Raw genomic sequence first — 56,185 nt, forward strand, 5'->3', positions numbered from 1 at the left:
GATTCACCTTCTCGAACCGGGAACAGGTCACACGGCGCATTGCACCCAAGGCGCTGGCCCGCTTCAAGGATCGAATCCGGGAGCTGACTCAACGCACGCGCGGAATCAGCGTCGACCAGATGATCGGCACGCTGAAGCGATATCTGACGGGCTGGCGTGGTTACTTTGGATACTGCGAGACACCTGGCGTGCTTCGGAAACTGGATGAGTGGATCAGACGGCGCATGCGCTGCTTCTTCTGGAAGCAGTGGAAGCACAGTCCTGCCCGATTCCAGGAACTGACGGCGCGCGGGGTTAGCCGTCATCTTGCTGCCCAGACGGTGGGTTCACCTCACGGGGTATGGCGGCTCAGTTGCAGCCCTGCGCTGAACATCGCCCTGTCCAATCGCTACTTCCGCTCGCTTGGGCTTCCATCGGTCGGTTCATAGTCGATCAACTGATCCGAACCGCCGTGTACGGACCCGTATGCACGGTGGTGTGGGAGGGGTCGGGCCGTGAGGCTCGCCCCTATCCCGATTTATGGATGCAATCATGCAGAGAGATCTGTTTTCTTTGGCGCCGGACTGGTACGAGCCTTTGCGCTCGGTCATCAGCCTCGGCTCCCAGGCTGCGCCGGTCGCCCATCAGGGCGAACTGGCCGCGGCGCGTCGTCAGCATCTCGGACAGTTCTTCACACCGGATGCAATCGCCGCCTTCATGTGGAGTGTAATCAGTGGCTGGAAGATCAACCGCTGCATCCGGCTACTGGATAACTCCGTTGGATCCGGGCGGCTGTTCCAGTATGCCGATCCTGAGCGCTACGCGGTGTATGGCGTCGACGTTCACGCGGATGTGATCACCCAATGCCAGAAGGTATTCGAGGAAGCGGGGTTCGACTGCGAGTTCAGGCACGCCGGCATGGAGGACATCCAGCCGGCGAACTTCGATATCGCGATCATCAATCCGCCGTTTTCGGTTCATCTCGAGTCTCCACACCTGAAGCCGTTCTCCTGCACCACGTGGGGCAGATACGGCGCAAACACCAGTGCGCTCAGTCATGAGTATGCGGTGCATCAGGCGCTGGACGCGGCGAACATCGTCGTTGCGTTGCTCCCGGTCACGACGGCGGAAGCTTTTGTGGCGGGTGAACTGGGTGATTCGGCCCGACGCCGCGTTGCTGGTCTGTTCGAGCTGGCTCCCGATGCATTCAAATCGGAAGGCGCGAACGTGCGGACCGCTGTTGTGGTGTTCGACCGGTACCGCTCGCGTCCTTCGGACTTCGTGAGAACGAAAGTCGAAGACCTCGCGCTGCCCGCGCCGGACCTCGGGTTGCATTACGAGGACCGGAGTTTTGGCGAGGCGCGGCTGCGCTACCAGAAGCTCGATGACAGCGTGCCTGCCATCACGCGACCAGTGACGGGAGATAGGTCGGTCGTCATTGCGCATGACGGCCGGCGCATCCGTCTCGGCTTCGCCTGTGGGTTCAACGAGGCGATGGTGCTCAACAATGTTTTCGTTGAACGCATCTATTCGCGTGACGGCCACCGGCTGCCGCGCGGATTCCGCTACGCCGGTCAGGGTCTGCTCGATCTGGAGACATACCTGATGCAGGATGATCCGCGCGCCGCGATGGACAGGCTGCTCGATCGAATCCGAAGCGTTGGGGGCGAGCCGCAGTTTGCGCCGGGTTTCCTCGAGCACCTTGAACGACGTGCGAGAAGGAGCCTCCGTCAGGCGACGCCGCTCAGACATGTGGCGTGGACAACGGGTGCCGGTTCGACGGACGTCGTGACTGGCAACGCGCGCGAGACCCACAAGGTCGATGCGACGCGGTGGGCCAGCCCGCTGGTGATGGCGGGTGATGCGGTGACTTTCATGCGTGAGGATGACGGCCGTTACCGCTATGTCGTCAAGGGCGCTACCTACCATCTGTCGGTGGACGAGTTGAACGCGCGGTTTGCGGTCGATAACGTGGCTGAAGGCTGGGAGGTGGTTCACGAAGGTCTTGCCGTGAAGTTTCCGCAGCAGGCAGCCGCGCTCCGGGCCAGAGTCAACTCTCTGGGCATCGACCGCTGGCTCACCTGGGAATTCCAGACGGAAGACCTCGTCGAGACGCTGATGAAACCCTCGGGATGCGTGATCGCGTGGGAGCAGGGCTGTGGCAAGTCGCGGCTCGCCATCGCGCTGATCGTCGCCTCCCAGGTCACGCACGGTCTCATCGTTGTTGAGTCACGGCTGATCGACGAAATGATGAAGGAGATCGCGCTGCTGCCGATCGACGCCAGTGACGTGAAAGTCATCGGCTGCGCGGCGGACCTGAAGGATCTGCGGCGGGTCAACCTCATCTCGTACGAGCGTCTGCGTATGCCGGTCGACAAGGCAGTGTCGAAGCGTGTGACGTATGCGCATCGACTGCGGCGGCGCATCGGCCTGCTGGTGGCCGATGAAGGCGAGCGGCTGGCCAATCCGACGAGCGATCAGAGCCGCGCGCTCTGGCAGCTTTCGGCGCGACGTCGATACGTGTTGACGGGTTCTCCCATTCCGAACTATCCGCGTGACGCCTTCGGGCTGATCGCGTTCTCGGGCGGTGACGGCACGGCGGCCCAGCCGTATGGCTACCGGCTGGGCTATCTGGAGGAAAACTGGATCAACACCGTCGAGTATGCAATGCGGGGCGTTGACCGGTTCCGCGATGACTTCGTGGTGCTGGAATGGGTGACGTGGCAGTTCGCGGAAAGCCTGCAGGAAGGGGCGAAGCGTGAGGTGCCAAAGATCGGGAACCTGCACGGCTACCGCGCAATGCTTGCGCCGCATATCAAGCGGCGGCTGGTGGCAGAGCCGGAGGTCGCTAAGTACATCCAGATCGAACCGCCTGAGTTTGACGTCGAGACGGTGGACTGGGACCGAGGGCATCTCGCCGCGTACCTGCGAGCCGCAGATGAGTTTGCCGACTGGTATCGCTCATCCCGCGACGACCGCAAGGCCTGCAACCTCATCACGATCCTCGCGCGCATACGTGCCGTGCATTTTGCCGCCAACTATCCGCAATACGGGATGGAAGGCGTCGAACGCATCGGCGGTCTGACGAGCAAACAGCGGGCGGTTATCTCGCGCATGCGGGAGATTGCCGCTGAAGGCAAGCAGGCGATTGTGTTTGCGGAAAACCCGGGCGTGCTTGACCTGCTGGCGCGTGAGCTTGAATCGCATGGTGTGCAGTCGGTGCCGTTCCACGGCGAGATCCCGATCAAGCGCCGCGTGTCGGACAAGGACAAGCGGTTTCTGACCGGGCTGGCCACAGGGCTGCTCGCTACGAAAGCATCGGGCCGTGCGGGCTACAACCTGCCGAACGCCGACTACATCCTCTTCTATGACCGGTCGTGGACGTGGCGCATCGAGTATCAGGCGATGCGGCGCGCGCTGCGCTGGAACCGTAAGGGGACGTTGAAGGTGCTGTATTTCCATCTGCCGGGCAGCATCGACGAATATCAGGATCAGATGGTCGCGCACAAGCGTGATGCGACGCAGGCGGGACTGGACTGGGCGACGCCCGAGCTTGAAGACGAGACGTTCCTGCACATGGATTCGTTGCTGGATCGCTTTGTTCATGACCTTGCATTGGTCGCAGACCGTGAGACCTGTGACATGCGCAAACTGTTGAAGGAGGCCGCATGAAGGAATCGAAAGTGACAGTACTGGTGGGCGATGGCGTCGTGACGGTCAAGCGTGAAGGCTCGAACCGCGCATTGCTCGCGAACATTCTCGGTACCGTCGAAGCGGACGGCGTTGAGGTGCTGTGTCTCGACCGGCTTGTACACGCCAGTCATGAGCAGCAGTTCGGCGAGTGGTCGCTCTCCGGCGCGGTAACGACGCTCCTGTCGCGCCCGTTGCCGGCGCCAGCATCCGTCGGTTCGCCAGCATCCGTTGTGTTGCAGTAATGGGATGGGCAGCGTCTGCAAGGGCGTTGCCGATCCATTTGTTCCCAACCCGGCTTCGTGCCGGGTTTTTCGCTGATAGCGCTTCGAAGTGATAGGCGAGGCGTTTTGGCAAGCATTTGATGCTGGGCTCCCGCCGCTCGCAGTTATCGTTGATGTATTACCCGCGTCCCTGACGCATCGACTCGCCGGCTTGCCCGGCCCATCTGCTTTGTAACCCCTCGGGAACCAGTCCCGCGGGGGAAGGGTTCCCTACACAGGAGACCTCCATGGAATGCACTTACCTTAATGTCCGCGTAGATTTCGCACGCGCGAAAGTTGCAAGTATCACGAACCCCGCCACCCATCTTTTCGGGCTCGCAATGGCCGACGCCCAGGCGTTGGGCTATCGCGACGCAGAATCCTCCGGACTGAGTGAGCCACCGGTTCCCAAGCTGTTCGCCGATGAGCCGAAGCTGGTCCATGCATGGCAGGACGGCGTCATCGAATGGGAATCTGAGGGCGAGTACATGGACATGTGCTCGTTCTGTTTTGGTGATCACCTTCTCTCTGCATGCCCGCGCATCTGATGCGGTCGTACTTTTATTCTTCCCAACCCGGCTTCGCGCCGGGTTTTTTCGTTTACGCGAGAGACACGGCGTTTACGTGAGCTTTGCGGGGTGCGCGGGGCGCGTGCGGCGGTATCTTTGAGAAATCACCCGCGTCCCTGACGCATCGACTCGCCGGTTCAACCGGCCCATTGTTGTTCAACCCTTCGGGAACTCACTCCCGACAGGGCTGGGTTCCCTCTCCGGAGACCCACGATGCAACAACAACCTACTCTTGCCCTCAAACACATCACCATCGCTGCCAATCCTCGCACGTATTTCGATGCGGCGGAAATGGAAGAGCTGACCGCTTCCGTGCGCGAAAAAGGTGTCATCCAGCCGGTGATCGTCAGAACTCTCGACGATGGCGGTTTCGCCCTCGTTGCTGGCGGCCGCAGATACAGAGCGGCCATGACGGCGCACGGCGAGGATTACGAGATACCCGTCGTTGTGAAGGAAATCGATGAGGTCGAGGCCAAGCAACTCGCCATTATCGAAAACATCCAGCGCGCCGACATGTCGCCTGCCGAGGAAGCCATTGCGGCAGCCGAGCAGGTCGGCCTCTGCAAGGGCGATCGTGACGAGGTCGCGCGCATCTTCGGATGGTCGCGTGCCACGCTCGACAAGCGGCTTGCGCTGATGAACTGCAGCGCATCCGTTCTGGAGGCGCTCAACACCCGGCAGATTCTGCTAGGTCACGCCGAACTGCTTGCCGCACTCCCGAAGGAAACGCAGGACAAGCTGCTTCCGGTGATCGTTCAGGAAGGCAAGCCGGTCGCCGAACTGAAGAAAAAGATCGAGCAGGTCGCTTGTGCGCTGTCTGCCGCAATCTTCGACAAAACCGATTGTGCAAATTGCCCCCACAACTCGTCCACCCAGGGCGAAATGTTCGGCGAGTCCATTGCTACAGGCAACTGTACGAACCGAACCTGTTTCAACGAAAAGACGGAGAAACAGCTTGAGTCGGTCGCGGCCACGCTTCGCGATGATTTCCCCGTCGTGCGCATCGTGCGAGCGGGCGACAACCACACCCGGATACAGCTTGCTGTGGAAGGGTCGAAGGGCGTCGGCGAAGAACAGGCGAAAGCCTGCCACGCGTGCCAGAACTACGGCGCCGCGGTGAGCGGTCTGCCTGATTCTGTCGGCAAGGTCTACAAGGGCCAGTGCTTCGATACTGTCTGCAACATGAAGATGGTTGCGAAACGCCTGCAGGCTGAAAAGGCTGCGGCCGAGCCGAAGTCCGAAGCGAAACCGGGCGGTACCGGCGCCAAGGCTGCGACCAAAGCGTCCGGTGCAGCGCCGTCGACGACGAGCAACCCACCGGCGACGGTGGTAGCTGAGTCTGACCGCATCAAGACCTATCGCGTGGCGCTGTGGCGCAAGGCCCTCCGCAAGGAAGTCGGCCAGCAGCCTCTGTTGGCCCAGCGATACCTTGTCTCGATCGCGCTCGCCGGACAGGCCCGCTGCGTCGATGATTCGACGATGAAGGGCATCTGGGAGAAGCTGACCGACGAGAAGATCGCCATGTCGGACGTGGCGAAGGCTGCGACGTCCGTGGCTGCCGCTGATGAGGCCAAGCTCGCGCTGGCTGTCACCGGCGTCACGGTCGCGGCAATCCAGGGTTTGGACGTTCACCATCTGACGAGTCTCTGCCGTCACCATCGACTCGACCTCAACCAGCACTGGAAGCTCTGCAAGGACTTTCTGGAACTGATCACGAAGTCGGAAATGATGGTGGTGGCCGATGAGCTTGGCATTCGTGCCGCGCTCGGCGACGAGTTCAAGAAGGTGTTCAGCAAATCGAAGGCGGAAGTCATCGACGCGCTGCTCAACGTCAAGGGCTTCGACTACACCGGCAAGGTTCCGAAGGTTCTGAAGTATTAACACGCGCTCTCGCGCATCGATCGAAGCGGGCTTTCCTGGTCCGCTTCATTCCATCTCATGGACTGCCCTCGGGCGGTCCTTTTTTATTTGTGGAGTTTTTATGTTCGTTGAACTTGAACCGCTGTTGAAATCGTGCGGAACGCTGAAGCTGTCGATCAAGGCTAAGGGCGATGCAATGGTCGTTTTCGTCATGCCGGAAGGCGAGGCGAAAGACGCGGCCCTGCGTCAGCCACTCGTCATGACGGCGAGCGCGGCGGATCTGGATGCGGGTTTTGCCGAGCATCTTGCGACGTACACCGGCGCACACGCGTCGCTGTCTGAGCAGGTCGCGGCGACAACGGCGATCCTCGGTGAAGCGCAAAAGGCCCAGGTCACGAAAGCGACCAAAGCTCTCTCGACAAAGGGTGGCAGAAGTGTGCCGCCTGCGGCGAAGCCTTCACCAGACGCCGATGACGCCGACGAGGAAGACGACAGCGCGGAAGCGGAAAGCGCTCCGGAGACTGCAGCGGCTCCGGCCCCTGCGGCTTCGGAGTCGAGCGGTACCGATCTGGCTTCGCTTTTTTAAAGGGGCGTCGCCATGTCGATTTCCATTGCCGCTCTCGTTCGCCAGTTTTCTTACAACGGCGTTGCCTTGCTCGATCCCGGTCCGGCGTTCTCGCCGGAGGACGTTCGCGATCTTTACTCGGCGCAGTACCCCGAGTTGACGACCGCGGCCGTCGATGGGCCCGACCTCTCGGGCGATGTTGCCATTTACAAGTTTGTCCGTGCCGCCGGCGCCAAGGGCTCGTATGCGTAAGCAGACGTTGCTCAAGGCTCTTGCGGACCCGGCAAACGGGTTCAAAGAGGAACCGCCCGACAGGGCGGTTTTTTTATATGACGACGAGGTTCGCAAATGCTGTTCGATCCTTCATTCATTGATAGACCGGTCGATGCGGGCGTCGGTACGTCCTGGCAACCGCCAGTCGCTGCCGTTGCCAGACATCGATCTGCCAATTGTGTTCTGACTCTGCCGGACTTCTCCGAGGACGTGCCTGCACGAGCTTCGGTGACATGGCGCAACGACGCGTCGCTTGCTGCGATCGTGCTTGAGCAGTTCCGCCACGGCCCGCTTCGTGCCGAGGACGTCGAAGCGCCGGTGAGTCCGGTCGACGCGTTCCGGCAGGCTTTCTTCGCCTGGGTGCGGCGGCAGTTGCCCACGCCGCTCCGTTTCCTGTCGTTCGGACTCGAGTTGTGTGACACGAACGCGGTCATGGACGCCATCCAGCATCAGTATGAGCACCACGACTTCAAGCCCCGCACGTCGTTGCATCTCGGCGTGAAGTGCATGGATGAGTGGGTGCACGAGGTGGGAGCTTTCGCAGACCCGCTTCGACGTGCCCATCCGCTCCTGCTGCACACGATCTTCAATACCGTTGATCGCGTTTCCGGCAAGACGGTTCTCATCCGGACGCCCGGCTGGTTCCTCTGTGAGGCTTCCTGCATGCACTGGGAGGGTGAAGAGAGTGCGACAGACGAAGATGTGGGCGAGTTGCTGAAAGACTACTACGGGGAAGATGACGTCGTCATCGCGCGGTATCTCCCGTCGGTACTGAGGCCGCTGCTTTGCCCTGACGAAATTCGCGATCCCGCGAAAATCAAAGGGCGGCGATCGCGGTCTTCGACGCTTTCGGTTAGCGAGCTGCGGCGGTTGCGCGTGGCTTCGCCGGGCATAGTCGCAAGAGTCTGCGATGAGCTGCTCCTGCTGAAACAGTTGCTCGCTAAAGCAGGGAATTCAGACTGCCTGGCGAGTGGCTACGACGCACATCCCATCTACTCGGGAAGCACGTTCGTCCTCTCGCACAACGAGCGGACCAGCGAACTGCTCGACGACCACATGAACAACGCTTATTCGGCAGGCGAAGCGTCCGAATACAGCCGTTTCATTTCCTTTTCTGACACACGACGGGGCATCCGCGCGCAGTACGCGCAATGGAGCCTCGGCTTACGCATGCTCCATCACCTCGATCGTCTCATGGCGCTGGTGGTGGACCCTGACTAGGAGTTTTCCAATGAATGAGGTTTCGATTGGCCAGACGGGTCACGATGTGACGCTGTCGTCGGCTTTATTGCTCTATACCGGTCCGAACGGGGCGCACTACGCAACGGCGCATCCTGTCGCTGCGGAAGGCAAAACCGGACGTCCGATTATCGGCGCTGGCCGACCGCTGGATCGCAGAGCCCTGATTGACACGCTGGTGGAGCTGGACCGCAATGCCGCGCCAAAGGCCGATTTCCTCCCGGCCACCGTGCTTGGTGTGACGTCGGCCGCAGTGACGTGGTGGTGCCCTCCAGCGCTGCGACGTGTTTTCTTCAAATGCGAGGAGCTTGGCGAGCGCAGCGCGGTCGTGCCTCATCCTGGTCTGGTGTTTCAGGCCAGCACGACCGGCTTTCGTGTCTTCTCGCTGAAAGGCGGCAGCAGACCGGAGCCATCGACAGCGCTTTTTGAGCCTCCGTACTTCAACACGTGGGACCGGGGCGCGATCTGTATTGGGACGGCCAACGTTCCGCGGCGGATCGAAGTGTCGGCGATCGCTGGATGGGAAGAAGCGTTCTTCGCCTCCGCGTTCACGCATCCGAATCACGGCGGCAAGCGGGTCGAGTACGAGAACGGCTTCTTCGCGTTCTGGAAGGACATGCTTGACGGCAGGTTCGAGACATTTCCGCTCGATGTGCTGGTGCCGGTGAAAGACGCAACGGCGGGCAAGCTGGTGGCCGGAGAGATTGGAGGCACGGAATGAATCCAGTCGATCAGGTCTTGCAGGGCTCGTTCCCGTCCGTGATGGTGCCAACGCGTGAGCCGGTCGTCCCGATGTCCGCACCGGGCGAACGGCTGCTGATCGCGGCCAACGGCGTGTTCCTCGAAATCAACCGTCCCTGGATAAGGCTGGTGCGTCGTCTGGGCTCGTTCAGCTGGCGCACACCCGTACCGTATGGCGAGGCGGCCGACGAGACGGAAGTGCGTTGCGGCGCGGTGCCGGCGGATCTCGTCGCTGACTTCGCGCGCATGGCGCGTGCGGGGTTGCCCAACGAGGTCGGCGCGTGGATCACGTGGAATGCGTCAACCGGCGCATTCCGGCTGGTGCCGCTGCCTTCGTTGTCGCACAGCCCGGCGCACCTGCAGTACAAGCGCCCGGACCTGGATGCGGGTGAATGGCTGGTCGTTGACTGCCATTCGCACGGTCGTGGCAAGGCATTCTTTTCATCGACCGATGATCGCGACGATCAGCACGATGTAAAGCTGTCGCTGGTGCTCGGTCACTGTCATCAGGTGCCGTCCGTTGCGCTGCGGTTGTGCGCGAAGGGCAGGTTCGAGGTGCAAGCCGCGATACCTGAGCGTTGGCAAGTTGCATTGGCGCGGGAGGTCGTATGACGCTTTTACATACGACACCGGCACACATGCTGAGCGGCCCGTGGAAGGTGGTGGTCGTCGGCGCTGGCGGTACCGGCAGCGCGTTGCTGCCGTCACTCGCACGGCTGCACCACGCAATGATCGAGCTCGGCCATCCGGGCGGAATCGAGTGCGTGGTGTACGACGACGACACGGTCAGTGAGTTCAACGTCGGCAGGCAGGGCTTCTATCCCAACGACGTCGGCCAGTACAAGGCGACGTTGCTGGTGAATCGCCTGAACCTGCTGATGGGGACGAACTGGAAGGCCGAGCCGCGCCGCGTTGATTCGACTCTGAATCTGTATGCGGACATGGTCATTGGCTGCGTCGATTCGCGACGCGCGCGTCATGCGATCGCGCAGGCGGCAAAGCGCGGGAAGGTTCATTACTACCTCGACTGCGGCAACGAGACGGATCGTGGCCAGGTGATTCTTGGCGAGTTCGGCAAGGAGCGGCATGACCGGTTGCCCCACGTAGGCGATCTGTTTCCCGACCTGCTGAATCCGAAGAATGACAAGGGCGACGATACGCCGTCCTGTTCGATGGCTGACGCACTGCGCAAGCAGTCGCTGGTCATCAATCAGGCGATTTCAGTGCAGGCCTTCAACATGTTGTGGTCGCTGTTTCGCAACGGTGGTCTCAACTTCTCGGGCGTGTTCGTGAACCTCGCAACGGGGCGTACGAATCCGATTCCCATCGATCCGGCGGCATGGGCGCGCTTCGGCTATGACGCGCCAAAGCCTCCTGTGAAAAAGACCAGAAAGCCGAAGAAGGCGAAGGTCTCCGTCTGAGCCCGCCCGTTCAGGGTGCGGCGCTATACCACCCTGATGTCCCCACCACCTGGCGGGGCATCGAATTCCCTATCTCAAACTGAAGGAGTCTCAATGACCCAACAAAAACCGTCGACCCCGGTCGGCAAGCTGGTTCTACGCGGTGTCCGGTCCGCAATCGCCGGGGCCGCTGTGTCTTACGCGGCTAATCACTACGCGGTGGTGCCGATGCTGCATTCGCTCGCGGAGGTGGCCCTGCATCACGAGGAGCTCGCCAGCTCGGGAGTCGGAAAGCGGCTGCTCGCGGTCCTTGTCGTCGCTGCGTTGCTGTTTGCAGCGTCGGTTGCGACCGGCCGACGTCGAAACGTGTTTCTCGATGCCGTTGTTTCTCGCGGCCGGCGTCTCGCGGGCTGGCTGATGACTGGCGCCGCCGTGAAGGTCTGTTTCCTTTGCGGGGCGCTTGCCGGATTCGGCGGTCGGGGCTGGCTTGCCGGCATGTTGACGCTCGCGATGTACGCGGGCGTCTTCGTGTGCGTAAGAGTTCTGGTCGTGTACGCCCAGATGCCTTCGCGCAGCCCGTCGCATTAATCACCTGATGGCCGCCCTTGGTGGCGGCTGGTTTTTCTTTCCCTCAGCGGGTTCGCAGCCCGTTGGGGGCTGCTCCGCATCTACATATTGGAGCTTCAAATGGGTGCAACTGTACTGACTGGCAAGAAGGCCGCGGCTTTCCAGACGGCAGATGGTGACTGGATGTTCGCGCTGTTCGAGCGGACGTACGAGAAGAACTGCTATCCGCACATCGACCAGTGGTCTGCCATTGCGTTCGGGCGATATGCCGACGTCATGCGAAGGGTGTTTCGGCACGCTTCGTCGTGTGAAGGCGGCATGCTGCAAAGTCGCGCCGGATACATCCGGCCGGAAAATTACATAGGTACCTGGAGGTCTCTGCTGGCGAAGCCGTTCCGGCTGCCTGACCGCAGAATTCGGCTGGACGTTGCGGAGTCGTTCCGGGCGGCAATTCCCGAAGCGTCGCGAGATGACGTTCGATCCTCGCTCTGCGCAGCGGGTTTCGCTGCGCGCGCAGATGAGGTTTTGGGCGGGGAGGCGGAGGTGTCTCTGCATGCCGACGCTGCACTTCTCGAAGCTATCTACGGCGAGACCGGCGCGCTGAGCGTCTGGCGCGTCCTTTCGGAGCACGCCTGCTCAAATCGGCCGGTCGATGCCGAACTGAAACTGCCGTCCCGCTGTCCGACGGCGCTGGAGCGCATGCCGGCGGTGCGATGCTACAAGATCGATGATGAAAACCGGCTGGTGTCGTTCGACGGGAAACCGTGGGAGAACGCTGGCTGGCAGTATTCCGCGATCGGTAGCTTTATCACTGAGGTGGCGTACCCGCTCGAGATGGAAGCGCCGGGGTTTGCAAAGCTGGCGGTCCCGGCATATCGGGATCTGTTGACGAAGGCAGAGCCATTGCCGGCCGAAACGGTCGTCAACGTCACCCGTATGCCAGAGGGAGTCGAAGAGTATTGCGGGCGAGTTGCTGATGAACTCGCTGCCTATCTCGGCCTGGCAGACGACGACGGACGCGCGCCTGCGCAGTTCAGTTTCCGGTTTGTCGATGTGCCAGCCGAGCCGCGCGGTTCCGCGATGTACAAGCTGTGCGGACTGCGCAGCCAGCAGGTGACGTGGACGGTTCCCAGAGCCGCACCGGCGACGGCGGCGGTCCCTGAAACGTTCTGTACCGACTTGGCACAGCTGATTCTTGAACTGGGCTAATTCCTGACGACAAGCGCCGCTCCCTGGAAAAGGGCGCGGCGCTTTTTTTATCGCTTCACCATGACCGCCGCTTCCTGTTCGATCTAGTAGACGTACTTGTAGAGGTCGATGTCGTAGCCGCCCGAATCCGCATCTCGCGTGACGACAAGATCAGCAACAGGCAATTCCACGCTTGCTGCGCTGGATGTGAATTGGTTAATCAAACTAAACGGCCCCATTCCAGTCTGTATGCCGAACTGACCAAGATACAGTTGGAAATTCACAATGTATGGCGCCGTCGGGCTTCCAATTAGTTTCGGAGACGTTTTTGCGACGATCCCGTAGGTGCCTGGCTCGATGTTGCCGCATCCCAATTGGAGAACGGACTCAGTTCCCCCAGTTGGCGGTATCGAGACAGAGTTGGCACCTCCGTTCGCGGTCACTGTGTATGTCACGTCGTTGTTGTACGACGACGCAGAGATGTCGATTGGATACGGCGCCTCGGCGGCAGCCGTGTTCGTAGCGATCGCATCGCTCGCCGCGTTGCCGATGAGCGCGATGACTCTTTCCCCCATCTTCTGCGAGCCTGATCCAGCAGCGACGCCCAGCGTCTGGCTCATGTACGTCTCAATAAACTTGTGCCCGGTCGGATCGATGCTTGAGTACCCGGGCGCTACATTGGCAGGGGCCGGTGCATGCTGGAACGTTGCCCATGCCAGGAGCGAAGCCAGTTTGGCGATGACGATATCGCTACTGCTCGTAACGTACTTCCCGGTATCCGGTGCTGCGGCGGGCGTTGCCACGTTCACAACTTGGAGAGCCCGTGCAACGTTAATGCCCAGAGGATTGAAAGTCGTCGGCGATGCGATCGAAACGGCCTTGTATATCTGCTGGGCTAACATGTTGCCCTCAGAGTGCGCAACCAAAACTGCCTTGTTACCGGTGAGCAGACTCCCGGAGACGGCATCTATGTCTACCTTCAATGTCGCCGAAGTCACAGGGTCTGTCACGAGGCTTTGCATGGCAGAAGCGACGCCAGTGGACAGGGCGTCGAACAGGCTGGATTGGTCGCTTGCGCTTAAGGAGTTCGGTTGCCCTTGGGCAGCCAGTATCAGCCCCTCGCCATAGCTGACGCGGTCGGCGATCGAGGTTGTCTCTTGCGCCTTCTGCAGGAGAAGCTTCCGGAAGATGTCCAGCAGCTTGCCTTCGCTCTGATTGAACAGAGGTTGCACTTTGCCGTGCGGTATCTTGGCGTTGTCCATCCGCCGCGATATCGTCGAGGCGCTGACATTGACTCCGCCATCCTGGTCCGGGTCGTCGTTCCATATGCCGTTGATATAGAACACATCGGGGCTCTGCGCGCAGACCATCCCGGACTTGTACAGCGTCCGGACGGCCGACTGGCCAGCCACCGGAAGGATCAAAGTGCCGATAGCAAAGAGCGTCGCCGTTAGCCTTGTGGCTCTATTGGCTCGTTTATTAACAGGATTCATTTGACACACTTGGTGGGATCGAACGGAATCGCGCCAACTGACAGAACTTTGGCGTTGTACGATTGACGGGCCGCCATGCGAGCATCAGTGTTGAACGTCCGCGCGTAGACCACGTGTAAAGCGTCCTGCAACGCCGGAAGGTCGTCGAGAGGAGTCGCTTCTGCGGCACACCGTACCTCCTGGGCACCCTGAAGAAGTACAGGGCTGGTGTCTGACAGGGCCAGGGTCGAGGCTGTGATGCTCCGCTGATACACCCGAGCGGCGACCTCTGCTCCTGCCCGGATAGCCGGCAAGGCGGCTGAATATTTGTCCGCAATAAGTTGCGCGACGTCATCACGGTAGCCACGCCCCGCAGAATCAATGCCCTCGACGCTCGCTGCATTGTTTTGGGGTGCAGCAGTGCCTGAGGCTGAGGAAGGCGCGCCGTTGCCATTTGATGGCAGTGAAGCGCCGCTTGAACCGCCACCGCACGCTGTAAGAAAGAGAGGCAACGCAAACGCAGCCGCCTTAAGAGCCAAATTTCTGGTCAAGAACGTTTCTCCAAGTTCTACGGGGACGCGCCGGTTTGTCTCCGGTGCGCATGAGGCTAAAGCCTAGAAAAGTTTGCTACCTGGAGAAGCTGCAATGCGCACCTCTTTCGACGGCCTTTTCTGAGAGACGCTGTTGGGCTACCAGCTACGACGGCGACGGCGAACGTAGATAGCGAGCGCAAGCAGGCCCACAAAAAGTAATTCGACGCCCCATTCCACCCAGGCGCTATTCATTAGGCCGGCGTTTGGTCGGAAAAAGGAGTCCGTATCTCGACCGCCATTGGCGATGCTATCGAGGACTGGCCAGACGGAAGGCCAGCCCAGCACGAGAAATCCTGCAAAAAGCGGTAGGGCGAAGTCATCCAGAAACCGCCACGCTGCAAAGAGGATGACGGCAGAAAAAATCAGAGGTACGGCCGCGGTGCAGACCGAGGAAAAGCTCGCGCCGAGCGCACGTGATATCCAGAGCAGCGCGGCAAGGCTGGCGAGAACGAGGAGGGCAATGATTGACGCGGCAGAGTCGTTGCGCATGAGACGCTTCCTGTAGATGTGATTGAAGAATCCGGGTGCGGATATAACACGCCGGGTGCATTCATCTTTGCAGCTACAGCGCAAAGTCAAGGCGTCGCGTTGGCAGTGATGGTCGCGACGACGGGAATCGGGCCCCAATGAGGCGTCTTTTCGCGAAATTGATTCTGCGGCGCGCCGATACAATGAAACCTCTCTCAAGTTCGTAGTGACCACCCTCGGAAAAACGAACTCTCTTGGCCAGCCTTCGAGCTGGCCTTTTTTTCGTCCGTTGCACAGCGTCGCCGGCGAGAGACGGGCGGAAAACCGGAGCATTACGGGCGAGACACCGGAGCGCTGCCGATAAACTGGATTCATTCCCTGCGCTACTGCGCATCGACCTCCAGACGATCCTCCAAAGGACCGTCCATTTTTTCTCTCCAGCCATTCACTCGTTGAATGGATTATCGAAGGGCTGACGTTCGCGTCAGCCTTTTCCTTTTTTCCACGATGGGCTGTCCCATCGTTTGTTGCACGCTGTAGCTACAAGGCGGACCTTCTGGTCCGTCCCATTCCATGTACCCATCTGGGAGCCTCCTCCCAATGGGACTGGCTCCCTTTCGAAGGAGCCATACCATGTCGCAGCAAATTATGGTTTCCAAAGAGCTTGCACGTGTTCGGGCAGTGTCCGCCGATCCGCATAGAGTTCCGGAAAAGTGGGGCTTTCGCGAAAAACAACGTGTCTTCGCGCAAGCCGTTGCAACACTGCCCATCAGGCAGTTCACCGGCTCCATCCTGTATCTCTGGAATGACGGGACTGCCACTGTGAAGTTCGACTATGACATCGCATTCGACGCCGAACGCGAGCTTGTCAAATGCGGGCGGATTGATCTGCACTACCTTACGCGCCTTGCTTCGTAGCGCGTAACGCAACTATTTTTTTAACCCTGTGGGGAACGTCCCCACAGGGCGTTTCTCGTCATTTTTTTCAACGAGGAACGTCATGTCCGCTGTTCGAAATCTTCATGTCCGCACCGAAGCGGTAACCCTGTCGGTTCGACCCTGTTCCCCACGAGTGGGCAGCACCCATACCTACGTTTTGAACGGCACGCTCATGCGCGACGTTCTTGTGAACGGAAAGTGGGTAACCGTCCACACGAGCGAGCCGCGCGTTCGTCTCGCACACTAAATTCCTTCCCCGTCAGGGCAACCTCCCTGGCGGGTGGTTGCCCCTTTTTTTGTTGAGGCAACCATGTTCAAACTTGTGATCAGCACCGTCCTGTTTTCGCTTCTCACCGCCTGCGCCAGCGCGGATTTCGGCTCGCCGAACACGTATCAGCGTTACGACGTCCAGCGCATCGGACAGATGGAGCAGGCAACGATCATTCGCGTTCGCCAGATCACGATCGAGTCCAGTTCCGATTCGTCGGGGCTGACTTCGATTGTGAGTTCCGCGGCCAGCGCTTTCCTCGGCTCCCAGATCATCGGGAACGGCCGAGGCCGCTATATCTCCGGTGCTCTGTCGGGCGCTGCTGCGGGGTTCATTTCCCAACACGTCAGCGCTGCGATGTCGCGTCACAGCGGCGTCGAAGTCTTCCTTCGACGAGCCAACGGCCAGACCGTTGTTGTGTCTCAGGTTGATGACCAGCAATTCGCGCCTGGGGAACACGTTTATCTGATTTCCAGCGGGTCCGGCTACCGGATTACTCACTGACCGTCGCTGTGGCGGGCTCAATCTTTCTCGACAACTTCCCAGAGGCCTTTATGAACACCTATGAACTGATCGCGCGTGGCCAGACTTCGGGCTGGAATCCGGCAACCAACTCTATCAATGCGGAGAACGTCTATGGGATGCGTCCCGTGGAAGTTGCTGCGCAGGCTGGGAACATCGAGGAGTTTGTTGAAATCGTCGAGCACCCGGAATTCGATCCGACTGGCACACGCCCGCTTTTCTTCGCAGAAGTAGGACGTGTGAGTGAGGGTGACAACGCTGGCGACGCGAGATTCGCTCGCTTCAAGGCGGCGATCTCCGGCTACACCGAGCGCTTAACCAGCACGTTGAGTTAGCGGAACGACGGAACAGTCGGACCCATCTGTATCGCGCCGGGACCCGGCGCGTTTTCCCTTGCGGGGCAGCCCCCGCAAGGGAGCTGCCTCGTCTTCTCGAGGTACAACATGAAATTCCCGAAAGTGTTCTACGCGGATCGTCGATCCGCTGGCGCCGGGGCTGCCGCTGCTCTCCAGCAGCAGGCCACGCGCGTTCTTCGCCGTGTAGCGCAGGACCTGCGTCTTCGTTCCCATGAAATTGTCGTTGAGCCGTCGCGCCGGAATCTTCCGGGGCGTGTTTCGCTTCGCACTGAGACGCTGTTTGTCGACGTGCTGGACCGGCGCTGTCACAAGCCGGTGGCTCTCAGTTTCCGCACGCGCCGCGGCCGCTCGGACCTCTCGGGCGGCGGTGAAAATTATGTGCCGCTCGAGCAGATCGAGACGACACGTGGTTATCAGTCGTTTCTCGATGGACTCCGTCTGGCTGGAGGTATTGACACTTCCTCAGGAGGTCGTCGATGAAACTGGCAAACGTCAAAGTCGAATATTCGTGCGGCACGACGATTACAGACAGGGTAACGCTTGATCCGGCAACGGGAGAGGTGCATCTGCCTCCGCGTCTTCAAACGCTGCTGCGCGCGATGGACGAAACGGAATGTTCGCCGTCGTTTGTTCTGGAGTACAACGGCGCTACGTTGCCCGTCTCGGTGGATTCGAGCGGGCTTCGGAGAATTGGAGAGCCCGATGAACCAAAGTCAGCCTTCGAGCAGTTGTTGAATCCGACGAAGGATCAGCGGCAGCAGAACGCACGGTTCCTTCATACGCTGTCGGCTGCGTCCGTCGGCGGCCTTGTCGGCTACGTCCATGCTGCATCCAGGCTGGACGCCACGACAATCGCTGGCACCGCGATTCTCGCAGTAGTTGCGATACTATTGTGGTACGTCGGGTTTGTTGAAATGAAAGGAGATTGAAATGGTTGCAAACCTCATCACTCTCGTTGTGGGCGTGTCCATTGCAGCGTTCTTTCTCTGGACAAATAGCAACGGCCGTAAGCGCGATCATGAGCGCGCTTGGGGCAAACGTGATTGAAGATGCGGCCTGACGCCGCTTCGAACAGATAGAGCCGCTCTTTCCGTGAGCGGCTTTTTTTTTGTCTTTTTCGACCATTGAGCGCGCCCCCGGGCGCGCTTTCTTTTTTTGCGAGACAGAAATGACCCATGCATTTGTGAAGCCAGTTGGCTATCAGCAGCCAGGCGCCGTGGCTTTGGCGGGCGAAAACGGAAGCGTCGCGGCAGTCATTGCCAGTGGACGCCCTAATTCATCACCGTGGGGCAACCGGCTGGACGTCGACGGCAAGACCGTCGGCGAGGTCTGTTCAATGCTTTGCAAGGTGTTGCGCAATACGGAGCTTGAGCCGGAGTGGCTCGTGACCGCCAACATGCTTGATGACCCCAACGAAGCAACCAACGGTGCGCGGATGGACCGGGTCTGGCCCGCGGATAGCGTCTGGAACCGCGTGGCCGTCTCCGTTGACATCGGCAGATCCGAGGGCTGGATCGTCCACGTTGACTGGATCACACGTACCGAAATACCGGATGTGGCCGGTCGCGGTTATGCCGTGATGCCGCTGCTACGCGCCAAGGTGTTCGTCGCCGATCAGGCCTGGCGACTGGCTCGCTTCATTGCCCGTGCGATCGAAGTCGCGTAACCCGTTTTTTTCAGCGTCGTAAGACGCATTCGTCAATTCATCCCTCTGCGGGCACTCGGCCCCGACAGGGAACGATTGCCCGCTTCGTTTTTTCCGGAGCAATCGTGTATCAACTCTCCTTCGCTGGTCTTACTCTTCCGTTCGCCACACTGCTCGAAGTATTGGCAGTCTTGCGGACCGACCCTCGCTTCCTTGCCCTCGAATCTTCGGACATCGTTCTGAAGCACAGCGGCCAGGTGGTCCAGGTGATCCGTCACAACGGCACGCTCACAGTGCGCCGCCCGGGCACCGCCCGAGACGTTTTTCTCTCGTTGGTCGACGAAATCGACGGCGCGTACTTCCGACCGAACGGCGTTTTGCAGGCTGCATGGCAAATCCGGCGTTCCCACTGGAAGCTGCTTTACGACGCGTTCGACCTCACGTCTACGCCCCGACTGATCTTCTCGTCCGAGCAGATCGAGGCCGCGGCCGATAGCCGAGGTCGCCTCGACCTCCATGAACTTTTGCAACAGGAATGCGAGCGACGATTCGGTTTTCGCTATGCGGGGCCCGAGTACGGGCGCACGCGGGATCGAAACGGGCGACACGAAGTCCACGTCGCTTATGCGCTCGCGGAAGGCTGGGCTGTGCCCGAGGCGGTGCTGGAGGAGTATCGCCAGTTGCCGGACCGGTTCACGACTGACATGAGCTGGGGCAGGGTGCTGGTCGACGTGCCGGAATTGCGTGGGGCGATGTCGTCTCACAAGGTTCGTGTGCTCACGAGTGTAATGCGTTATGAGAAGGTCGGAATCAGTTCGGCGAACGCCGCGCTGCTCGCGATGGTAATGCGGTTGGCGCCGAACTCTCCGACGTTTGAAGAGGTCGACGATCTCCTGTTCCATCATGGTCTCGTTCAGCCGTACAACCTGCCCGACCGGTATGCGACGCCCCAGCCGGTCGGAACGCCTGTCTCGAAGTTCGCTGAGGTGTACCGGAAGAACATGGCGGACAAGCGGCGCGACACATCAACCGCCCGCCTGAAAAAGGAGCGTGCGGCCGGGCAGATGTCTCAACGAACGTTCGACCTGCAGATGCAGATCGCGCTGCTCGAGCATGGGCGGGAAACCTTCATGCTGGGCAATGAGATGTCGAACGCGATCGACAGCGGCGATGTGCATTACCTGCTGCAGATCATGGACTGCCCTGACGAACGCAATCGCGTCGCCAAGCAGACGGTGCGCGAGGTGTTCGGCATCAAGCTGCTCGGTGTGCGGGCTGCTGCGCGTCGTCGCGGCATCTTTGCGCTGGCGGGCTATGACGAAGCCTGTCAGGCCGAGTGGGAATCGGCTGGCTCGCCGCAGGCGCGCCAGCGCGTGATTGAGCTGTATCAAGCGACGCGTGAGGCCGCGAGCGTTCATCCGGCGATTTTTGCCAGTACGCAGACGGCTCATCACGCCTGACTAGTTTCACGCAGACCTTTTCGACAAACCCGGCCTCGTGCCGGGTTTTTTTTGGCCTGCCCTTGGCGCTGCAGGCGTAAGACCATGTGAAAACGCGACCATTCGGGCATTGCGTACGGGCGGCGCTCCCTACACTGGGTGTCATCTACCGCGTCATTGACGCATCGACCTCGCCGACTCGTCGGCATTTTCTTATCGCCCCTGAGGGACCTCACGTCCCCTCGGGCGTAGTCCTTTCGGGGCTTTTCTCTTTTCAGGAAAGCCATCATGAAAGTTACGCCCGCACAACTGACCGAACTGCTCTCACTGTACGTCCCGAAGCGTCTGCCGGTGCTCATCACCGGTCGCCCAGGCATCGGCAAGAGCGACATCGTCGAGCAGACGGCTCGCGACACCGATCACGATCTGCTCATCAGCCATCCCGTCGTTGAAGATCCGACCGACTCGAAAGGGTTGCCGTTTCCGGCGCCCGACGGCTTGAACGCGAAGTTCCTGCCGTTCGGGGATCTCGAACGCGCGATGAAGGCCAGACGCCCGCTCATCTGGTTTCTGGATGATCTGGGACAGGCTTCGCCCGCCGTTCAGGCCGCCAAGATGCAACTGCTGCTTGCCCGCCGTATCGGCGAACACGTCTTGCCGCCGCACGTGACGTTTCTTGCGGCGACAAACCGCCGGACCGATAACGCGGGCGTGACGGGGATTCTTGATCCCGTCATTTCGCGCTTCGCAACGGTGGTCGAGCTTGAAGCGACGATCGACGGCTGGACGAAGTGGGCTGTGCGAAACAATGTGCCGCCTGAACTGATCGCGTTTCTGCGATTCCGTCCTGACCTGCTCTCGGTTCAGAAGACGTCACGCGATATCGAAAACACGCCGAGTCCCCGCAGCTGGGGGTTCGTCGCGAAGACGATGGGCATGGTGCCGAAACACCTGGAGCACATCTCGCATGCTGGATCGGTGGGCGAGGGCGCTGCAACGGAGCTTGTCAGCTTCCTGCAGATCTACCGCGAACTACCGAACCCCGATGCGCTTCTGGCCACTCCCGACAAGGCGATGATCCCCCAGACGCCGTCGACGCTTTACGCCATCGCAACTGCTCTGGCTGCTCGCGCGACGGAAGCCAACTTCGATCGAGTCGTGACCTATACGGAACGCATGATCGAAGCGGGACACCGCGAGTTCGCGGCGCTACTCGTGCGTGACGCATTGGAGCGCACGCCGGAAATCGCCAACTCCTACGCCTTTATCAGGGCGCAGGGCGGCGAGATCGGCGCAATCATCAAGGGCAGCTGATCAGCCTTTCCATTCCACTTCTTTCCAGCTTCATCACTCATGGCTCTGCCGCGTCCGCGAGGACGCGCAGGGCCATTTTTTTCGCCTCATCCATTCATTTTCTTTACGGAGTTTTCTCATGAACACCAACATCCAGTCGAAAGTCATGCTGTGCTCGGTCACGATCTCCACGTGGGTTGCCCGGCGATTCGACGGCAAGGCCACCGAAGAAGTCGAGAACAAGCATCATGCTAAGGGCATCGGCAGATTCAACAAACGCCTGCTGCCCGAAAACTCTCCGAGCTTCCAGGAGGTGGTAACGATTGCCGGCCGCATCCGAAAATACTTCTACGATCACTCGTTGAAGTACGACCAACTCGGGGTGCGCCTGCTGCCGACGATGATTTACATGGAATTCGCCGACAAGATGCGCTCGTTGAAAGACGAGTTCGATCTGGCGGTATCGGTATTCCTCACCGACTACCTGGATCTGAAGGAGCGCGCTCGCGCAGAACTGAACGGCCTGTTCAACGAGGCTGACTATCCGACCCTTGCGGAACTGTCGACCAAGTTCGGCGTGAAGATGGCTGTGTTGCCCTTTCCGGATGCCAGCCAGTTCGGCGTGGACCTGCCCGCGGACGTGCTGACGACGCTGAAAAGCGAACTCGACGAGCATGTGCTGGCGTCGATCGCGACCGCGAACGAGGATCTCGTCGAACGGATGTACACGGCCGTTTCGCAGATGGCGTCGCGGCTGTATGCGACGGGCAACGTGCGTCTGGACGTGGCCAACAACGTGCGCGATCTGTGCGCGTTGCTGCCGAAGCTCAACTTCTCTAACGATCCAAAGCTCACGCACATCCTCGATCAGGCAAAGACGCATCTCGCCGTACACACCGGTGCGGATCTGAAGGAGTCGAATGTCCTGCGTTCCCAGGTGGCCAGCAAGGCACAGGAGATTGAGGGGCTGATGGCCGCGTTCATGGGCATGACGCCGGCAACGGAGATCGAGCCCGCGGACCAGAGCGCGCAATTGCGCCTCGTTGCTTAAGGGGGCGCTCATGGATCGCACCGTGACGGTAGCTGGCAATGGCGCGGTCCATCCGCGCATTGCGAGACAGCGTACTGAGCTTGTACTGTCCCAACCGTTTTTCGGGTCGCTCGCACTGCGCCTGAAGATGGTTGAGGACCGGTCAACGAAGGAATGCTGGGTAGACGGGGAATCGTTGGGCTACAACCCCGAATATGTCGACAAGCTGAGCGACCTGGAACTGCGGGGCGTGCTGGCGCTGAAAGTCATGCAGGTGGCCAACGGTCATTGCTGGCGTCAGGGCGCGCGAGAAGCCGGTCGGTGGAGCGACTCGAGCCAATACGCCATCACTCCGATTCTCACTTCGTCGGATTTTGTGTTGCCAAGGGGCGCGCTGCATGACGCACGCTTCGCTGGAAAGTCGGTCGAGGAGATTTATGGCGCACTGACTCAGGAGGCAAAGCAGAAACAGCCCAAACCTGAGCAGCAGCCTGAACCTAAGTCCGATCCGCAGTCGCAACAGCAGCAGCCCACGCAGGATGGCCATTCGTCAGCTCCGGATGCAAAGGGCGGCAGCAAGGCTGATGACAAGCCCAATGGCAAGGGCGATCCGAACCCGCAGTCGCAGGCAGGTGGTGGGCAGGGTGATCCAGAGCCGTCTTCTGGCTCATCGGGCGGTGAGGTCCGCCAGTACTCGGGGACTGACAAACCTGTGAAGGAGGCCGAGTGGAAAGTCGCCGTCGTGCAGGCCGCCAAGGCTGCGCAGATGCGCGGCAAGCTGCCCGGTGATCTCCAGGCAATGGCAGGCGAAGCGGTACGGCCGGTCGTTGACTGGCGCGCCGTGCTTCACCGCTTCGCGCAGCAGTCATCGCCAACCGACTACAGCTTTGCCACGCCGAACCGCCGGTATCTGCACCTTGGGTTCTATCTGCCCTCGCTGCATACGCCGGCAGTTGGCGACGCGGTTTTCGTGCGGGACTCCAGCGGCTCGGTGTTTGACGAGACGCAGGCACAGTTCGATGCGGAAATCCTGTCGGTGTTTCACACGCTCAAGCCCGCCCGGTTGATCGTGATGGACTGCGATACGCGGGTCACTCAAGTGCAGGTGTTCGAGCGGGGCGACTCGCCGGAGATCAAACCTGTGCGCGGTGGAGGCGGAACGGCATTCACCGATCCGTTTAACCGCGTGGCGGCCGATGGTCTGAATCCGGCGTTTCTCGTCTACCTGACGGATATGGATGGTTCGTTTCCGGCGAGCTCGCCGCACTATCCGGTTCTGTGGGCGTCGACCACGCCGCTCACGCGAGCACGGCGGGCGCCATTCGGCGAAAGCGTCGAGGTCATCTGCTGATTGCATCGAAAATCTTCTTAAACCCAACCCGGCCATGCGCCGGGTTTTTTTTCGTCCAAGGTGCTCCCCAAATCACCAGATAAGCCGAAGGTGCGGCGGAAAGCTATACGTTTTTGGGGGTCTTTCCTCGGGAGCAGCGTGCCCATGGGCATAAAAGTGCGACCAACGTTCGATCTTCGTTTCGCCGCTTGTCTCGGCGCATTCCCTGGTGAAGCGAAAGCCGCGCAAAATGGCCCCGCTTTTGCATCCCGGCCGCGAGGTCCGCGACGAACAATAGTCGCATGTTAGACCGCCCACAAAGCCGCGCATGCAAGACCTTGATGACAACCCGTTACTGAAGCTTCAGCCGCTAAAGGCGGAGGCTGTCGCGATGTTTTTCGAGGCGTTGAACCCTCTGAAGGAACTGCTCGAAGCGCCAGACCTTGCGGAAATCATGGTCAATGACCATCGCAACGTGTGGATCGAGCATCGCGGCGTGATGTCTCGCGTGGATGTGGATTTGCGCCCGGAGCATCTTGAAGGCGCGATTCATTCTCTTGCGTCATCGGTGGACAAGTCCGCACACGCGGGCAGTGACAGGGGAATTATCAACGCCGGTCACAAGAACCTGCGTATTGCCGCAGTCATGAATCCGACCGCCATCGACGGGCACGCGCTTAGCATCCGGAAGCACCGCGAGTCGAAGATGACGCTCGACGACTACGTCAGCATGGGCGCTTTCTCGGCAGCGAATGCGCGTCCTGTGGAAGCGGAGGCCATCCATTTCGAGGAAGGCATTGAGAACGAAGCGCTCATGCGGGCGCTCAAGGCGCTAATTGCGTCGCGCAAGAACATTCTGGTCGCCGGCGGCACATCGGCGGGCAAGACGACATTCCTCAATGCACTGGTTGGCGTCATTCCAGAAGACCAGCGGGTGATCACTATCGAGGACACGATGGAACTGAAGGTTCAGGTTCCGAACCGTGTGCGCCTTCTGTCCAACGCCGATACCAACGTCACGACGCAACTGCTTGTCGCGCTATGTCTGCGATTTCGCCCGGACCGGATCATCGTTGGTGAAGTCCGCGGTGGTGAGGGGTACGACCTGCTCCAGGCACTCAACACGGGCCACGACGGCGGCCTCGCCTCGCTTCACGCCAATAACGGGCGCACCGCACTGAGCCGACTGGAAAGTCTCGCGATGCTCGGCATCCCGCCGGGTTCCCGGTGGGAACTCGACGACATGCGAAAGAACATCGCCGACTGTTTCAACTACGTGGTGCATTTCAAACGCACGGGTGAAATGCGCCACGTCTCCGAAATCCTCGAAATCCGGGGCTTTCGCAACAACGACTACGACCTAAGACGGGTTTTTTAACGGGAGCACCAAATGAAGCAAGGAAAGTTTTTTTCCACGGCCGCAGCAGTCGCGAAGAAGCTGCGACCAGGCAAGCCACTCATCGTCGGCGCGCTGCTGAGTGTCGCGTCCGCCGCAGCAATGGCTGCTGGGGACTATTCGTCGCTGACCGGCCTGACGGACATCATCTGTACGATCAGCAACCTCATTAGCGGCCCGTACCTCTATGGTATCGGCATTGTGCTGATTACGCTCGGTGGCGTCGCCGTCGCAAATTCGGAAAGCAATATCGCCAAGACGTTCTCGGTCGTGCTGATCGGCCTGGGGATCGCATCGGTCGCCGTGCCGATCATGCGCGATCACTTCCACATGAGCGTCGCCTGCTGATATGCGCCAGCACAAGGTCAGCCGCGGGCTCTCGTTGCCCCGCCAGATGGGCGGGGCAGACCGGATGCTGGCGATTCTCAACGGCACCCTGACGGCACTGCTCACCTATACGAGCTGGACACCGTCGTTCCTTGCACTGGGTGTGATTGCACACTTTTACCTTCGGTGGCGTAGCTCGAAAGATCCGTGGTGGCGGATGGTGATGCTCATCTATAACCGCTACCCCGATGTGTATGCGCCTGAGCCACACGGCAGGTTCAGTGCGCGCTTCAAGCGCCCCTACGGCTTCGATCAGGACCTCCCATGCTGAAAATGCCGTTCACCAAGCGCGCGGTGCAGGAAATTGCGCCGTGGATGACGCTCGTCACGCCCGAGCTAGTGCTCGACAAAGATGGCTCGCTCGTCACCGTGTTTGAGTTCGATGGCATCGACGCAGACACACCGAACCCGGGCGACATCACCGCGGCGCGCGACAACCTCGATCACGCGTGCCGCAATTTCGACCACCGTGTCACCGCGTGGTGGCGGGTTTCCCACCGTCGTATCCGGGGCGGCATTGACGGCGAGTTCGGCAACGAGGCGGATGCGCGAGTCGATGCGGTCAATCGGGCGAACATCGGTAGCGGGAAGTACTTCCGCAACTCGCATTCGCTCGCACTTGCGTTCACGCCAGAGACAGGCCTCTCTCGGGTCTTCGACAAAATCGGCTATCACATGACCGTTGGCGGCAAGAACGTAGCCGTCGCGATGTTTGAGGCCGCCAAGGACATGCTGCTCGCCAGGAGCGCCTTCGTATTTGACCTCACCAAGCTGCAAAACGAGATCAAGCGCTTCGAAGCGGTCATCGACGGTTTTACGGGCGGTGTCACTCGCCTGAAAATGAAACGGCTACAACTGCAGAACGCCCTTTCGTTCTTGCATCAGCGTGCAAATCCGAGTACGCCGAAGCGTCGCATGCGCTATCCGGTCACGATGCTGGACACACACCTGACGGAAACGCAGGTCACCATCGGCGCCGAGCAACTGATGTTCGAGTCGGCTCACGGCAAGGTGTATGCGCGAATCATCGGTGTGAAGGAATGGATGGGCTTTCAGGAGGCGGCGCTCGATGTGCTGTCGCAGGTCGATGCGGAACTCGACGTTTGTGTGATGTTCCGCTTCCTCGACACCTCGCGCGCGAGCGCGTACATCCGCAAGATCCGAGGCTTCTACAAGGCCGCAGCTTTCAACCCGGTCGCGATCATCAAGCAGTGGGCCACGAAGGAAGAGCAGAAAAACGACGAAGGCCGTGAGCAACTGGCGAAGGAGGCGAGCGAGGCACTCGCAAAGCTAGAGGCAGAAGGCCAGCAGTACGGCTTCGCAAATATCTCGATCATCGTCTACGGCAGCACCCCCGAAGAATGTGAAGACTCGACCCGCCAGGTCGTCGGTGTCATCGGCAATGCGGGATTCGGCGTCATTGCCGAGAAAGACAACCTTTTCGCGGCCTGGAGTTCGACGTTGCCAGGGCGCTGGGACCAGCAAAAGCGCCTGCAGTTCGTTGAAACGCCGGCAGTCTCGGACATTGCGCCGCTGTGCAGTGTCGGCGAAGGATCCACCGTCAACGAATGGCTGACACAGCAGTCCGGGAAGAAGACGGGACCGCTCACGTGTCTGCCCACGCGTCATCGCACGTTGCAGAACGTTGACCTCCATCACCCGGGCGGCAAAGCTCACTTGCTAGTGGTTGGCCCAATTGGCGCGGGTAAATCCGTGCTGCTGAACTACCTGATGTCGCAAACCGGCCGACATGGCGCGCGCCGCATCCGGTTCGACAAGGACCGCTCAACCCGCATCCCGACGTTGCTTGGCGGCGGACGGTTCATCGACGCGACGGGCCGCTTCGAGGCGGCAACGTCCGTCAATCCGCTGTCCCTTATCGGCGAAGAGAAGCACTGGCCGTACGTGGCTGAGTGGGTCAAGCTCGTTATCGAGGGCGAGGATTACACGTGCACACCTCAACAGGAAACCGATATCTACGCTCGTATCCGAACGCTTGCGACCGCATTTCCGCGCGAGAAGTGGCGTCTATCTGGGCTCATCACCCTGCTGCCTTCTGAGTTGCGCGAGCGGCTGGCCGTCTGGACGGAAGGGCAGAAAAACGGCAGGTTCTTCGACCATGTCGACGACGGGTTCGCACTTTCCGACGACCTTTCGATCGAGATGGGCGACCTTTTCCAGAACTTCCCGGTGGCCGCTGCTCTGTTCATGGATTACGCGTTCTATCGGATCGCGCAGATTCTCGACGGCAAACGCTACACCGTGATCGAGATTGAAGAGGCCGGGTTTTTCTTCACCTATCCGAAGTTCTACGCGCGGCTCGAGATCTGGGCAGTGACCATCCGGAAGCTGAATGCAGCGCTGCTGATGGCTACGCAATCGCTTGGTCAGCTGGCACGCGTCGCGAACTTCGAGATCATGAAGGAAAACATTCCGAACATTATCTATCTGCCCAACAGCGACGCGATCAACAACCAGACGCTGTACCGGGACATCTTCGGCCTGACCGAGCACCAGATCAGGATGATTTCGAACGCGGTGCCCAACCGCGATTACCTGTGGGTGACGTCGACACAATCGCGCATGCTGCAGGCGAGCTTTCCGAAGGAATCGCTTGCCTACCTCCGATCCGACGGTCGCGCACAGGCGATTCTCGACAAGCACGTAAAGTCGGGCGTCGACAACTGGCAGGACGCGTACGTGCGCGACGTCCTCGCGAATGCATAACGTCAGTCTTCCTCCTGGAAACCCTCACCATGAAAACACTGCTCCGTACTGTCGCGGCGACGGCCGCGCTGACCTTCGGCCTGATTCAACAGGGCCACGCGCAGCTTGCGGTCATTGATCCGACGAACCTGATCCAGAACACGATGACCGCGATTGGCGCGGTCAAGGGCGAGGTGTATCAGGACACCAACATCATGTATCAGTATCAGATGATGCTGAACCAGCTGAAGCAGGCTACGAACCTCAATCCGTCGGCGATGCTCGCACAGGCGACCTCGATCACGAACGACATCAGCAGTCTGTCGAAGTACACCGACACGCTGAAGTCGCTGTACGGTGGTCTGCAGTCAAACGCGGAATACGCGACGAAGGTTCAGTCGCTCATTACGCAATCGGGCAAGACGCCGGCGCAGTGGTTCTCTGACCAGAGCACGCTCATCGCCAACAACGACAAGACAGCCAAGCAGTTGTTCCAGATGGGCAACGACGTCATCTCGCACGTGAGCACGCTTGCCAAGCGCCGCCAGGAAATTCAGGACCAGCTGAACATGTCGCCGACTGCGGAAGCGACCGCGCAACTCACGACGCACCTGCTGGACATTGTCGCGAGCCAGAACAGCGACATGTTGCAGATGATGGCGTCAAAGCAGCAGGCGGATAGCGTCGTTCAGGCGCAAAAGACGTCGAGCGACCAGGCGAGCAACACGGCCAAAGCGGCCCTGCAGGCAAAGCTCGATCAACAGCGCGCGGCCTACGATGCGACGATCGGCTCTTCGAAAGTGCTGGGGCAGTGAACCGTGGCCAAACTTTTTCCTGAGCGTCTGCGCGGTCTGATGCTGGGTGTCTGCCTGCTGATCCTGGCACTCGCCGCGCCCCCTGCCTTTGCAGACGACAACATGACTCTTCCGGACGGATCGACGATGTCGACCGGTTCCCCAGATACGGGATCGTCGACGAGCGCGAAGCCCCTGACAAGCGCCGACGGCGATTTTGGCAAGGGATCGACCGACGCTGTCAGCCAGATTCAGGGCCTGCTTGGAGGCATCATTCCCGCTGCTGTGGCGGCGAGCGCAAGCGTGATGGACGAAGCGAACAAGTTTGCGTGGGGGCTGGGCGTCATCTCGCTTGTCCTCGTGGGCGTCCGTTTTTCTGGAACGCATCATCCGATTTCGGCATGGGTCAACCTGTTCGAAGAGGTGGCGGTGCTGGGCATCTTCGTCGCGCTGTACCTGGGCTATTCCACGTCAGCAGCCGGGTTCTGGACGTGGTTCGAGCAGCTCGCGACGCACATATCGGGCGGGTCCAGTAACAGCATTCCGACGCAGATGGCGACCCTGGCTGGCACGATGTTCGATACCGTGAAAACCCGCTTCATCAGCATCAAGCTCCTTACGGATCTGACCGGGACCGTGGTCGATGCTATCGGACTCTTCCTGGCTTTCGTCGTCATACTGATCGCCTCGATCGTCTTTGCCTATTTCAGCGCAGTCGGCCAGATTCAGGCGGCAGTGGGGATCGTTCTCGGGCCGATCGCGATTGCGCTTGGATTTTCGAGCTACACACGAAACTACTTCATGAAATGGCTCGACTGGATGATCCATTCTGGCATGTACATTGTCATGGTCGCGGTTTTGATCAAGCTGCTCGGTTCCAATATCTCGACCGCGGTCCAAAGGGCGACGAATGCCAGCGGCGCAACGGCGACCGGCGCGTACGCATTCGATCTTGCCGTTTTCATTCTGCTGCTGTCGTTTGAAATTCCGAAGCTCGCTGGTATGTTTGGCAGTGGCGCTGGCGCGACCGGTACCGGTGCGCTCAAGCTCGCCCGGAGCTTCATTCCATGACCACCTCCCATCGCCCGGCTGTCGTGAACGACTTGCTGAATACCCACGCGAAGCGGATCGAGCTCGTACGGCAGTGCGCCAACGAGAGCACGGAAGCCGAGTTCGAGCGGAAATGGCTTTCGGTCCTGCGCCGGTGCGCCGCGTGGTTTTCGTCCATGCCGCTTACGCCGGAGCTGCACGCGGAGCCGGGTGGCGCTTTCCGCGCGACCATCGAATCGACCTTCTACGCGATGCGCCTCGCGGGCGGGCAAAAGTTCGCAGCCGACATGACGTCGGACAAACGCCGCAAGCTGGAGCCGCAATACATCTATGCGGTTTTCCTTGCTGCAGCCTGTTCGTCGCTCGACGAGCCATGCAGGCACTTCGAGTTTGTGCGGGTTGCCGACCGCACGCCATGGAGCCCGGCGGCACATGGCGCTTTCGGCAACTGGATCGGCGAGGGCGACTACCTCGTGCAGCGCCGCGCTGCGCCGCTCAAGGGCGAGCGCATGCGTACGGCAATGTTCGCGCAGACCGTTATCACGCCCGAACTGCTGTCGGGGCTTGATAACGCCGTGCTGGCCGATCTCTTCGGCGCCATCAATCCGGAAAAGAGTCCGCAGGGCTTCGAAGCATTGGTGCACAAGGTGGTGCGCCAGGCGATGGATGTCTCGGTCGAGTTTGAGCGAAAAGCGCAGCGCGGGGTCTTCGCCCCTGTGAAGTTTGATGTGCCGTCAGCAGTGCACGTAGCGCTGGAGCTTCAGCCGCAGGTCGCGCCTGTTGCGGCGCCACTCGAACAGGCAGGCACAGCGGTCGCGACTTCCGCGGCGGCGACGACGTTAGCCAGTTTGACCGACGCTCCGCCGACAGCACTACCGCCAGCACCCGCCGCTACGGCTCCTGGCGCGGTAGCGGACGGTCCGCAGTTTTCCCAGTCGTTGCTCGATGCATTGGAGCGCAGTGAAGCCCAGACCGCCAGCGCGGCCGCCACTGGGCCCGTTGAACAGGTGGTCACCCCCACAGCTGCGGTTGACCCCTCGCAGATCTCCGGGGGGATTCCCTCAGCTTCGCGTCAAACGCGCGCGGGACCCACGGAGGAGGAGCTAACGGAAATTCTGGGTCCGGGGTCCGCGATGCTGCGGGAGTTCTTCCGCGCGCTCGCGGGCGACGTTGCAACAGGGAGAGCCAAGGTGACGTGGGAAGAAAAGGGACTGGCCGTGCAGAAGCGTCTGATCGGAGGCTACGGAATAACGAGTGACACCCTTGTTGAGCAGCTAAGGAAGCGCACGCTTCTTTTGCGCGCGGCCGGCAACGACATATGCATCGTCGAACGTGCTGGCCGCCTGATTATGGAGCGGCCCGCATGAACTACATAAACCATTTCCGGCCAATCTACGAATTTCGGCCGCTGATCGTCTGGCCGGTCGCAATCGCGGGCATCTTCGCATCGGGCATGCCCTATGGATGGGCGTTCGCGCTCGCATGTTTCGCGATGCTCGCGGTTCGTGCGGTTCAGGTGTGGCGGGCGCTCAGTTTTCGGATGGCGATCTCAACGAAGTGGCTTAGCAAGATTCACATTGGCAAGCTGCTGGAGTTGCAGCGCAAGATGCGCGAGCGTGAGGACTCGATGTATCTGGGGACGGGCTTCGAATGGACCCAGAAGCACACACAGATCGCGCATGACATCCTTCGCATGCCCGTGACGGACATCCCGTCGTTGCCGAAGTGGCTGAACAAGACGGAACTCGGAAGGAAGACCGAAGCGCGCATTGAGCGGCTTTTCGCGCCGCGCGACAGCATCCGTGATCGCATGCCGCAGGGCTCGTCGTGGATTCATGGCATGGAGCCGAAAAAGGTCCGCGTGCCGTTCCACTACAAGGCGATGGGCGGACACACGCTCGTTGGCGGCACGACCGGCGCGGGCAAGACCCGCACGTATGAGGTGATTTCGACGCAGGTCATCCACAACCCGAAAGACGTTCTGATCATCGTCGACCCTAAAAACGACGACGACTGGAAGAAACGCGTTGAGAAAGAGTGCGCACGCGCTGGTCGCAAGTTCCTGTACTTCAATCAGGCCAAGCCGCACGAGTCTATCCGTCTCAATCCGCTTGAGAACTGGTCCCAGCCGTCAGAAATCCCGTCGCGCATCGCGCAGTTGATGGAAGAGGGGCCGTTCCGCGACTTCGCGTTCCTTTTCATTGACCGTGCGGTGAAGGGGGAGCTGTACGTGGGTGACAAGCCTAATCTGCGCTCGATCCTGAAATACGCGCAGTCTGGCATCGGTACTCTGCTGGATCGCTCGCTGCGCCGCTTCTTCCTCGAAAACGGACTGGCGAACTGGGAGGAGTTGACGGTCGCGCAGACGGTCAAGGACTCGGTTCGAAAGAACGACGTTTCGCTCGTCGACGGAATGGCCAAGCTCTACATGGACCGGTTCGCTTCGCACGACCGCGGGCACGAAACCATCGACGGGCTGATCGCGACGCACACCCACGACCGCGAGCACTACATGCGGATCATCGCGTCGGCGCTCCCGCTGCTACAGATGCTTGCCACCGGTGAGACGGGGCTGATGCTGGCGCCGAAGGCCGACGACTTCGACGACGAGCGCGAGATCTGGGACATCGACAAGATCATCAAACAAAAGGCCGTGCTGTACATGGGCCTCGACTCGCTATCGAACAACATTGTCCAGAAAGCGATTGCCTCAATGGCTCTCTCCGACGTCGCGGCGGTCTGCGGCTCAATCTACAACTTCTACGCAGAAAAGCCTGATGTCGTTCTGATCATTGACGAGATTGCGGAAGCGATCAACGAACAGGTGATCCAGATCCTGAACAAGGGGCGGGGCGCCGGGTTCAAGGCGTTTGTCGCGTTCCAGGCGCGTGCCGACCTTGAAGCCAAACTCGGAAACGCTGCCAAAATGCTGCAGGTTTTGGGCAACCTGAACAACCAGGTCATCCTTAGACTCGAAGATAGCGATACCGCCAAGTGGTTCTCGGACAAGGTGGGGGAGACAGCGATTCGGGTGGTGAACATTTCGAACAGCACGAACACCACGACCGAGTCTCATGCGATGGAATTCAGTGGATCGCAGTCACGCACGCTTCAGCTTGAGAAGGTGCCACTGATTCCGATGCCGCTCATTCATCGTTTGCCGAACCTGCAGTATTTCATGCGCATCTCGGGCGGTGCCGTCTACCAGGGCCGAATTCCTATTATTGAAGGCTGAACTACACAATATGTCCGCTGTTTTCAAAAACATCATTCGCGATCACAAGCTCTCGCACAAGCTTATCCCCATTTTCAACGTCGCGCCGGATCTGGAGCTTGCATGCTCGCGGGTTGCCGATTTCGTGGGGGAGCGCTTCGTTGGAGACAAAGGGCCGCTCGCGGCAGAAATGATCGAGTCTGCACTCGCCTCATTCAAGCGGGCAAAGCGTACAGGCGATCAGCATGTGGCTTTCATACAGGGGCTGTTTGAGCCGGCCAAATCGCTCTATGCGCGCCGCTACGTGGCTCGCCGGGGCGACAAGGTCAGCGTCTGGTCGCCGATGCTGGAGCCGATTCCCGCGTTCGAGGAACGCCATCACAACAGCGAGCTGGAGGTAGTGGATGAGCGGTGCCCGGAGCACATCACCGAACGCACCGCAGCTTTCCAACTGGCGTCGCGCGTGCTGCAAGGCGAGGCGTTCCGCCGTTACTTCGAGGAATACGATGTCGCTCACCGCTACGATAATAGCGAAGTTGTGCCGGGTTGATTACGACGTGGCGCGACGCGCGCTCGACACGGCGGACGCGTTCGACGAGCCCGATGCGACGCCGCCGGAAGAGTTCACATGGGGCGCGGGCGCACGGTGTTACGCCTTGGCGTCCATTGCAGTGAATCGCCCGCAGCTTTTCTGGGGTGGGTTGCTGGCGATCGCTGCTATTCCGCTTCTCGCCATCGTGAGGCTCGTTCATGGCTAGCCGTTTTGGATCGCACCTGAAAGTCTGGTTTGTTCTCGTGCCCATCCTGTCGATCGCCGTGATGCCCGCGATCCCGGACCGCAAGCTGTTTGAAGTGCCGGACGTTGAGACCGAGTCGCTTGTCGCGTCGGTCGGGCAGGAAAGGGCAGATGCAGCGGTGCGCTCGGCGAACGAGCTGTTCAAGCGTTCGTTCGTCGACAACGGTCTGCTGCATCGAACGCTGGCCGCGTCGGGCAACGTCGGCGGACTGAACGACGGCGGGATGTCAACTTTCGCGCACACGTGGACAGAAAACTTCTGGCTACTCGCGTACCGTGCGATGTTCCGTGCGATGGTGATGAAGATGTGGATCGTGGGCACGCTGTGTTTCGCGCTCGGCATGTTTATCGACGGCACGGCACGTAGAAAAATCAAGGCGGCCGCTGCCGGCTTTGTCAGCCCGCTTTCTTTCCATCTCGCAGGTCATGGCCTGCTGATTGTGACCGGCACGCTGTTTGGCGTGCTGCTCGCGCCAGTTCCGGTGCTTGCAGGATACTGGCTTGCCGTTGCCGCCCTGCTCGGCGCACTGCTCTGGAAAGCGGCTGAGTCGTTCCAGTCGGCCCGATAGTTCACCCCAAAGCAGGTGGGAACTCCCGCCTGCCTTCCCTTCCGCTCGGTCCGTCTTCTTCGTTCCTCGTGTGTTCCCGGCTCGCGCTCGCAAGCCGTAGCCCTTGTTTGCCCGTCGATCGCGGGCGGAAGCGCGAGCTCACCCATAAAGGCATCCGAAATAGCGCGTGTTTCTGGCGCTCCGGGTCCGGTGACGCCGCAACAATTGCGTTGTGGGGACGCGATGCGCGCGCCCGATTACCAACGATGAAATGACACAGGTCCACCAAGGAGAAACGGGCATGAGCACCACTGTGGTAGATACCGAACTGGAAAACACGCTTGCCGCAGATGCGCAGGCGGCAACTGCGACCGCCCACGCTGAAGCATTGCAGGCTGGCGGTGAGGGCGGCCCTGACGTCGCCGCCGAGGGCGAGCGCGAAATTGAGAGCGAGTTGACGCAGATGGCGGCGGACGCGGACCGCCTGCAGAAGGAAGGTGTCATTTCGCCCGACGACGCGAACATGAAGCGAGCCGAGGTCGAGAAGACCCGCAAGCTGTTCCGCGACCTCCCGGCCAGCGAGCGTATCGCCATCATCAGGCGCCGCCGTGAACTCGGCCGACAGCTGATGGAGCGTCAGCTTTCCGGTGCCGCAGTCGTGCCGGCGCAGGTCCGCCTGAACCACACACGCCTGAAGCCGCTGTTCGAGCAATGGTGGCCGTACCTTAACCGCATGAGCGTGAACATGCAGCGTTTCGGCGACTCGACATTCGGTGAGGGTGACAAGAACGCGGTCAACAACTTCTTTGAAAAGCAGATCAAGTCGATCGAAGAATACGTGGAAGAGTCGTTGCGCGTGGCCGTGGGCTTTCGCGAGAAGAAGGAGGCCGAGCTTCGCGAGGGCGGCGAGTTTGTGTTTGAGCCGTCGATCCCGATGCCGGCGTTGGACATGACCGTCGAGGTGTATTCGCGGTTCTCGATGCGCGTTCTGTCGGCGATCATGAAGTTCGACAAGGTGATGGATCAGTTCGATTTCATGGTCTGGAACGGCATTCGTGACCAGTCTGACGTCGATGACGAAACGGTGCACTTTCTGAAGAAGGTGAACCCGCTGGGCGTTCGCGGTTACATGACGCACCTGCGCCTGATGACCACGGTCCGCGGCCTGTAAGGGGGTGTCATGCTGGACGAACTCAATCCGCAGCAGCGGGAAGTCGCCCAGTTGCGCCAGAACTGCGTGGCGATTGCATGCCCCGGCGCGGGCAAGACGAAGACAATCGCCACCAAGGCCGCGCTACTCCTGCAGGAAGGGGCGGCGGTCGTTGGCGCGGTGACATTCTCGAAAGATGCAGCGCTCGAGCTGCGTGAACGGATACTGACGGTGGCAGGCAAGGCGGTGAAAAAGCGCCTGATTGCAGGCACTTTCCATTCACTCGCGTACAAGCAGCTTCAGCGTCCGGGCGGCCGCTCGCCCGACATTGCAAGCGATGGCGACAGACTGGGACTGCTGATCCGCGTCATGCAGGACCTTGGGCTTGAAGGAAAGGCCGAGGACGTCATCCCGACGATCGAGAAGATCAAGACGAATTTCGGCCGGTGCGACGTCAACAGCGCCGACGGCCAGTTGTATAGCGCCTATCAGGAAGCGCTGGCGCGCAACGGCAAGATCGATTTCCAGGACATGCTGCGGCTTGCGGTTGAGGGCATGCAGAACGGCACCATCCTGCCGTACCCCTTCACCTACTTGCTTGTCGACGAGTTTCAGGACACGGACCCGCTGCAATACCGCTGGATCGAGCTTCACGCGAAGGCAGGCTCGGTCGTGACAGTCGTGGGTGACGACGATCAGAGCATCTACGCTTTCCGCGAGGCGCTCGGCTACCGCGGTATGGAAGCCTTCATCAAGGAATTCGAGGCAAAGCCGGTCGTGCTCGGCAGCAACTATCGATGCCGCGCTGAGATCCTCGCGGCGGCCGACCGGGTAATCCGCAACAATCCGGATCGCATCCCGAAAGTGCTCCGGGCGGAGAAGGGCGCGGGCGGCCGCGTTGAAGCGTCCCGCCACGCCGACGAGTATCTCGAAGCGGAAGCTGCCATCGAGGCGCTGGCGCCACTGCTACGAACTGGGAAGACCTGCGCGGTCCTCGCTCGCACCAACCGCATCCTCGATCCGCTGGAGGCAGTCTGTCGCTCCTACGGCGTCAAGTATCACCGCGCGTCGGGCGCATCGGTCCTCAATCGCCCCGAGGGCGCTTTGCTGTGCAATCTTCTGGAGATCATTGAAGGCGTGAAGGCGACGGGGCTTGATTCCGTGCTGGCGCATTCGGGCCTGCATGCGGACCATCTCCGAGCGCTGCACGCGAGCATGGGCGCGGAACTCGTTCAGAAGCCGCGGGCGGAGCTCGTTGAACTCGGCATGCTGGAAGACGTAGCGACGAACTACCGCGAATTCATGAAGCGGCTCGCCGAGTGGCGCGGGCTGTGCGACCGGAAGTTCTATTCGCTGGTGCTTTCAGGTGTGAACGAGTGGATGCTCAAGTACACGAAAAAGGAAAACGGCGTCCGCACCATTCAGGCGACCTATGACGTGCTCTCGCGTCTGAGCGGCACCTTCGCCGAGCGGCTGCTGTTCTTGCGGCAGGACAACAACGAGCCCGCACCTGACGCTCTTGTGCTCACGACAATGCACAGTTCCAAGGGACTTGAGTGGGACCACGTCTGGATCGCGCGATCCGAGGACACCATCGTCCCCGACCCGAAATCAACGGAGCCCGAAGAGCGGCGACTGTTCTACGTCGCGATGACCCGCGCTCGAGAGACGCTCATGGTTTCCGGTACCTCAAAAAACTTTGCCTCGCGATTCGTCGCTGAGGCCCAAATCGAGCGGCCCGCGCAAGCTGCCTGAACGCGGACAAGCGTTCCGCGCGCTAGCAGGCCGTAATTCCACCGTGGCCACGCCACCGTTTTCCGAAGAAAGAGAAACAGCACAATGATCAAAAAGCTCGCTACTCCCGCTGCCCTGTCAGTCGCCGTTCTGCTCGCAGCGTGCGGCTCCCCGAAAGACGCCAACAACGGCAATTTCGAAAAGGCAGTTAATGCTCATTTCGCGAGGGAGTGCATCCCGGTTCAGCCGTTCGTGATGGGGGCCGAGAACCGGCAGTATCCGCTCGTGGTGGCGCTGCAGCCGAAGTCCACGATCGCGGGCCTTCAGGCAGGCGTGGATCAGGCCAACGCGAATGCTACAAGTCAGCTGGACGTGCTGGCACACGCGGGGTTGCTGACCGTCGCCGATGGAACCATGGAGAAGCAGGGCTGGCTAGGCGGCAAGTTCACAGCACCAACGAAAACGTACTCGCTGACTGACGCCGGGAAAAAAGCGCTGGTTAGCGCGGACGAACTGACGATGTGCGCTGGTCACTACAAGGTCGACGAGGTGGCGCGCTTCTCCGAACCCAGTAGTGCGCTTGGGCACACCATTTCCGAGGTGTCGTTCACGTTCAGTCCGGTCGACGTGCCGGCATGGGCGAAAGACGACGCCGTCCAGAAAGCTTATCGGCTCAACTCGCGACTGGCGGAGCATGCCAAAGGAACGCGGACCCTCGTTCTGGCAAGTGACGGCTGGATTGACTCGGCTGACTTCAGCAAGTAGGTCCGCAGCGGCCGCCGTGCGGCGCGCCGAGTTCAAAAGAAAAAGGTCCGCGCGAGGCGGGTCGAATCCATGATGGAAGACAGCCGAAAAAAAGGGAGCCGCTCGGGCTCCCTTTTTACGTCCTGGCGAGGCTGATTACATCGTCTCGGGATGCAGGCTGAGCACGAGGCGGTAGTGTGGATCGTTCATCGGCACTTCGACGGTCTGGGCGCCGGTGAACTGTACCGCAAGGTCATTGGCACTGTAGCCATGAACATCGACAACTTCGGAAGTACACGAGGCGGTGCCGGCCTTGTGCTTTCCGTCGAGCACTGTGTCGATCGCCGAAACAGAAAGCCTCACGTTGTCGAGGTCAATCGCCACCGGCTTGATAAGCAGGGAACGGCCGACAAAAACGCTCGATGCAGTCAGCTTCGTCTGCTGCGGCGTCACCGTGCACGTCGCATAGCCTACCTCCTGTCCGCTGCGGTGAAGGTAGGTAGAGACCCCGCTCGCGTCGGCGATAACGTGTCGGCCGCTATCGATCACCTTCCCATCCTTGTACCAGGTGACCTCCAGCGTCTGCGCCCACGGTGCGGCGTGGGCACCGGCGATAAGGCTTGTAGCCAATGCGCTCGCGAAAAGCGTCTTGATCGCGAATTTCATGCTGTCCTCCGTTGTTCGTTTCAGTTGTTGCCCGTCAGGCCGGTGAGGCATGCGAAGCAGGAATCAGTGCAGCGATGTGTTGCTCAAAAAAATCGGCGGAGAGCGCAAATCGGCTCAGGTGCGGCGTGCCGTCTGGCATTGCCTGCCGGTTGATAAAGCGGCCGTCATCTAGCATGCAAAAGCAGACGCCATCGAAGGCCGCTTCCTGGGCTGCCGATGCCCAGTCACAGGTGCTGTAGATCACCTCCAGTTCTAAAGGAATCGTCACAACGGAGCGCTTGTTCCGGCCGCGCGTCTGCGAGGCAGAACGTTGGCGAGCGTTATCGCGAACCAGCTGCTGATCGCAACACAGAACATACTGATGGTCGTATTGCGCACGACACGACGCTCGGAGCTTTCAACTTCTGATCGAATCTGAGCAAAGGTGGCACGCGCGCGGTCAATCTCCTCCTGGAGCGCTTCGGCCGAAGTCAGGCCGTGTCTTGTCAACAGCAGAGAGCCCTCCGCGGCGGGAAGGCTCCGGACGTCACCGCTAAGCTGTGACAGTCTCACCATCTCTACTTCAATCATGGACACTCGTGCCAGAGCGGAGCCGTTTTGCAGATAGGCTTCGACCATGTTAATCACCGTGAAGGGCATGGCGATCGAAACGGCTATAGCGGTCCACCTGATTGCATCGTTTAGTTTCATTTAGTCACCTCTCTAGCGAGCGTTTGGACCTTGCGGCGATGTCCTGGCGGCAGAACAAAAAAATGTTCAGACGACGCGAGCCTTGATTGTCAGCAACAGCCCATTGAGCGGGATGGTCAAGGCCTGACCCTGCGACAGGGAGAAGGCGCCGCTGGAGGTGTCGATGGTCCCGGCGGGGCGCGCTTCCGAAATGACCGTTTTGTAGGTCGTGAAAATAGACCCGTCAGCTGCAACGGCCGGTGTAACAGACAACATGAAGCCGGAATGCAACTCGCCGACTGAGCAGCTAGCAGCGTCGCAGGCGCTGAGGTAGGGAAGCTCTTCCTCAGTTACCGTCGTGCCCTGTTGCCGGTCGTCAGTCAGGATCACGAGCGACTTCAGGATGTGGCCGTCCCTGGAGAGGGTCACCTGATAAAAGACCTGCACTGGGACATAGTGCCCGCCATCTTTCAGGGTGAGAGATTGCGTGCCTTGACCAGTTGCTGGGGCGTTCTTCGGGATCGATTCGGATATTCCTTGAGCAAAAGCACTGGTCGCAAAAGCGGTTAGCAGTAAGGCGATGGTCTTTTTCATTCTGTTTAAGTTGCGCGTGGAGGTGGATGACTTCCGGACGGTCAATGATCGCCGCCTGCGGGCCGACCCCAAACCCGCGAGCTATGCCTTTGCTCGCGATAGCTCAGTGACGTTCGAATCCGCCCGCTCGTAGGCGGCCTGCGCGGGCGTAGGCTCAACCGAGCGATCGTCGGGTTGGGAATTCTCGGGCTCGACTGTCAGCATGCGCGCAACGCGCTTGAGTGTGCCGTTGAGCGCCGCGCGCGGTCCGAGACGGATCGTGCCGCAGTACATGATGTCGCCGGAAACGTGGCCATTGATCTCAAGTGTGCCCCGCGCGTGGACGTTACCGTCGACGCGACCGTCGATGCGCACGTGGTCGCCCTGAACGTTGCCCTTGACGAGACCGCCGTCGCCAACGTGCAGCAGGCCTTGCGTTGAAATAATGCTACCGTCGAGCAGGCCGAAATAGCTGACGCCGTGATCGATGATCATGTCGCCGCTGATCGTGCAGCCGGCGGAAACCAGGGTGATCGAAAGTTCGTTTTTCATGTCGTGACCCTCCTAGAACATCTTCACTTCGGCAGACCCTGTGCGGCTGTCGGCCGGCGGTCTGACGTCTGGATTGGATTCCGCGCTCTCAGTGCCTGGACGCGAATTATGGTGGTGCGTGGCGTGCGCCGGTCTGACGGCTTTGGCAGGTTGCTGCGTAGCGGCGGCTGCGGTCGGCGCCTGCTGTGCAGGCTGAGTCGCCGTTGCCGTCTGATCTGCCGGAGCGGACGCCCGTGTCGTTGTCGCCGATGCCTGCGCAGGCTGCGCCATCGCGGCGGGCTTCGAAGCGACAGGAGGCTGGGCTGGCGCAACCTGCACCGGCAGCGCAGATTGTGGAGTCGAAGCCACCGCTTCGCGGCTCGGTCCAGCGCGATGGATCGGCGAAGCGGCTGCGCGCTGGACCTCGCTCGTCAGTGCGGGGGCAGTGGCGGGCGCCGCGGCTTGTGCGGCACGCGCTGGTGCCTTCAGGGAGTCGCGGAACTGGTCGGCGGTGAGACCAAGCGACCTCGCAGAGGCGAAGTCGCTTGCGCTGAGTGTGGGTGCAGCATTCACCGGACGAGCCGGCGTCGCGTCAACCTCCCTGTAGGCTGGGACTTCCGGGTTTCCTGCCCCTGGTATGACTGCGTCGCCCCTTGTGCTGGCTACGGCCGGGGTCGCCGCGGCAGCGGGGCGGTGCGCGCTCATGTTGGTGTAAAGCGATGCTGCGCCGATGCCAGCCATGGCGACCATCGCCGCAACGGCGAGCGCGATCGCGGCTTGCCGCGCGCGTGGCCCAACGCCTGCAAGGCGTGCATGCATAGCTCGCGACGGGTCGGCTTCGGAAACGTCGCCGGGTCCCGGTAATGCAGCGATCTGGCGGGGAAGGTCGATGACCATCGAATCCGGGGCGAACTGCGCGTGCAGTCGCTGGATCTCGCGAATGTCCATGAAGATGCCTTTTGTCGTTTGTCTGGAATCCAGCCTGCCCGAGGTCGCGCAATGTCAAGGGCAACGCTGATCTGGGGGCTCAAAGCCAGCGCGGTTCAGTGGGTGTCGTTGGAGTCGGGAAGCAGGACGCCTTCGGGGGCGTACCGGTCGTTGTCGGGCATGCACACTTGAGGAATCTGCTTGATGCGCGCCGCAGCAGCATCCAGCGCCGCCTGCCGGTCGTGAGCCATGACCGAGCGGGCAACGAGAGCTTCCATGGTCTTACGGAAAAGCTGGTCGTAGATCGTGAGCAGACGCACAAGGCGTCCCGACATCGGGTGCTTGATTTCCAGCGTCACACGCTCCGGCGAGAAAGGAGCGCTGCGACCGTGCAGGCGGTTCGCCCAGGTGAGCGCCTTGCGCAGAAACGCTTCTGCCGTATGGAATTCCGCTTCCAACGCGAGGAGCTTGCCGCCCCGCGCAACCGTCATTTTCGCCGCGCAGAAGTTGTAGTCTGAGCGGACGAAAGTGCGGGCAAAATCCGAATAATAGAACAACTCGGTTTTCGCCAGCGTCTCGGGATGGATGCGCGCAAGGCGGTCATCGCTGGTAAGGCGCTTGATCGGACGCAGTCCGCCCTGAACCGGTTCGGTCGCGGTGGAAGGGGAAATCAGCCGTTGTGGGTCAGCCGCCTCGGGCTGTTCCGTATCGAAGCCAGACATAACGTGTTCTCGGTGTATGTGTTCTCTCTCACATAAATTCTCACTGAACACCGCTCAGTCAAGCGGGCGAAAGCTATATCAATTTCGCGAGCTTTCAGATGCCCACACATACCATTTGCCCGGATACTTCAATCCATTCCCCGCGTCTCTGACGCATCGATCTCGACTCCAAGCCCGGAGTCCATCTTCTTTCTCCAAGTCGTGCCCTTTGAGCATGCTCCGACCGGATAGCTACCGGTGTGGAAATTCTTCTTGTGCTGAATCTGCCCGCTACAGATTCCCCTATTTCAGCTGTGATACTCGTACCTGGCCTGCATTCATTTGCGCCGGTACATCGTTCGAGCCCAGGTTTTCGGGTGTTCTCTCTCCAGAGCCTGATCTGGGTAGAACGATCGAAGTTGGCTGATCCGTGACTCCTGCGGCGGAATGTATTTTCCGAAAAGGGCTGTTGCGCAGCGTGACCATGCTGCGCGAGGACGACTTTACGTCCTCTGACCGAGCGCTCCGGTTTGCCGGAGCCGCTCCCTGCACGCCACGTCCCCAGAAGGGACGTGGCGCGTAGGTCACCTCTATCCCCGATTTCACCAAGCTCGCTCCCTGACCGGAGCGGGCTTTTTTTTCGTCTATCCGTACCGGATGGGCCTTTCTCTACTGGAGGTGTTTATGTTGTTGCCCGACCGCCTCGACCAGCGCATTGCCGAGGCTATCAAGCACCAGATCGAAAACGAGCGTGCCGTATCAGACACGTCGTCCGACGCCTGGCGCAGCCGCTGCGAGATCGCACAGGTCGCGATGTACAGCGACGCCCAGCGCTCCGTCTTTATTCACCATGTCAGCGAACGCCGCGGTAGCGCAGCAGCCCGGGAGATTGACTCTCAGGCGAGCACGCTACGCACAAACGCCATCTTTTTTCTCGCAAGGAAACCCTCATGAATGCAGTCGTCCAGATGTTCGACAACGCGCCTCGCAGTCTGGTCGAAGAGCGCGCAATCCGCCCGCCGATCATTGGCAAGATTCGGCCCGGTATCAAGGTGCTCACGCGCAACGCCCAAGGCAATCCTGCTGCGCTCAGGATGTACAACGAGATGGTGGCCGCCGGCGACTCGTATGAGACGATCGGAAAGGTGATCGAGACGAAACTGAATCTGCGCAATGCACTGATTCCCAGAAACGTCGCGCATTTCACCTGCAGACGGTCGGACTTCTCTAACCCCGACACGGCCGACGAGATCCTCAAGCTCTACGGTGAGGATCGCGGTGATGGCCTGAAGCTGCATCGCTTCCCGGTGATGTTTGCCTTCGACGACTGGCTACGCAATGTGCCAAACCAGATGGCCGCTTACACGACCACGGGCCGCCAGTACTTTTCGGAGTACGGGCGCGACGGCAAGCGCTATTGCAAGACGTATGCGCCGGTCGAACGCGATGAGCGTGCGAAACGCGTGCGACGCTCGTTTGGCGGCCGCCTCGTCATCCAGCGGCAGGATGACGACATTCCCGATGGTATCTGCGATCCGCACGTGTGCCCGCAGTATCAGGACCGCAAATGCAATCTCACGGCGAACTTCGTGTTCGCGATTCCCGACGTGAAGGGTCTGGGGCTGATCGAACTTCCAACGAATTCGATTTACGTCCTGCAGAAAGCGTATTCCGCCATGCAGACGGTTTCGCTCGCGCGAGGCAGACTGACCGGTACGCGATTCTGGCTGTCGAAGAAGGAGTTCGACATCACGCGGATCGACGACAACGGGCAGCCGGTGCGTCAGAAGCAGATGCTGACCGTGCTGGATGCCGACATCGATCTTGGAGCGTTGCTTGATGCGGGCGACGAACAGCAACCGGCGCTTGATGCTGCGAATCGTGCGGTCGCCATGATCGAAGCGGGCGGCAACGTCGAGTTGCTGTCGCAGTCGGTTGTGCAGATGCATGGGGAGCCTGTCGATGATGGCGAACCGGACCCGTCCGGCAATGGCCAGCCGGAGCCGACGGAAACCCTCGAGGACAAGCGTAACCGCATGTCTGATCTGCTTAACCGGTTGGGTCTAAGCCACCCGGATCGTCAGCCGGATTTCCGCCGATTCGCGCACGTCCGGTATGGGCGTGGGTGGGCGGAACGCCCTGCAGACGTCGATCAGATGAACGCCCGCCTCGCGGCGGCGCTCGATGATCGCGCTGCGCTCGATGATGAGATCAGGCAGGCAGTCACTTACGTCTAACCCTTGACCGGCCCCGATGGGGCTGGTCGCTCCTTTCTTTCCTCCTCGCGCAGACGAGAGCCCTTCAGCAAGCCGACTTGCTAAAGCGTTTTCGACCGCGCATTCCAGCGCATCGAATTCTTCCGCCGCAAGTCACGCGCTATAAGCGGCGGATCATTTCCCTTGTCCTGATGGAGTATCAATCCTATGTCGAACGATCTGAGCGCCCTGACGGGTCTCCAGCAGATGCGTTGCGGTGGTTGTGGTGGCGAGCTTTTCAAGGTCTTCACTGCGGATCGTACGCAGCGGATCGTTGTCCAATGTCAGCAGTGTATGAGCACGTCGTTTATCGAACCGCAACCTGCGAAGCTGCAGATCAGCTGGGGCGAGGGCGACGGCTGTATCACCGTTTTCTAGGGAGAATCGATGATGCGCAAGGTCGCAAACTTCACCCTGTTTTTCGGCGCTGACGACGCGCTGAGCAACTGGCATGCGTGCCGGTTCAGCTATCACGGCGTGGACTTCACCTCGGTAGAGCAGTTCATGATGTTTTCGAAGGCCAAGCTGTTCGGCGACGAGCAGTCGGCTGCTGCGATTCTCGACGCGCGCCATCCGAAAGATCAGAAGGCGATCGGGCGAGGCGTGAAAGGCTTTGATCTCGCCACCTGGGAGACAAAGCGCGAGGCGATCGTCTACGTCGGATGCCGGGAGAAGTTTGCCCAGAATCCGGGGTTGCGGTCGTTGCTTCTCGCCACCGCGCCGACCGAACTTGTCGAAGCCAGTCCTTACGACCGCATCTGGGGCGTCGGCCTTGGCGAGCGTGATCCGCTCATTCTCGATAAGGCGAACTGGCGTGGCGCGAACCTGCTCGGCGTCACGCTGATGAAGGTGCGAGACACACTGTCCCGCTGATTATTTTTTTACCGCGCCGCGTGGCGCGCTATCCATTGAGGCTGCCTGCGGGCGGCCTTTTTCTTGTTCAGGAGGCGACGTGAAAATCGCACACATATCTGACCTGCATTACTCGCCGGAAAACCTCGATGAGGCGGACCGGTGCTTTTCCTTCGCGGTGCAGGACGCAATGAACCGGTGCATGGATGTCGCTGTCATTTCGGGCGACTCGACTGATCATCGACTCGATGCGCATGCGCCCGCCCTGAACCGGCTGGCGTGGAACATCAACCATTTGAGCCTGTCGATGCCGGTCCTGATGCTGCAAGGCACGTTCTCGCACGAGCCACCGGGAACGCTTCGCAACTTTGCATTGATGGGCACGAACCATCCGGTATTCATCGCCGAGCGCGTGCAGCAGGTCAGCCTTCTCGAAGGGAAGTTCTTCGGTTCGGCCGGGCCCGTGTTCAACGAAGAAGAGCTACGCAGCGTCCTGACTCTTGGCGCCGACGTGGTTTTCACCTGTCTGCCCTCGATCAACAAGGGGCAACTGGCGGCCGCGGTCGGTGCGAAGCATGCAGCGACCGGGCTCGAAGCAGTGCTGGGTGACTATCTCGCAGCCGCTGGGCGGATCAACGCGCAGCTTCGCGCGGCGGGCATCCGTACGGTTGGCGTGTCGCACGGCACGGTCAACGGTTGCACGACCGAGCATGGCGTCACGATGGCGGGCTTTGATCACGAGTTCTCCCTTGGTGCGTTGTTCGAGGCCGAATGCGATGCGTTTATGCTCGGCCATATCCACAAGTCGCAGCAGTGGGAGCGGGGCGGCCGGGTGGTGGCTTACGCGGGGTCGCCTGGACGTTTCCACTACGGCGAGGAAGGCGACAAGGGCTATCTGGCGTGGGACGTCGAGGCGGGCAGCGCGAGAGCGTTGCTTGTTCCGACGCCGGCGCGCCAGACGGTCTGTGTTGACTTCGACGGCCCTCCAGACATGGAGCGACTCGCGGCCATTGCCTCCGACGCGGGCGACAAGTTCGTCCGTGTTCGTTGGCAGATAGACGAAGAGCATCGGCAATCGGTCGATCGGGAAGCTATCGAAGCTCTCTTCGCGGGCGCTGCCGGACTGAAGCTCGAGGCTCGCATCCTGCCTGTGACGCGCTCGCGTTCGCAGGGGATCAGTGTCGAACCAACGGTTGATCGGAAGATCGAGCGGTGGGCCGAACATGCGAACGTGGACGCGGCGCCAGTCGTCGAGCGTTTCCGGTTGCTGGAGTCGGGCTATCCGGAGGCGATCGCTGCCGCGGTGCTTGCGAGCCTGACAGCAGACGAGTCCGATAACGTAGCAGCGGAGGTGTCGCCGGCTTCGGTCGCGACATCGGATGCAGACGGGGGCGACGAACCCTCGCCGGTGCATGAAGCTGATGGTGTGCGCCTGCCTGACACGACGGTCGAGGTTGTGGCTACCGTACAGGCGTCGTGGCTAGACGATGACCTGTTTGCAGCAGCGTAGTTTGCTGCCCGAACGCGGGAGAGGCCGGTACGGCTCTCCCGCCAGTGGAACAGTAGCCCTGTTCCGATAGCTCCGACCGGGCTATCGAAACGAGGTTTCACCGCGTCTTGCGACGCATCGATGTCGTTGTTGCTTCACCTTTCTTACGCAGTTCATTTCTTTCACCCTGGCGGGGAGCGATCCCTACCGGGCGCACTCCGTCCATTCATTTGCGGAGTGCAATCATGTTTGGTCTTTATCCTGCTGGTTCGGAGTGGGTTCGCGTGTTCGCCATGGACGATCAGGACGTGCGCGACATACAGAAGTCACTCGTTGACCACGCCGGTTTTACGGCGGCAATTCTTCATCAGCCGTTTGGCAAGGATCGCGGCGCTGTTCTGGCCCAGTCCGGTCCGATGCTCGTTCTTCGCGCGACTACGCCCGGCGCAAGTCAGGTCGTCGTTACCCCTGCCGTTGAAATGCAGCATCTTTTGTGGGCGTATCACACGGGCAAGGCGGCGCAGTGGTCGTCGATGGAAATTCGCACCCTGACCGGCTATGCCGGATGGGACGAGCTTCTGACGTCGGCCCGCCGCGAGTTCAGCCGTGCATGCGAGAAGGTTGAGGCCGCGATCGCCGGCACGCTTCACGCGCCTGTCGTTGCAGTGGAGAGAGCCGATCCGATGAAGGAGCCGTTCCCCGACGATGCCGACGTCGCGTTCTATTCCCAGATGGTTGCAATGTCGGAAGGGATGGGGGAGGCGTCATGCGTCCTCTGAAACTGACCCTCGAAGGCTTCTACGGCGTTCGGGACGGCATGAAACGGGAGAGCATCGCGCTCGATCTGGAGTCGTTGCCGGAAGGTCTGATTGCGCTTGTCGGCCCCAACGGGGCGGGCAAAACGACGATCATGGACAATCTGCATCCATACCCGATCATGCCGTCGCACGCGTCGTCGCTGTCGGTTGACGCCTTTTCGTACTGGGATCACATCTGTGGGACCAGCGCGCTGAAGGAGCTTGAATGGGAGCACGACGGTATCCGTTACCGCTCGACGTTTTCTTTCAGGAAGCCCGGCAAGACAGGCAAGGCGGAGTACTACCTTGCGTGGCACGGCTCGGATGGCGCGTGGCATCCCGTCACGTTGCCCGATGGAACCGTGTCGGACGGCAAGGCGGCGACGTATAACCGCTGTGTCGAAGCTATCAATGGCTCCCTTCAGACCTTTTTCACCAGTGTCTTTTCCGCGCAGAACCGGCGGCCGCTCGCATCGTATGGCGCGGGTGAAATCAAGACGCTGCTCGCAGAGATGCTCGGCATCGAGCACCTCAAGGCGCTGTCGGCGAAAGCCGGTGATGTGGCCAAGCTGCTTGGCCGGGCACTCGACGAAATCCAGTCTGACCTGTCCGCGTTCTCCGGAAAGCGGCAGCGCAAGGCGGACGTTGAGCGTTCAGTGCAGGCACAGGGCGAACTGCTGCGCAACACGCGTGCAGAGCGCGATCTGAAGCTTGAGGAGGTCGCAAAGCTGACTCAGGAGCGGGCGACGCTGGCGGCGAAAGCAGGCGAGTCGGCCACTGCCGAAGCGAGACTGCGCGAACTGTCGGTGCGCGCGCACGAGCTTGTCAAAGCCGTGCAGGCGCTCGATGGTGATGAGCGGGCAGCAGTCGCCCGGACGCAGCAGCGCATCAATGCCCTGAAGCAGGCGGTGACGACGCATCAGGCGACGCTTGCCCGCAAGGAAGCAATTGTTGGCGCGGCAGCGAAGCGTGATGACGCCCAGCTGCTCATCGGTCGTGAAGAGGCGAAGCTTGAGCCTCTGCAGCGTTTGATCGCGGACCTTGAGGCGAAGCAGGTCAGTCATGCGACGCTTGAGACAGCGATTTCCGGTCTCATGACCGAGGGTCAGACAAAAGCCGCCCACTTCGAGACGTTGACGAAGCAGGCTGCGGTTGTCGATCAGGTGCCATGTGTGGGGCATGCAATGCATGCCACGTGTCCGTTGTTGAGCCAGGCGTTGCAGGCAAAGTCGCAGGCGGAAGAGCAGCGCGTGTCGGTGGCCCAGCTTCGCGCGCAGTATCGCGAGAAGAAGGCACAGGCTGATACGCTCGCTCCGGTTGTTGCGGAGCTTGCGGCGAAGCGCGGTGAGCTGAAGACGCTCAGTCAAACCCTGGCTAACGTCCGGCGAGACCTGCAGGCGGCGACTGAACTTGCCGCCTGCAAGCCACTTCTGGATGCGGCTGTGACCGGCCTGGAGACCGCTAACGCGGAACTGGGGCAGGTTGCAGACGAAGCGTCGGCGCGCTCTGCACGGTACGAGTCCGAAAAGGCCCGTATGACGGCAGAGATGACACGAATCCAGCAGGAGTCGAAGCAGCTTGCAGCCGTCGATGTGACGGCCGCAATTGCGGAGACCAACCAGAAGCTGGCGTCAACGCGAGAAGCCATCGCGGCGCTCGAAGGCAGGATCGAAGGTGCGATCCGCGCTCAGACGGTGCTGCAGGCGGAAGCAGGCGCGCTCGCGAATGAACTGGAAGGCTTCTCTGCTACTCAACGGCGCGCCGACCGGCTCTCCGATGAGATTGCGCAGTGGAAGCTGCTGGCAAAAGGGCTCGGCAACGACGGCGTCATTGCGTTGACGATCGACGATGCGGGGCCCGCGCTGACCGATACCGTCAACAGGCTGCTGCTCGCCTGTTACGGCATGCGCTTCACGGTTGAGATCCGCACCCAGCGCGCGCTTGCAAGTGGCGAACTGCGTGAGGGCTTCGAAATCCTCGTGCATGACGCTGAAGTTGATAGCACGAAGTCGGTGTCGGTCATGTCCGGTGGTCAGAAGGTCTGGATCAACGAATGTCTCACGCGAGGCATTGCGCTGTATCAGGCCCAGAACACCGGTCAGCCTTATCAGACGCTGTTCAGTGACGAGTCCGATGGTCCGCTCGATCCGCAGCGCAAGCTGCAGTTCATGCGGATGAAGCGGGAAGTGCTGAAACAGGGCGGGTATGAGCGGGAGTTTTTCATCTCGCAAACGCCTGACCTCGTGGCGGAAGCCGATGCTGTCATCGATGTTCAGGCGCTCGCCGCCTGAGCGTTTTTTCTTTTTAACCCTGTGGGAACCATCCCCATAGGGGCGTTCCCTCGTCTTTTTTATCGAGGAACGCAATGTCCACTGCTCGAAACCTTTATGCCCGTACCGAAGCGGTAACGCTGTCGGTTCGTCGCTGCTCGCCCAGATCGGGCAATACCCATACCTACCTCCTGAACGGCACGCTCATGCGCGACGTTCTGGTGGACGAAAAGTGGGTAACGGTCCACACGAGCGAGCCTGCTGATCGCCGCGCCGCGTAAGCGGTGCGCACAACTTTTGGGAAAACAGATGGAAACTTTTTTGATGGTGCTACTTGCGGCCGGCGCTTCGTCGTTGTGTGCCTGTACGGCGCAACCTCAGGCGTCCACCACAACTGCACGCCCGGTGATTGTCGTTCACGCGCCGCGAGGCGAACCGGGCGACTTTCGGATATGTCCGGATGGTCGGGTTATCACATACCCGGTCAGTCATCCCAAGACCTGCTCCTGAGCAGACCTTGTGCAGCCCCGGCTTCCCTTTGTGGGACCGGGGCTTTTTCCAGTAAACGAAGGAGATTTCATGATGAAACAGATTGTCATTGCGACGGTGGCGGGCGCCCTCATTACAGGGGCTTCGTTGCTCTGGGCGGACCCTACGCATGGGGCGACCAACGATGTGCAGGTCGCGTTTTCGCCGGACGGTGGCGCCGAGCAGCTTGTGCTGCAAACCATCCGCAGCGCGCGGCAGTCGATCCGGGTGATGGCCTACTCATTCACTGCGCCGGCGGTCGTGAGAGGCCTGCTGGATGCAAAGCGGCGCGGTGTTGATGTCGCTGTCACTGTCGATTACCACAGCAATGTGGATGAAGATCGCAGTGGAAAAGCTGCGGCCGCGATGGGAGCGCTTGCGTATGCCGGCGTGCCTGTCGTGGTTGTACGTGCCTACGCCATCCAGCACTCAAAATTTGTAGTGGTTGACAACGCAACGGTCGAGACTGGTTCGTACAACTACAGCCAGGCGGCCGCACGCGTAAATTCTGAAAACGTGCTGGTGCTTTCTAACCATCCTGAGATTGCGAAAGCGTATCTCGATGACTGGAAGGCCGTGACGTCGCAGGGGGAGCCTTACCGCGCCCGCTAACGGCTACACCGCTTCGACCTCTCTTTATGACCTCGCGGGAAGCGATCCCGCCGGGGTCGCTCCGCATTCAATTGTGGAGTTTTCATGGTTCATGCCGAAACACCGTCCGCGGCGGCAGGGTTGCCTCGCTGGCTTGCGCCGTACGCGAGTGGCGAGAAGCAGGGTTGGGCGCAAGCTGTAATCGCGTACGCCGACTATTACTGCGTTGATGGCAGCGCCGACGACGATCGCGAAATTGAAGAGCGTCTGATTATGCACCGCCCGCCGATGGTGGGCTATGCGAGCCGGACTGGCACGCGGCGCAACCTCGATGCGCTTGCGCGTGCGGACTGGCGTCTTCTCGTCTCGGCGAAAGGCGAGCACCGTGCCGAAGGCATGCGCTACGCAATCGACAACGGCGCGTGGACCGCTTACCAGCGCGGTGAGCCGTTTGACGAGTCTGCCTTTCTGGCAGTCGTCGACAAGCTCGGTGAGCGCGCTGACTGGATCGTCCTTCCGGACATCGTCCAGGGCGGTCTCGCGTCGCTCGACTTTTCGCTGCACTGGATGGAGCGTCTGCGAGGCATGCCATCGCAACTGCTCATTGCCGTGCAGAACGGGATGCAACTGGAAGACGTCGCGCCCTACCTTTCTCCCGTCGTTGGGATTTTTATCGGTGGATCAACGGAGTGGAAGGAATCGACTGCCGAAGCGTGGGGCCTCCTTGCGCGTCGACGGAATTGCCATCTGCATGTCGGTCGCGTCAACTCGGCTCGCCGCATTCACATCTGTGCGGCCGCCGGCGCAGATAGTTTCGACGGCAGCGGGCCGAGCCGTTTCTCCAACGCCTTGCCTCGCCTCGATCGGGCGACTCGACAGCCGGATCTTTTTGCTGCGTCCGACCAGTCGCTGGAAGACGCTCAGGCGGCAAGTCGCTGCCTGACCTTGTAGTGAACTCATGACATTTTAACCCTTTCGGGAGCCATCCCGAAAGGGGCGCTCCCATTCATATTCGGAGCGAACAGATGAACCGTGATATTCATGCCCTGATGGAGACTGCCATCGCAACGATGCAGTCGTACATCGAGCAGGGCTATGTGCTGGCCGCGGGAGTAAGCGGCGGCAAGGACAGTACGTGTGCAATGGTACTTATGCTTGAGGCAGTCAGGCGCGCGAAGCAGGCAGCGCCCGGCGCGAGGCATTACATAACCTCCTCGGATACGACGATTGAAAACCCAAGTACAGTGAATTTTTTGCATGCGATGCTCGACGAGGTCGCGCTGTTCGTGGAGGACAGTGATCTGCCGGTCGGGATACACGTGACGCAGCCGTCGCTGGCCTCGCAGTTCGTTGTTTCAACGATCGGCCGGGGCACGCTGGTCCGAACGCCTGAGAACGGCGTGCGTGACGGCAAGCGCATGCGGGCTTGCGCGGATAGCTGGAAGTTGCAGCCACAGGGCAGGCTTCGCGCTCGCCTTGAAAAGGAGGCGTCATCGTCGCGCGTGAAGGAAGTCATCAGCGTTGTCGGCACGAGACTCGATGAGTCGGCAGTGCGCCGGATCGCCATGACTGAACGGAACGAACAGGCGGACGTGGCAACACGGCAGGCCTCCGGATCGTTGTCGCTCTCTCCGCTGCGTGACTGGAGTTCGGACGATGTATGGACGATGCTCGGCTGTATGGCGGATCGTTCGCTCGCGTTTCAGAGCCCGCTTTTGCCGGCGACGATCACCAGGCTTTCGGATATCTATCGCGCTGGCAATGGCGGTGTCTGCGGTGTGATAGCAGGCGAGAGCGGTGCGCGTGCTGCGTGCGGTTCCAGGTTCGGATGCGCTTTCTGCGGCGTTACAGGCGCTCGTGACAAGTCTATGGAGTTCATGGTTCAGGAGCCGGAGCATGCGCACCTGAAGGCGCTGAATGAATTCCGTAACTACCTGCTTGCGATCCAGTGGGACCTGTCCCGTCGTGAACTTGTGGGCAGGACGCTAAGTGATGTGGGGTACACGCGGATTCAGGCGGATACCTATGGGTACTGGGAGCGCATCCGCATGCTGCGTATGCTCCTGTCGATCGACGCTGACGAGCGGGACCGCGCAGAGCGACATTCGGGCGAGTTGGCGTCGGGGCTCATTGCCGACACCGAACACAACCGGACGCTGTGCGATCCGCAGTTTGAATTCGTCACGCCGCAGCAGCTTGTGGCGATCGATTTCTTCCTGTCGATGCACCACTACGCGCCCCATGCGTTTCCCGCGCTTGCTGTGTGGCATGACGTGAACCTGCTCGGCCGCAGATATGCGGTTCCTGACGTTGAGCCCAGGCCCAAGGCGGACATCGTGCTACATGGCTGGTATCCGGTGGATCAGTATGACCGCGAGGCGCCAACTGTGGGCCTCCGTGATTTCAACGCGGAGCAGTGGAATCGCTACCGGCATCCCGAGCGTGCAGGGTGGTACGCGCGTACGTCAGCAGGCGAGCAGACGGTGTACTTCCGGGAAGCCTCGCAGTTCGAGGTGGATGCGGAAGCCGCTTGTGAGTTTGTGACCTGCACGTACGACACTGCGTTCATGCTGAGAACGCAGCATCACGATGCAATGGAATCAGCGCGTTTCTGGCTGAACGAGGGGATTGTGAGACTGCCTGTCGGCATGGCCCAGCGATATCAGGAGATGGCAAAGCGCGGGCAGTACTTCAGCAGGCTCGCGCAACGTCTAAATCTGGCACCTGAGGAGTTGGATCTTCACCTGATCGCTGACAGCATCAGTGACGCCGAGCACGCCGCGATGTTAAAGCCGGTCTCGTCGCAGTTTGACCTTTTCGCCCCAGCAGCCTGATTGGCTGCGGCACTTTTTTCAACATCCCCGGGGCCAAAAACCCGGGGATTTTTTTATTTCAGCTAACCCCGGTCTCCGCTCGACCCTCTACGGTCGTTCGAGGGCGTACTCCGTGAACGACAGCTGTGCGGGCCGCAGCCGACATTCCGGCGGGCAGGGACTAAACGACCGGTACTTGCTGCTGAGACTGCCATCGGTCCTGCCAGTCAAACGAACGAATGTCGGCCACTCAAATTTCAGATCCGTGGACCGTCCGGCCGCAAGTCGATGAAGCGGTTAAGCTCCAGAGGTTGGTCGTTTCCTCGGAAGTAAACATCGGCCACGACGATGGAGGTCCCATTAGCCAAGTCCTTCATCTTGAACCTAGACGCGCGGTCGCGAGTTTCTCGCTTCCTGAGAGCTTCCGGCCACGCATCTGCAAGGTGGTAGATGACCCGGTCCACCCGCTCCATGACGGCGTCTGGCGCCATTACAACAACTTCGAACTGGTAATACGTTGTCCCGTCGCCGCCGTACTGCAGTGTTCCCTTCTCTGAAATAAAGCTCGTGTGCAGTAAGGCGATATTTGCTACCGTTACATTTTCTTCCTTTTGCGGAGCGGGGATTCTCTGCGCTTGCTCCGGAAGGCTTTCTATCTCCATAAACCTCCCAAACTTCACGCCCGAACCTCCCTTGATTCGCTCGGCTATCTCTAACAAAATTTTTTCGACGTGCGGCTGGTAAAGAACGATCACCACTAGGACGATAACTGGCCATACAAGGCTTGTAATGACCTGGACGACCGGGCCGGTCATTCGATCAGGAGGAACGATGAAAAGCGCGCACGCAAGCGCAATTCCGCAGAACACAACGATCGCAGCTTTGCGCTGCCGATCGGTACCTTGAGGCCTGTCATCAGATTCCGGCGGTTGCGCGCTATGCATGCTTTGGCCCTCCTTATCGCCGACCGACGAGCGTGCTCCTGCCGCGCATCTTGAATTTACTGTGAGCCATCGACGATTGGAAAACCGTCTGTCGCCTGAATCAGCGTAGACCAGAAGTCGTATGCTTGCCCAGATTGATTCGCGGAATGTGCGCTCGACCACGTCTACGATTATATTTAGAGGCCCGCCGGAACCACCTCATTCTCGAACGCACCCGGATACGCAAATACGTAAACACATGCCGCAAGTGGTCGTCCGACACGTTCCCAGTCAGTTTTCGGCATCGCTCCAGCCGAAAAGAAAGGGATGGCGGACACATCCGACTCCATCTATAAAGGATTCGTGACGAAGACGAAGCACTGCTTCCAGTGCGGACTCGCTGGGAGAGATTGCCATGCCTATGCTTATGCGGTTGATGCTTGCGGTTTATGCTATCGGCGCTACAACTCCCGTCTGTGCCGTCGATTGCCTCGGAAGGCTAAAGGAAAGACTTGGGGGCGCCAACCTATCGATGGCACTGGACGACGGGGGCCTGATGGCGTTCGCGAAGATGAACATCAATATTGACGGGTCAGGAAAAGCCTATCACCGCCAAAACCGGAGCGCCGGGGCTTTGATCCATTTGTGCAATGCCGGCGACGTATACCTTCCGACTGGCCGATACACGCCTTCAAAAAACAGCCAAGTGTGCACCGGTCGATTTATGGCCGATCTCGCGAGGATCGAAGCTGCCGGTTGGGCAGATCCAAAGGTCGGCGCAATTCACTGGTACGGTATTCTCGGAGAGGGACGGGCTGTTATAGGCGGTGTCCAGGTCGATAGTGTCCGGCCTGTCATCAACGCCAGGACCGGCTTCTACGTCTCGCCGGCAACGCTGTTCGACGCAACGATCGCGGATACTCACGATCAGAAGCGGTATGCCGATCCACTTATCGTCAATGCTGCTGTTGTCCCGCCCTCCGTTCGCTCTTATGCACCGATAGGCTCCTACGGCGTAGCAATAAACCGATCTACGAAAGTTGCCGCTCCGTTCGTCGTAGGTGATTTTGGACCGCGGATCGGAGAGGGAACCGTTGCGTTAGCGCGGAAAGCTGCTGGTCTTCCTGAGAAGGTGGACATTACGTACGCCGAACGAGACGCAGGACAGGTCAGCGATAATACAGTGCTGTGGGTGTTCTTTGGTCCCAGATACGGTACAGGAAGATACGACAGCGATAATCCGCGTGGACTAAACGGTAGCGCCGAACAGGTCTACCATAGTTGGGGCGGTGCCGCTCGACTGCAGGCTTGTCTCGTCCGTGCGCCTAGAAACTAATTTTTGAGATGGCGCGGGACAATCGACATATCGGCTGGCGTGCAGATTCCCATCGA

At 60.3% G+C, this 56,185-nt stretch carries 60 protein-coding genes (1 of these 60 cut by a window edge); 49 read left to right on the plus strand and 11 right to left on the minus strand.

The features are described from left to right. The 13 genes from ltrA to OH764_RS34820 all read left to right on the plus strand — a co-directional run. Positions 1-428, plus strand: the final stretch of a protein-coding gene (ltrA, locus tag OH764_RS34760) for a group II intron reverse transcriptase/maturase (protein WP_498851482.1). It extends 940 nt beyond the left edge of the window; only the last 428 of its 1,368 coding nucleotides appear in the window; its start codon lies off the left edge, out of view; its stop codon occupies positions 426-428. Between the two features lie 103 nt (positions 429-531). Continuing rightward, positions 532-3,651, plus strand: a complete 3,120-nt coding sequence (locus OH764_RS34765; RefSeq protein ID WP_498851483.1) for an SNF2-related protein — start codon at positions 532-534, stop codon at positions 3,649-3,651. Further along, positions 3,648-3,914, plus strand: a complete 267-nt coding sequence (locus OH764_RS34770; protein ID WP_498851484.1) for a hypothetical protein — start codon at positions 3,648-3,650, stop codon at positions 3,912-3,914. The genes OH764_RS34765 and OH764_RS34770 overlap by 4 nt, the downstream gene beginning before the upstream one ends. Positions 3,915-4,180: 266 nt before the next feature. Beyond that, positions 4,181-4,480, plus strand: a complete 300-nt coding sequence (locus OH764_RS34775) for a hypothetical protein (RefSeq protein WP_498851485.1) — start codon at positions 4,181-4,183, stop codon at positions 4,478-4,480. A 234-nt stretch (positions 4,481-4,714) separates the two neighbouring features. Beyond that, a complete protein-coding gene (locus OH764_RS34780; RefSeq protein WP_498851486.1) occupies positions 4,715-6,382 on the plus strand; it encodes a PRTRC system ParB family protein in 1,668 nt (555 codons plus the stop codon). 100 nt (positions 6,383-6,482) lie between these two features. Further along, positions 6,483-6,947 (plus strand): PRTRC system protein E, encoded by a 465-nt coding sequence (locus OH764_RS34785; protein ID WP_498851487.1) that lies wholly within the window; start codon positions 6,483-6,485, stop codon positions 6,945-6,947. Between the two features lie 12 nt (positions 6,948-6,959). Continuing rightward, positions 6,960-7,178 (plus strand): PRTRC system protein C, encoded by a 219-nt coding sequence (locus OH764_RS34790; protein ID WP_498851488.1) that lies wholly within the window; start codon positions 6,960-6,962, stop codon positions 7,176-7,178. A 249-nt stretch (positions 7,179-7,427) separates the two neighbouring features. Beyond that, positions 7,428-8,420 (plus strand): PRTRC system protein F, encoded by a 993-nt coding sequence (locus OH764_RS34795; RefSeq protein ID WP_498851489.1) that lies wholly within the window; start codon positions 7,428-7,430, stop codon positions 8,418-8,420. Positions 8,421-8,430: 10 nt separating this feature from the next. Further along, entirely contained in the window at positions 8,431-9,159 is a 729-nt protein-coding gene (locus tag OH764_RS34800; protein WP_498851490.1) for a PRTRC system protein B, read from the plus strand. After that, a complete protein-coding gene (locus OH764_RS34805; protein WP_498851491.1) occupies positions 9,156-9,791 on the plus strand; it encodes a PRTRC system protein A in 636 nt (211 codons plus the stop codon). Before OH764_RS34800 ends, OH764_RS34805 begins: the two co-directional genes overlap by 4 nt. After that, positions 9,788-10,600: a ubiquitin-activating E1 family protein gene (locus tag OH764_RS34810; RefSeq protein WP_498851492.1), complete on the plus strand. Its 813-nt coding sequence runs from the start codon at positions 9,788-9,790 to the stop codon at positions 10,598-10,600. The genes OH764_RS34805 and OH764_RS34810 overlap by 4 nt, the downstream gene beginning before the upstream one ends. A gap of 93 nt (positions 10,601-10,693) precedes the next feature. Further along, on the plus strand, positions 10,694-11,167 hold the full coding sequence (locus OH764_RS34815) for a hypothetical protein (protein WP_498851493.1): 474 nt from the start codon (positions 10,694-10,696) through the stop codon (positions 11,165-11,167). A 99-nt stretch (positions 11,168-11,266) separates the two neighbouring features. Then, positions 11,267-12,355 (plus strand): hypothetical protein, encoded by a 1,089-nt coding sequence (locus OH764_RS34820; RefSeq protein WP_498851494.1) that lies wholly within the window; start codon positions 11,267-11,269, stop codon positions 12,353-12,355. 83 nt (positions 12,356-12,438) lie between these two features. Here OH764_RS34820 and OH764_RS34825 read toward each other — a convergent pair whose 3' ends face one another. From OH764_RS34825 to OH764_RS34835, 3 genes are all read right to left on the minus strand, one after another. After that, entirely contained in the window at positions 12,439-13,827 is a 1,389-nt protein-coding gene (locus OH764_RS34825; protein WP_498851495.1) for a hypothetical protein, read from the minus strand. Next, a complete protein-coding gene (locus OH764_RS34830; protein WP_498851496.1) occupies positions 13,824-14,357 on the minus strand; it encodes a hypothetical protein in 534 nt (177 codons plus the stop codon). Before OH764_RS34830 ends, OH764_RS34825 begins: the two co-directional genes overlap by 4 nt. A 138-nt stretch (positions 14,358-14,495) precedes the next feature. Then, positions 14,496-14,888 (minus strand): hypothetical protein, encoded by a 393-nt coding sequence (locus OH764_RS34835; RefSeq protein WP_498851497.1) that lies wholly within the window; start codon positions 14,886-14,888, stop codon positions 14,496-14,498. 612 nt (positions 14,889-15,500) lie between these two features. Between OH764_RS34835 and OH764_RS34840 the strand changes: the two genes are divergently transcribed. From OH764_RS34840 to OH764_RS34955, 24 genes are all read left to right on the plus strand, one after another. Beyond that, entirely contained in the window at positions 15,501-15,785 is a 285-nt protein-coding gene (locus tag OH764_RS34840) for a hypothetical protein (protein WP_498851498.1), read from the plus strand. A 331-nt stretch (positions 15,786-16,116) separates the two neighbouring features. Then, positions 16,117-16,578 (plus strand): outer membrane lipoprotein, encoded by a 462-nt coding sequence (locus OH764_RS34845; protein WP_498851499.1) that lies wholly within the window; start codon positions 16,117-16,119, stop codon positions 16,576-16,578. A 50-nt stretch (positions 16,579-16,628) separates the two neighbouring features. Beyond that, a complete protein-coding gene (locus OH764_RS34850) occupies positions 16,629-16,931 on the plus strand; it encodes a hypothetical protein (RefSeq protein ID WP_498851500.1) in 303 nt (100 codons plus the stop codon). A gap of 108 nt (positions 16,932-17,039) precedes the next feature. Next, positions 17,040-17,432 (plus strand): hypothetical protein, encoded by a 393-nt coding sequence (locus OH764_RS34855; protein ID WP_498851501.1) that lies wholly within the window; start codon positions 17,040-17,042, stop codon positions 17,430-17,432. Continuing rightward, on the plus strand, positions 17,429-17,881 hold the full coding sequence (locus OH764_RS34860) for a hypothetical protein (protein WP_498851502.1): 453 nt from the start codon (positions 17,429-17,431) through the stop codon (positions 17,879-17,881). The genes OH764_RS34855 and OH764_RS34860 overlap by 4 nt, the downstream gene beginning before the upstream one ends. Positions 17,882-18,060: 179 nt before the next feature. Further along, positions 18,061-18,618 carry a hypothetical protein gene (locus OH764_RS34865; protein WP_498851503.1) on the plus strand — a complete coding sequence of 186 codons (558 nt, stop codon included), beginning with the start codon at positions 18,061-18,063 and terminating at the stop codon, positions 18,616-18,618. Between the two features lie 104 nt (positions 18,619-18,722). Beyond that, positions 18,723-20,057 (plus strand): hypothetical protein, encoded by a 1,335-nt coding sequence (locus OH764_RS34870; RefSeq protein ID WP_498851504.1) that lies wholly within the window; start codon positions 18,723-18,725, stop codon positions 20,055-20,057. Between the two features lie 267 nt (positions 20,058-20,324). Beyond that, on the plus strand, positions 20,325-21,350 hold the full coding sequence (locus OH764_RS34875; RefSeq protein WP_498851505.1) for a P-loop NTPase family protein: 1,026 nt from the start codon (positions 20,325-20,327) through the stop codon (positions 21,348-21,350). Between the two features lie 118 nt (positions 21,351-21,468). Then, positions 21,469-22,380 carry a hypothetical protein gene (locus OH764_RS34880; RefSeq protein WP_498851506.1) on the plus strand — a complete coding sequence of 304 codons (912 nt, stop codon included), beginning with the start codon at positions 21,469-21,471 and terminating at the stop codon, positions 22,378-22,380. 10 nt (positions 22,381-22,390) lie between these two features. Continuing rightward, positions 22,391-23,710 carry a vWA domain-containing protein gene (locus OH764_RS34885; RefSeq protein WP_498851507.1) on the plus strand — a complete coding sequence of 440 codons (1,320 nt, stop codon included), beginning with the start codon at positions 22,391-22,393 and terminating at the stop codon, positions 23,708-23,710. A gap of 307 nt (positions 23,711-24,017) precedes the next feature. Beyond that, a complete protein-coding gene (locus OH764_RS34890) occupies positions 24,018-25,067 on the plus strand; it encodes a TadA family conjugal transfer-associated ATPase (protein ID WP_498851508.1) in 1,050 nt (349 codons plus the stop codon). Positions 25,068-25,079: 12 nt separating this feature from the next. After that, positions 25,080-25,433 (plus strand): TrbC/VirB2 family protein, encoded by a 354-nt coding sequence (locus OH764_RS34895; protein ID WP_088176864.1) that lies wholly within the window; start codon positions 25,080-25,082, stop codon positions 25,431-25,433. 46 nt (positions 25,434-25,479) lie between these two features. Beyond that, positions 25,480-25,743, plus strand: coding sequence for a hypothetical protein (locus OH764_RS34900; protein WP_498851753.1), 264 nt, complete (start codon positions 25,480-25,482; stop codon positions 25,741-25,743). Continuing rightward, on the plus strand, positions 25,737-28,199 hold the full coding sequence (locus OH764_RS34905) for a VirB4 family type IV secretion system protein (RefSeq protein ID WP_498851509.1): 2,463 nt from the start codon (positions 25,737-25,739) through the stop codon (positions 28,197-28,199). The genes OH764_RS34900 and OH764_RS34905 overlap by 7 nt, the downstream gene beginning before the upstream one ends. 29 nt (positions 28,200-28,228) lie before the next feature. Further along, the gene (locus tag OH764_RS34910; RefSeq protein WP_498851510.1) at positions 28,229-28,993 is read left to right on the plus strand and encodes a type VI secretion protein; all 765 of its coding nucleotides are present in this window, start codon (positions 28,229-28,231) and stop codon (positions 28,991-28,993) included. Positions 28,994-28,996: 3 nt separating this feature from the next. After that, complete coding sequence (locus tag OH764_RS34915; RefSeq protein ID WP_498851511.1) at positions 28,997-30,043, plus strand: TrbL/VirB6 family protein; 1,047 nt, start codon at positions 28,997-28,999, stop codon at positions 30,041-30,043. Continuing rightward, positions 30,040-31,389: a TraI domain-containing protein gene (locus tag OH764_RS34920; RefSeq protein WP_498851512.1), complete on the plus strand. Its 1,350-nt coding sequence runs from the start codon at positions 30,040-30,042 to the stop codon at positions 31,387-31,389. Before OH764_RS34915 ends, OH764_RS34920 begins: the two co-directional genes overlap by 4 nt. Then, a complete protein-coding gene (gene traD, locus OH764_RS34925; protein ID WP_498851513.1) occupies positions 31,386-33,257 on the plus strand; it encodes a P-loop NTPase family protein in 1,872 nt (623 codons plus the stop codon). The genes OH764_RS34920 and traD overlap by 4 nt, the downstream gene beginning before the upstream one ends. Before the next feature lie 10 nt (positions 33,258-33,267). Continuing rightward, on the plus strand, positions 33,268-33,786 hold the full coding sequence (locus tag OH764_RS34930; protein WP_498851754.1) for a hypothetical protein: 519 nt from the start codon (positions 33,268-33,270) through the stop codon (positions 33,784-33,786). Between the two features lie 7 nt (positions 33,787-33,793). Further along, the gene (locus OH764_RS34935; protein ID WP_498851514.1) at positions 33,794-33,994 is read left to right on the plus strand and encodes a hypothetical protein; all 201 of its coding nucleotides are present in this window, start codon (positions 33,794-33,796) and stop codon (positions 33,992-33,994) included. Then, positions 33,987-34,601, plus strand: a complete 615-nt coding sequence (locus OH764_RS34940; RefSeq protein WP_498851515.1) for an IncC plasmid conjugative DNA transfer DtrJ family protein — start codon at positions 33,987-33,989, stop codon at positions 34,599-34,601. Before OH764_RS34935 ends, OH764_RS34940 begins: the two co-directional genes overlap by 8 nt. 280 nt (positions 34,602-34,881) lie before the next feature. Beyond that, entirely contained in the window at positions 34,882-35,751 is an 870-nt protein-coding gene (locus OH764_RS34945; RefSeq protein ID WP_498851516.1) for an ATPase, read from the plus strand. Between the two features lie 9 nt (positions 35,752-35,760). Further along, positions 35,761-37,485, plus strand: a complete 1,725-nt coding sequence (locus tag OH764_RS34950) for an ATP-dependent helicase (RefSeq protein ID WP_498851517.1) — start codon at positions 35,761-35,763, stop codon at positions 37,483-37,485. Between the two features lie 84 nt (positions 37,486-37,569). Beyond that, positions 37,570-38,229 carry a hypothetical protein gene (locus OH764_RS34955; RefSeq protein WP_498851518.1) on the plus strand — a complete coding sequence of 220 codons (660 nt, stop codon included), beginning with the start codon at positions 37,570-37,572 and terminating at the stop codon, positions 38,227-38,229. 135 nt (positions 38,230-38,364) lie between these two features. Here OH764_RS34955 and OH764_RS34960 read toward each other — a convergent pair whose 3' ends face one another. The 7 genes from OH764_RS34960 to OH764_RS34990 all read right to left on the minus strand — a co-directional run bounded on the left by OH764_RS34960 (position 38,365) and on the right by OH764_RS34990 (position 42,347). Further along, positions 38,365-38,874, minus strand: coding sequence for a hypothetical protein (locus OH764_RS34960; protein ID WP_498851519.1), 510 nt, complete (start codon positions 38,872-38,874; stop codon positions 38,365-38,367). 34 nt (positions 38,875-38,908) lie between these two features. Continuing rightward, on the minus strand, positions 38,909-39,142 hold the full coding sequence (locus OH764_RS34965) for a hypothetical protein (protein ID WP_498851520.1): 234 nt from the start codon (positions 39,140-39,142) through the stop codon (positions 38,909-38,911). Further along, the gene (locus OH764_RS34970) at positions 39,139-39,564 is read right to left on the minus strand and encodes a hypothetical protein (protein WP_498851521.1); all 426 of its coding nucleotides are present in this window, start codon (positions 39,562-39,564) and stop codon (positions 39,139-39,141) included. The genes OH764_RS34965 and OH764_RS34970 overlap by 4 nt, the downstream gene beginning before the upstream one ends. Positions 39,565-39,630: 66 nt before the next feature. Next, positions 39,631-40,137 (minus strand): hypothetical protein, encoded by a 507-nt coding sequence (locus OH764_RS34975; protein WP_498851522.1) that lies wholly within the window; start codon positions 40,135-40,137, stop codon positions 39,631-39,633. An 81-nt stretch (positions 40,138-40,218) separates the two neighbouring features. Continuing rightward, positions 40,219-40,668 carry a bactofilin family protein gene (locus OH764_RS34980; protein ID WP_498851523.1) on the minus strand — a complete coding sequence of 150 codons (450 nt, stop codon included), beginning with the start codon at positions 40,666-40,668 and terminating at the stop codon, positions 40,219-40,221. A 12-nt stretch (positions 40,669-40,680) separates the two neighbouring features. Further along, a complete protein-coding gene (locus tag OH764_RS34985) occupies positions 40,681-41,595 on the minus strand; it encodes a hypothetical protein (protein ID WP_498851524.1) in 915 nt (304 codons plus the stop codon). Positions 41,596-41,690: 95 nt separating this feature from the next. Further along, on the minus strand, positions 41,691-42,347 hold the full coding sequence (locus OH764_RS34990) for a DUF1845 domain-containing protein (protein WP_498851525.1): 657 nt from the start codon (positions 42,345-42,347) through the stop codon (positions 41,691-41,693). Positions 42,348-42,962: 615 nt separating this feature from the next. Between OH764_RS34990 and OH764_RS34995 the strand changes: the two genes are divergently transcribed. The 11 genes from OH764_RS34995 (at position 42,963) to OH764_RS35045 (ending at position 53,891) form a co-directional block, all read left to right on the plus strand. Continuing rightward, a complete protein-coding gene (locus OH764_RS34995) occupies positions 42,963-43,229 on the plus strand; it encodes a DUF7696 family protein (protein ID WP_498851755.1) in 267 nt (88 codons plus the stop codon). Next, on the plus strand, positions 43,226-44,512 hold the full coding sequence (locus OH764_RS35000; protein WP_498851526.1) for a recombination directionality factor: 1,287 nt from the start codon (positions 43,226-43,228) through the stop codon (positions 44,510-44,512). Before OH764_RS34995 ends, OH764_RS35000 begins: the two co-directional genes overlap by 4 nt. Positions 44,513-44,698: 186 nt before the next feature. Next, positions 44,699-44,908, plus strand: a complete 210-nt coding sequence (locus OH764_RS35005) for a hypothetical protein (protein WP_498851527.1) — start codon at positions 44,699-44,701, stop codon at positions 44,906-44,908. A gap of 12 nt (positions 44,909-44,920) precedes the next feature. Further along, the gene (gene ybiA, locus OH764_RS35010; RefSeq protein WP_498851756.1) at positions 44,921-45,403 is read left to right on the plus strand and encodes an NADAR family protein; all 483 of its coding nucleotides are present in this window, start codon (positions 44,921-44,923) and stop codon (positions 45,401-45,403) included. 79 nt (positions 45,404-45,482) lie between these two features. After that, entirely contained in the window at positions 45,483-46,892 is a 1,410-nt protein-coding gene (locus OH764_RS35015; protein WP_498851528.1) for a metallophosphoesterase family protein, read from the plus strand. A 224-nt stretch (positions 46,893-47,116) separates the two neighbouring features. Further along, positions 47,117-47,650: a hypothetical protein gene (locus tag OH764_RS35020; RefSeq protein ID WP_498851529.1), complete on the plus strand. Its 534-nt coding sequence runs from the start codon at positions 47,117-47,119 to the stop codon at positions 47,648-47,650. Continuing rightward, on the plus strand, positions 47,638-49,959 hold the full coding sequence (locus OH764_RS35025; protein ID WP_498851530.1) for an AAA family ATPase: 2,322 nt from the start codon (positions 47,638-47,640) through the stop codon (positions 49,957-49,959). Before OH764_RS35020 ends, OH764_RS35025 begins: the two co-directional genes overlap by 13 nt. 74 nt (positions 49,960-50,033) lie before the next feature. Further along, positions 50,034-50,219 (plus strand): hypothetical protein, encoded by a 186-nt coding sequence (locus OH764_RS35030; RefSeq protein ID WP_498851531.1) that lies wholly within the window; start codon positions 50,034-50,036, stop codon positions 50,217-50,219. 298 nt (positions 50,220-50,517) lie between these two features. Further along, positions 50,518-51,078: a phospholipase D family nuclease gene (locus OH764_RS35035; RefSeq protein ID WP_498851532.1), complete on the plus strand. Its 561-nt coding sequence runs from the start codon at positions 50,518-50,520 to the stop codon at positions 51,076-51,078. Between the two features lie 84 nt (positions 51,079-51,162). Then, positions 51,163-52,008, plus strand: coding sequence for a hypothetical protein (locus OH764_RS35040; protein ID WP_498851533.1), 846 nt, complete (start codon positions 51,163-51,165; stop codon positions 52,006-52,008). Positions 52,009-52,082: 74 nt separating this feature from the next. Further along, on the plus strand, positions 52,083-53,891 hold the full coding sequence (locus tag OH764_RS35045) for an adenine nucleotide alpha hydrolase family protein (RefSeq protein WP_498851534.1): 1,809 nt from the start codon (positions 52,083-52,085) through the stop codon (positions 53,889-53,891). A 236-nt stretch (positions 53,892-54,127) separates the two neighbouring features. On the opposite strand, the gene OH764_RS35050 is transcribed toward OH764_RS35045, so the two are convergent. Further along, complete coding sequence (locus tag OH764_RS35050; RefSeq protein ID WP_498851535.1) at positions 54,128-54,814, minus strand: pYEATS domain-containing protein; 687 nt, start codon at positions 54,812-54,814, stop codon at positions 54,128-54,130. A 394-nt stretch (positions 54,815-55,208) separates the two neighbouring features. On the opposite strand from OH764_RS35050, the gene OH764_RS35055 reads away from it, so the two are divergent. Beyond that, positions 55,209-56,129: a hypothetical protein gene (locus OH764_RS35055; protein WP_498851536.1), complete on the plus strand. Its 921-nt coding sequence runs from the start codon at positions 55,209-55,211 to the stop codon at positions 56,127-56,129. Positions 56,130-56,185: the final 56 nt, after the last annotated feature.

It is taken from the genome of Burkholderia sp. M6-3 (assembly GCF_050858985.1).
Lineage (GTDB): Bacteria > Pseudomonadota > Gammaproteobacteria > Burkholderiales > Burkholderiaceae > Paraburkholderia > Paraburkholderia caledonica.

What these genes read in the sequence shown, in the direction of transcription:
- OH764_RS34765 (WP_498851483.1), top strand. Translation starts at nt 532, where the DNA reads ATGCAGAGAGATCTGTTTTCTTTGGCGCCGGACTGGTACGAGCCTTTG.
- OH764_RS34770 (WP_498851484.1), top strand. Translation starts at nt 3,648, where the DNA reads ATGAAGGAATCGAAAGTGACAGTACTGGTGGGCGATGGCGTCGTGACG.
- OH764_RS34775 (WP_498851485.1), top strand. Translation starts at nt 4,181, where the DNA reads ATGGAATGCACTTACCTTAATGTCCGCGTAGATTTCGCACGCGCGAAA.
- OH764_RS34780 (WP_498851486.1), top strand. Translation starts at nt 4,715, where the DNA reads ATGCAACAACAACCTACTCTTGCCCTCAAACACATCACCATCGCTGCC.
- OH764_RS34785 (WP_498851487.1), top strand. Translation starts at nt 6,483, where the DNA reads ATGTTCGTTGAACTTGAACCGCTGTTGAAATCGTGCGGAACGCTGAAG.
- OH764_RS34790 (WP_498851488.1), top strand. Translation starts at nt 6,960, where the DNA reads ATGTCGATTTCCATTGCCGCTCTCGTTCGCCAGTTTTCTTACAACGGC.
- OH764_RS34800 (WP_498851490.1), top strand. Translation starts at nt 8,431, where the DNA reads ATGAATGAGGTTTCGATTGGCCAGACGGGTCACGATGTGACGCTGTCG.
- OH764_RS34805 (WP_498851491.1), top strand. Translation starts at nt 9,156, where the DNA reads ATGAATCCAGTCGATCAGGTCTTGCAGGGCTCGTTCCCGTCCGTGATG.
- OH764_RS34810 (WP_498851492.1), top strand. Translation starts at nt 9,788, where the DNA reads ATGACGCTTTTACATACGACACCGGCACACATGCTGAGCGGCCCGTGG.
- OH764_RS34815 (WP_498851493.1), top strand. Translation starts at nt 10,694, where the DNA reads ATGACCCAACAAAAACCGTCGACCCCGGTCGGCAAGCTGGTTCTACGC.
- OH764_RS34820 (WP_498851494.1), top strand. Translation starts at nt 11,267, where the DNA reads ATGGGTGCAACTGTACTGACTGGCAAGAAGGCCGCGGCTTTCCAGACG.
- OH764_RS34825 (WP_498851495.1), bottom strand. Translation starts at nt 13,827, where the DNA reads ATGAATCCTGTTAATAAACGAGCCAATAGAGCCACAAGGCTAACGGCG.
- OH764_RS34835 (WP_498851497.1), bottom strand. Translation starts at nt 14,888, where the DNA reads ATGCGCAACGACTCTGCCGCGTCAATCATTGCCCTCCTCGTTCTCGCC.
- OH764_RS34840 (WP_498851498.1), top strand. Translation starts at nt 15,501, where the DNA reads ATGTCGCAGCAAATTATGGTTTCCAAAGAGCTTGCACGTGTTCGGGCA.
- OH764_RS34845 (WP_498851499.1), top strand. Translation starts at nt 16,117, where the DNA reads ATGTTCAAACTTGTGATCAGCACCGTCCTGTTTTCGCTTCTCACCGCC.
- OH764_RS34850 (WP_498851500.1), top strand. Translation starts at nt 16,629, where the DNA reads ATGAACACCTATGAACTGATCGCGCGTGGCCAGACTTCGGGCTGGAAT.
- OH764_RS34855 (WP_498851501.1), top strand. Translation starts at nt 17,040, where the DNA reads ATGAAATTCCCGAAAGTGTTCTACGCGGATCGTCGATCCGCTGGCGCC.
- OH764_RS34860 (WP_498851502.1), top strand. Translation starts at nt 17,429, where the DNA reads ATGAAACTGGCAAACGTCAAAGTCGAATATTCGTGCGGCACGACGATT.
- OH764_RS34875 (WP_498851505.1), top strand. Translation starts at nt 20,325, where the DNA reads ATGAAAGTTACGCCCGCACAACTGACCGAACTGCTCTCACTGTACGTC.
- OH764_RS34880 (WP_498851506.1), top strand. Translation starts at nt 21,469, where the DNA reads ATGAACACCAACATCCAGTCGAAAGTCATGCTGTGCTCGGTCACGATC.
- OH764_RS34885 (WP_498851507.1), top strand. Translation starts at nt 22,391, where the DNA reads ATGGATCGCACCGTGACGGTAGCTGGCAATGGCGCGGTCCATCCGCGC.
- OH764_RS34890 (WP_498851508.1), top strand. Translation starts at nt 24,018, where the DNA reads ATGCAAGACCTTGATGACAACCCGTTACTGAAGCTTCAGCCGCTAAAG.
- OH764_RS34895 (WP_088176864.1), top strand. Translation starts at nt 25,080, where the DNA reads ATGAAGCAAGGAAAGTTTTTTTCCACGGCCGCAGCAGTCGCGAAGAAG.
- OH764_RS34900 (WP_498851753.1), top strand. Translation starts at nt 25,480, where the DNA reads ATGGGCGGGGCAGACCGGATGCTGGCGATTCTCAACGGCACCCTGACG.
- OH764_RS34905 (WP_498851509.1), top strand. Translation starts at nt 25,737, where the DNA reads ATGCTGAAAATGCCGTTCACCAAGCGCGCGGTGCAGGAAATTGCGCCG.
- OH764_RS34910 (WP_498851510.1), top strand. Translation starts at nt 28,229, where the DNA reads ATGAAAACACTGCTCCGTACTGTCGCGGCGACGGCCGCGCTGACCTTC.
- OH764_RS34920 (WP_498851512.1), top strand. Translation starts at nt 30,040, where the DNA reads ATGACCACCTCCCATCGCCCGGCTGTCGTGAACGACTTGCTGAATACC.
- traD (WP_498851513.1), top strand. Translation starts at nt 31,386, where the DNA reads ATGAACTACATAAACCATTTCCGGCCAATCTACGAATTTCGGCCGCTG.
- OH764_RS34930 (WP_498851754.1), top strand. Translation starts at nt 33,268, where the DNA reads ATGTCCGCTGTTTTCAAAAACATCATTCGCGATCACAAGCTCTCGCAC.
- OH764_RS34940 (WP_498851515.1), top strand. Translation starts at nt 33,987, where the DNA reads ATGGCTAGCCGTTTTGGATCGCACCTGAAAGTCTGGTTTGTTCTCGTG.
- OH764_RS34945 (WP_498851516.1), top strand. Translation starts at nt 34,882, where the DNA reads ATGAGCACCACTGTGGTAGATACCGAACTGGAAAACACGCTTGCCGCA.
- OH764_RS34950 (WP_498851517.1), top strand. Translation starts at nt 35,761, where the DNA reads ATGCTGGACGAACTCAATCCGCAGCAGCGGGAAGTCGCCCAGTTGCGC.
- OH764_RS34955 (WP_498851518.1), top strand. Translation starts at nt 37,570, where the DNA reads ATGATCAAAAAGCTCGCTACTCCCGCTGCCCTGTCAGTCGCCGTTCTG.
- OH764_RS34960 (WP_498851519.1), bottom strand. Translation starts at nt 38,874, where the DNA reads ATGAAATTCGCGATCAAGACGCTTTTCGCGAGCGCATTGGCTACAAGC.
- OH764_RS34970 (WP_498851521.1), bottom strand. Translation starts at nt 39,564, where the DNA reads ATGAAACTAAACGATGCAATCAGGTGGACCGCTATAGCCGTTTCGATC.
- OH764_RS34975 (WP_498851522.1), bottom strand. Translation starts at nt 40,137, where the DNA reads ATGAAAAAGACCATCGCCTTACTGCTAACCGCTTTTGCGACCAGTGCT.
- OH764_RS34980 (WP_498851523.1), bottom strand. Translation starts at nt 40,668, where the DNA reads ATGAAAAACGAACTTTCGATCACCCTGGTTTCCGCCGGCTGCACGATC.
- OH764_RS34985 (WP_498851524.1), bottom strand. Translation starts at nt 41,595, where the DNA reads ATGGACATTCGCGAGATCCAGCGACTGCACGCGCAGTTCGCCCCGGAT.
- OH764_RS35000 (WP_498851526.1), top strand. Translation starts at nt 43,226, where the DNA reads ATGAATGCAGTCGTCCAGATGTTCGACAACGCGCCTCGCAGTCTGGTC.
- OH764_RS35005 (WP_498851527.1), top strand. Translation starts at nt 44,699, where the DNA reads ATGTCGAACGATCTGAGCGCCCTGACGGGTCTCCAGCAGATGCGTTGC.
- ybiA (WP_498851756.1), top strand. Translation starts at nt 44,921, where the DNA reads ATGCGCAAGGTCGCAAACTTCACCCTGTTTTTCGGCGCTGACGACGCG.
- OH764_RS35020 (WP_498851529.1), top strand. Translation starts at nt 47,117, where the DNA reads ATGTTTGGTCTTTATCCTGCTGGTTCGGAGTGGGTTCGCGTGTTCGCC.
- OH764_RS35025 (WP_498851530.1), top strand. Translation starts at nt 47,638, where the DNA reads ATGCGTCCTCTGAAACTGACCCTCGAAGGCTTCTACGGCGTTCGGGAC.
- OH764_RS35030 (WP_498851531.1), top strand. Translation starts at nt 50,034, where the DNA reads ATGTCCACTGCTCGAAACCTTTATGCCCGTACCGAAGCGGTAACGCTG.
- OH764_RS35035 (WP_498851532.1), top strand. Translation starts at nt 50,518, where the DNA reads ATGATGAAACAGATTGTCATTGCGACGGTGGCGGGCGCCCTCATTACA.
- OH764_RS35040 (WP_498851533.1), top strand. Translation starts at nt 51,163, where the DNA reads ATGGTTCATGCCGAAACACCGTCCGCGGCGGCAGGGTTGCCTCGCTGG.
- OH764_RS35045 (WP_498851534.1), top strand. Translation starts at nt 52,083, where the DNA reads ATGAACCGTGATATTCATGCCCTGATGGAGACTGCCATCGCAACGATG.
- OH764_RS35050 (WP_498851535.1), bottom strand. Translation starts at nt 54,814, where the DNA reads ATGCATAGCGCGCAACCGCCGGAATCTGATGACAGGCCTCAAGGTACC.
- OH764_RS35055 (WP_498851536.1), top strand. Translation starts at nt 55,209, where the DNA reads ATGCCTATGCTTATGCGGTTGATGCTTGCGGTTTATGCTATCGGCGCT.